Annotated in this window: 37 protein-coding genes (1 of these 37 running past the window's edge); 33 read left to right on the forward strand and 4 right to left on the reverse strand. The window is 33.9% G+C overall.

Translation table 11 applies throughout. The features are described 5' to 3' along the window. Positions 1–3616, reverse strand: a 3616-nt coding sequence (locus HNQ90_RS14275; protein WP_183822366.1) for a M14 family zinc carboxypeptidase, incomplete at its 3' end; no start/stop codon positions are given. 336 nt (positions 3617–3952) lie between these two features. On the opposite strand from HNQ90_RS14275, the gene HNQ90_RS14280 reads away from it, so the two are divergent. The 19 genes from HNQ90_RS14280 to HNQ90_RS14370 all read left to right on the forward strand — a co-directional run bounded on the left by HNQ90_RS14280 (position 3953) and on the right by HNQ90_RS14370 (position 21656). Next, positions 3953–5614, forward strand: a complete 1662-nt coding sequence (locus HNQ90_RS14280) for a UxaA family hydrolase (RefSeq protein ID WP_144117824.1) — start codon at positions 3953–3955, stop codon at positions 5612–5614. A 30-nt stretch (positions 5615–5644) separates the two neighbouring features. Further along, positions 5645–6427 (forward strand): SDR family NAD(P)-dependent oxidoreductase, encoded by a 783-nt coding sequence (locus tag HNQ90_RS14285; RefSeq protein WP_144117823.1) that lies wholly within the window; start codon positions 5645–5647, stop codon positions 6425–6427. A 31-nt stretch (positions 6428–6458) separates the two neighbouring features. Beyond that, entirely contained in the window at positions 6459–7316 is an 858-nt protein-coding gene (locus HNQ90_RS14290; RefSeq protein WP_144117822.1) for a fumarylacetoacetate hydrolase family protein, read from the forward strand. A gap of 173 nt (positions 7317–7489) precedes the next feature. After that, entirely contained in the window at positions 7490–8314 is an 825-nt protein-coding gene (locus HNQ90_RS14295; RefSeq protein ID WP_144117821.1) for an amidohydrolase family protein, read from the forward strand. Between the two features lie 17 nt (positions 8315–8331). Next, entirely contained in the window at positions 8332–9111 is a 780-nt protein-coding gene (locus HNQ90_RS14300) for an L-fucose dehydrogenase (protein ID WP_144117820.1), read from the forward strand. 48 nt (positions 9112–9159) lie between these two features. After that, the gene (gene fucP, locus HNQ90_RS14305; RefSeq protein WP_144117819.1) at positions 9160–10500 is read left to right on the forward strand and encodes an L-fucose:H+ symporter permease; all 1341 of its coding nucleotides are present in this window, start codon (positions 9160–9162) and stop codon (positions 10498–10500) included. An 18-nt stretch (positions 10501–10518) separates the two neighbouring features. After that, a complete protein-coding gene (locus HNQ90_RS14310) occupies positions 10519–10848 on the forward strand; it encodes an L-rhamnose mutarotase (RefSeq protein WP_144117818.1) in 330 nt (109 codons plus the stop codon). 96 nt (positions 10849–10944) lie between these two features. After that, on the forward strand, positions 10945–12090 hold the full coding sequence (locus HNQ90_RS14315; RefSeq protein WP_144117817.1) for an alpha-hydroxy acid oxidase: 1146 nt from the start codon (positions 10945–10947) through the stop codon (positions 12088–12090). A 325-nt stretch (positions 12091–12415) separates the two neighbouring features. Beyond that, complete coding sequence (locus HNQ90_RS14320; protein ID WP_144117816.1) at positions 12416–13021, forward strand: HPP family protein; 606 nt, start codon at positions 12416–12418, stop codon at positions 13019–13021. Next, complete coding sequence (locus HNQ90_RS14325; RefSeq protein WP_144117815.1) at positions 13014–14108, forward strand: sensor histidine kinase; 1095 nt, start codon at positions 13014–13016, stop codon at positions 14106–14108. The genes HNQ90_RS14320 and HNQ90_RS14325 overlap by 8 nt, the downstream gene beginning before the upstream one ends. A 3-nt stretch (positions 14109–14111) precedes the next feature. Then, the gene (locus HNQ90_RS14330; protein WP_144117814.1) at positions 14112–15440 is read left to right on the forward strand and encodes a sigma-54-dependent transcriptional regulator; all 1329 of its coding nucleotides are present in this window, start codon (positions 14112–14114) and stop codon (positions 15438–15440) included. 264 nt (positions 15441–15704) lie between these two features. Further along, positions 15705–16067, forward strand: a complete 363-nt coding sequence (locus HNQ90_RS14335; protein WP_144117813.1) for a hypothetical protein — start codon at positions 15705–15707, stop codon at positions 16065–16067. 93 nt (positions 16068–16160) lie between these two features. Next, entirely contained in the window at positions 16161–16580 is a 420-nt protein-coding gene (locus tag HNQ90_RS14340) for a GreA/GreB family elongation factor (RefSeq protein ID WP_144117812.1), read from the forward strand. A 10-nt stretch (positions 16581–16590) separates the two neighbouring features. Continuing rightward, positions 16591–17010, forward strand: a complete 420-nt coding sequence (locus HNQ90_RS14345; protein WP_144117811.1) for a hypothetical protein — start codon at positions 16591–16593, stop codon at positions 17008–17010. 9 nt (positions 17011–17019) lie between these two features. Continuing rightward, positions 17020–17409, forward strand: a complete 390-nt coding sequence (locus tag HNQ90_RS14350; protein ID WP_144117810.1) for a hypothetical protein — start codon at positions 17020–17022, stop codon at positions 17407–17409. 9 nt (positions 17410–17418) lie between these two features. Next, complete coding sequence (locus tag HNQ90_RS14355; RefSeq protein ID WP_144117809.1) at positions 17419–18243, forward strand: universal stress protein; 825 nt, start codon at positions 17419–17421, stop codon at positions 18241–18243. Positions 18244–18611: 368 nt separating this feature from the next. Next, complete coding sequence (locus HNQ90_RS14360) at positions 18612–20567, forward strand: protein-disulfide reductase DsbD family protein (protein ID WP_144117808.1); 1956 nt, start codon at positions 18612–18614, stop codon at positions 20565–20567. A gap of 64 nt (positions 20568–20631) precedes the next feature. Next, positions 20632–21060, forward strand: coding sequence for a GNAT family N-acetyltransferase (locus HNQ90_RS14365; protein ID WP_144117807.1), 429 nt, complete (start codon positions 20632–20634; stop codon positions 21058–21060). A 50-nt stretch (positions 21061–21110) separates the two neighbouring features. Continuing rightward, positions 21111–21656 carry a hypothetical protein gene (locus tag HNQ90_RS14370; RefSeq protein ID WP_144117806.1) on the forward strand — a complete coding sequence of 182 codons (546 nt, stop codon included), beginning with the start codon at positions 21111–21113 and terminating at the stop codon, positions 21654–21656. A 54-nt stretch (positions 21657–21710) separates the two neighbouring features. Here HNQ90_RS14370 and HNQ90_RS14375 read toward each other — a convergent pair whose 3' ends face one another. Continuing rightward, positions 21711–22487 (reverse strand): XRE family transcriptional regulator, encoded by a 777-nt coding sequence (locus HNQ90_RS14375; RefSeq protein WP_144117805.1) that lies wholly within the window; start codon positions 22485–22487, stop codon positions 21711–21713. A gap of 52 nt (positions 22488–22539) precedes the next feature. Between HNQ90_RS14375 and dinB the strand changes: the two genes are divergently transcribed. Together dinB and HNQ90_RS14385 are read left to right on the forward strand one after the other, a co-directional pair. Further along, positions 22540–23754 (forward strand): DNA polymerase IV, encoded by a 1215-nt coding sequence (dinB, locus tag HNQ90_RS14380; protein WP_144117804.1) that lies wholly within the window; start codon positions 22540–22542, stop codon positions 23752–23754. Then, on the forward strand, positions 23754–26714 hold the full coding sequence (locus HNQ90_RS14385; RefSeq protein WP_144117803.1) for a DNA polymerase III subunit alpha: 2961 nt from the start codon (positions 23754–23756) through the stop codon (positions 26712–26714). The genes dinB and HNQ90_RS14385 overlap by 1 nt, the downstream gene beginning before the upstream one ends. A gap of 9 nt (positions 26715–26723) precedes the next feature. Here HNQ90_RS14385 and HNQ90_RS14390 read toward each other — a convergent pair whose 3' ends face one another. After that, positions 26724–28058, reverse strand: a complete 1335-nt coding sequence (locus tag HNQ90_RS14390) for an exonuclease domain-containing protein (RefSeq protein WP_144117802.1) — start codon at positions 28056–28058, stop codon at positions 26724–26726. A 675-nt stretch (positions 28059–28733) separates the two neighbouring features. Between HNQ90_RS14390 and HNQ90_RS14395 the strand changes: the two genes are divergently transcribed. The 8 genes from HNQ90_RS14395 (at position 28734) to HNQ90_RS14430 (ending at position 44085) form a co-directional block, all read left to right on the forward strand. Then, positions 28734–31889 (forward strand): SusC/RagA family TonB-linked outer membrane protein, encoded by a 3156-nt coding sequence (locus HNQ90_RS14395; RefSeq protein WP_144117801.1) that lies wholly within the window; start codon positions 28734–28736, stop codon positions 31887–31889. A 10-nt stretch (positions 31890–31899) separates the two neighbouring features. Then, positions 31900–33702, forward strand: coding sequence for a RagB/SusD family nutrient uptake outer membrane protein (locus HNQ90_RS14400; RefSeq protein ID WP_144117800.1), 1803 nt, complete (start codon positions 31900–31902; stop codon positions 33700–33702). 42 nt (positions 33703–33744) lie between these two features. After that, complete coding sequence (locus tag HNQ90_RS14405; RefSeq protein WP_144117799.1) at positions 33745–36591, forward strand: SusC/RagA family TonB-linked outer membrane protein; 2847 nt, start codon at positions 33745–33747, stop codon at positions 36589–36591. A 21-nt stretch (positions 36592–36612) separates the two neighbouring features. Further along, positions 36613–38334 carry a RagB/SusD family nutrient uptake outer membrane protein gene (locus tag HNQ90_RS14410; protein ID WP_144117798.1) on the forward strand — a complete coding sequence of 574 codons (1722 nt, stop codon included), beginning with the start codon at positions 36613–36615 and terminating at the stop codon, positions 38332–38334. Between the two features lie 95 nt (positions 38335–38429). Then, entirely contained in the window at positions 38430–39455 is a 1026-nt protein-coding gene (locus HNQ90_RS14415; protein WP_144117797.1) for a DUF5627 domain-containing protein, read from the forward strand. A 117-nt stretch (positions 39456–39572) separates the two neighbouring features. Beyond that, positions 39573–40454, forward strand: coding sequence for a hypothetical protein (locus HNQ90_RS14420; RefSeq protein WP_144117796.1), 882 nt, complete (start codon positions 39573–39575; stop codon positions 40452–40454). Positions 40455–40592: 138 nt separating this feature from the next. Continuing rightward, positions 40593–41390: a tetratricopeptide repeat protein gene (locus tag HNQ90_RS14425; RefSeq protein WP_172625918.1), complete on the forward strand. Its 798-nt coding sequence runs from the start codon at positions 40593–40595 to the stop codon at positions 41388–41390. Further along, positions 41347–44085: a metallophosphoesterase gene (locus tag HNQ90_RS14430; protein ID WP_144117794.1), complete on the forward strand. Its 2739-nt coding sequence runs from the start codon at positions 41347–41349 to the stop codon at positions 44083–44085. The genes HNQ90_RS14425 and HNQ90_RS14430 overlap by 44 nt, the downstream gene beginning before the upstream one ends. A gap of 143 nt (positions 44086–44228) precedes the next feature. On the opposite strand, the gene HNQ90_RS14435 is transcribed toward HNQ90_RS14430, so the two are convergent. Then, positions 44229–46592, reverse strand: a complete 2364-nt coding sequence (locus HNQ90_RS14435; RefSeq protein WP_144117793.1) for a glycoside hydrolase family 3 N-terminal domain-containing protein — start codon at positions 46590–46592, stop codon at positions 44229–44231. A 264-nt stretch (positions 46593–46856) separates the two neighbouring features. On the opposite strand from HNQ90_RS14435, the gene HNQ90_RS14440 reads away from it, so the two are divergent. From HNQ90_RS14440 to HNQ90_RS14455, 4 genes are all read left to right on the forward strand, one after another. Further along, positions 46857–50615: a beta-galactosidase small subunit-related protein gene (locus HNQ90_RS14440; RefSeq protein ID WP_144117792.1), complete on the forward strand. Its 3759-nt coding sequence runs from the start codon at positions 46857–46859 to the stop codon at positions 50613–50615. 787 nt (positions 50616–51402) lie between these two features. After that, a complete protein-coding gene (locus HNQ90_RS14445) occupies positions 51403–53586 on the forward strand; it encodes a T9SS type A sorting domain-containing protein (RefSeq protein ID WP_144117791.1) in 2184 nt (727 codons plus the stop codon). A gap of 370 nt (positions 53587–53956) precedes the next feature. Further along, positions 53957–55576, forward strand: coding sequence for a T9SS type A sorting domain-containing protein (locus tag HNQ90_RS14450; protein ID WP_144117790.1), 1620 nt, complete (start codon positions 53957–53959; stop codon positions 55574–55576). Positions 55577–55760: 184 nt separating this feature from the next. Continuing rightward, positions 55761–57671: the 5' portion of a T9SS type A sorting domain-containing protein gene (locus tag HNQ90_RS14455; protein ID WP_144117789.1), read on the forward strand. It continues 585 nt past the right edge of the window; 1911 of the gene's 2496 nt are visible here — the first part of the coding sequence; its start codon is at positions 55761–55763; its stop codon lies beyond the right edge, outside the window.

Genomic DNA, 57671 nt, shown 5'->3' on the forward strand with positions numbered 1-57671 from the left:
TTGTATCGTTGAAGCTTCTAGTTTCCCAACATTCTAATTCGGTAGTAGGTTCTGTAGGTTGTGTACCTGTTACTTCCCACGCACAAGTTGTATCGTTAAAGCTTCTAGTTTCCCAACATTCTAATTCGGTAGTAGGTTCCGCAGGTTGAGTGCCTTGGTTTTCCCAAACACAGGTAGTATAATTATATGTATAATTATCCCAGCAGTTAGTTTGGGTAGGAGCATCTTGCTGAATTACTGTCACAACAGCAACACAAGTGTGAGTGTTACCAGAATCACTTGGATCTGTAGCTGTTAATGTTACATTGTTTGTGCCAATATTTGCACATGTAAAACTAGAAATATCAATAGATAAATCTCCAAAGCTAGTTCCATCATCAAGATTTGCTGCGGTTATAGTTACGTTGCCTGTAGCATCTAATGTAGCATCAATATTTTGACATGAAGCTATAGGGTCATTTGACTTAATATTGATTGTGTAATCCTCAACTTCGCCATAATTAAATGATTCACAAGGGTCATTAGCAAATTCACCTGTTATGTTATAATACTTTTGAATAATTCGCATTCTAGTTGTGCCAGCTAATGCATTACTAGGAATTGTAATATTGCCAGTAATAGGACTTGTAGTAGATGAAGGGTTGCTTAAAACTTGTTCTCCAGAATCTGTAAAATCACCATCCTGATTAAAATCTATCCAAACAGATGTAGCTAATTCATATTGAGTTCCTGTATAATGTTTAGAAATCGATATTGTTTCAGTACTACCTGTTGGAATTAAATTATGACTTAACGATGTAAAATTAGAATAGCCTGAAGTATTACCAGTAGAATTATTATCTATAGATCCAAATGATACATTATCTATGTAGAAATATGTACCATCGTCACCGTCTGCAGAACAATATGAAACTGCTGTTGAAAACTGTGTTGAAGCTGAATAATTAGAATTGTTTACACATTTGCTACGCACTTGAACGTCATAATTTGTTGAATTATTTAGTCCTGTTAAGTTATGAGTTGTTGTTGATATGTTCAATACATCTATCCAGGTACCAGAAGTTGATTCTTTGTATCTAAGATCGTAAGTTGCTGATGGGGTATTGTCCCAATTTATTGTTGTGCTAGTACCTGTTATACTTGAAGCTGAAACATTCGTAGGAACATCTGTTACACAAGGTATCTCTAAACTAATTACTTTGAAATCATCAAAACTAAATCCATCAAAAGTAGTTGGATAGCCATCTGCTCTATTATTACTGTCTGAATCAAAAACAAAACGAAAACGAGCATTTGTTGCACCTAATAAAAAACTATTTTCTGTGGCATCTATTGCTATCTCTTCCATGACCCATTTATCCATAGTATCGGCATCATAAACTAAACCAGCAGAGGCTTGATTATTTTTGTCGTTAGTACTTTTACCTGTACTTGTGTTAGAGCTGTAGGTGGAAGTATATCTATTAGTCGCTTCGCTAGCACCGGGTTTAGTGTATTTACCGCAAAGCGGGATCCATGTAGAACCATCTGTAGAACCTTGAATTTGAGCGAAATCAAAATTTCGTTCTAAATCCCATTTTGCGAAAAATTGAATTACTGATGCTGTTGAACTAGATAAATCTATTGTAGAATTAAGTGTTAACCTTCTATTAGATTGACTATTTGCATATGAACCAGATGGCGCATAAGAAATAGCTTTTGTACCCGAATAGGCATCTGTTGTTGTTCCCCAAGTGCCTCCAGAAGCTGTCCAATTGGTTAAGTTATCTGTATCAGGGTTATCTTGGAATAATACATTAGGGTTAAAAGTTTTTATAATGTTAGCTCTATACATGACATAGCCATCATCATTAGTAACAGTAATTTCAAATTCAATTTTTTCATTATCTACTATAGATGTTTTTAAAGCATAGGGTACCGAAATAGTTCTTTGCTCTAGTTTGTTCCAACTACTTTGAACAGAAGTATAAGGGGCGTCATTACTTAAATCGAAAGTAGAAGAAGTAAATCTGATATTATTGTTAGGGGAAATTGGAGCTATACTTAATGTTATATCTCCTAATGTTTGTCCTAAATATTCTAACCCAAATTCTAAGTTACCTGCAGTAGCTGTAATATCGCTAGAATTTAAATCATGAAACTGAGCAAACTTTCCGCTATGGTATGCATTTACAAAATTCATTCTTACGGCTCTTTGAGCTATATCTACAATTTGTGTTGCACTAGGCCAAAACGTACCTTCACTACCGTCATGTGCTCCGTTTTCAGGAGCTAAGGCTAAAATACCTTGTCCAGAACCGTTAGATCCGTTTAAATCAGTCGCTCCACCAAGCATCCAATCACTCATGTCGCCGTTTGCAATTGTTAATATATCTGGAGCTTCACCGTAAATATATCTGTTAAATCTAGTCATGTCATGACAAAACTTATGATATTCAGCTTCCCTTCCTGATGATGGTGCACCTGGGTAACCGTTGTATGAGTGAGGTATTAAATTTGATTGAGCATGATGATTCATGGCTGTTTTAAATTCTCTAGTTGCCGAAAAGTTTCTAACAATTTGAGTTTCTGGCTCAGAAAAAGCAGAAGGGCCTCTGTAAGTACCACTACTTTGTGTTCCAGAAGAGCCAACACCACCATTGGCATAAATGCTATGGCTTCCCCAAAAATAATCGTAATTTCTGTTTAAATCAACACCTCTTACGTTATTGTTACCTGTGTTATAAGGTCCTAAGTTTTTACGTTGATAACCACCACCAGATGGTGCAATTTGCTCATTCCACATTAATCCATCTGGATTAGCTACAGGAATAAAATACATTTCATGATTATCCACCAAATTTTTAATCCCCGTATCTGTGTTATAATTTTCTAATACATACCACATATAGTAAATCAAGTTCATCATAGAACTTACTTCTCTAGAGTGTGTCATGCCAGAGTATAAAGATTCTGGTTCGTTAGGTTCATCTGTATCTGGATTGTCAGATATTCTTACATAATATATAGGTTGACCGGCCCATGTATCATAAGTGCCGTTATTAGTATAAGAATTACCGTGGGTTACAGTCCCAGGAGAAGCATCTGTTTTTACGGATATTAAATTAGGATATAACGCCCGCATCTGGTCTAGTTCTGCTAACATTTCACTATATGTTAAACATCCCATCATACTTCCTAAATTGAAGTTGGTTGGTACGTCCCAGTCTACTTCTGTACAGCCTTCATATTGAATAAAGTTATTTATACTTTTACTTTTAGTACTTAAGGATTTATTAGCTAATTTTTTAGCTTTTTTTGCTTCTAACGCAGCTTTAGCTATAGGAAGTTCTATTTCGTTTTTCTTTTTATAATATTCAATTAGATCTTCTACCATAATAGTATATGGTATATTTTGTTGATATAAAGCGTCTAATTCTCCTTCACCTAGTTCTAAAATTAAACTATTGTCTTTAAAAATTGCGCCACAGGCTAAATCAATACCAGCAACTTTAACTTTTAAGAGTTGGTCTTTAGTTGGATTGTTTATTTTAATTCTCTTTGCGCTAATATTTTGAGAGAATGTAAGTTGCACCATTAACAATAGAATAGCACTTAGTAGAGTAATTTTTTTCATCAGATTTAGGGGATTGAATGAATTTGTGGGGCGAATATAGGATAATAATTGAAATATCATCCATGAAGTGCTAAAAAAATCGATGAAATACATATTTTTATTTGATTTAGGTCATAAAGTACTACTCTTATGGCATGAATAATTAAAAACGAATTAATGATTTACAATCTCATTATCAAACAGATGAAATTGCTGTATTTTGATTTAATAATTGCTGTATTTCATATTTAGATAGGTGTAGAGCAAAATAAGTACCATATTGAGTCAAAATTTAGGAAGACTACGGTGTTTTTTTGTATTACTATTGTACCATATTGTAATTACCATAACCGTATTATGAAATCAGATCAAAAAATATTAAAAATTCACGAGAAGGATAATGTTCTCGTTGCATTGGCAGATTTAAAAAAAGGAACAGAAGTTGTTTACGACTCAAAAACTTATGTTTTACAAAACGATATTCCTGCTAAGCACAAATTTGTAACCGAAACTTTAGCAAAAGGAGATTTGGTTTACATGTATGGTGTTCTAGTTGGTAAAGCTAAAAAAGATATCGCTAAGGGTGATATGATTAGCACGACCAATCTAGTGCATGATACCGAAAGTTATGGTGTGAACGATACTAACGAAAAAGAAGTTTGGCTCGCTCCAGATATTTCAAAATTTGTTAATAAAACATTTAATGGATACCATAGAGGAGATGGCAAAGTAGGTACAGAAAACAATTGGTTAATTATACCATTAGTTTTTTGTCAGAATAGAAATGTGGAGGTTTTAAAGCAAGCTTTAGTTGAAAAATTAGGTTACGGAAAAAAACAACATTTAGGATTAGATGTTGATGCTTTAATTAGCGATTATAAATCAGGAGTTTCAGCGGAAGCAATTTTAGAAAAGGATATTTTAAAAGAAGGTGAAGATGCTTCTAAAAACATGTTATTTCCTAATGTAGATGGTGTAAAGTTTTTAACCCACGATGGTGGTTGTGGTGGTGCAACTTCAGATGCTGTAACCTTGTGTAACTTATTAGCAGGTTATATTAATAATCCTAATGTAGCAGGAGCAACAGTATTAAGTTTAGGTTGTCAACATGCGCAGGCAAGTATACTTCAAGATGCCTTATCAAAAATGGCATCAGCTAACACAAAACCTGTTTATGTATTAGAGCAGCAACAAAGTGTTTCAGAAAAAGAATTATTAGCAGATGCTGTTAAGCACACCTTTGTAGGGTTAATGGAAGCAAACAAGATTGAAAGAAAACCAGCAAGTCTATCTAAACTAGTTATAGGTTTAGAGTGTGGTGGATCTGATGGGTTTTCAGGTATTTCGGCTAATCCAACTTTAGGTTATGTGTCCGATTTAATTGTGGGGCTTGGTGGTGCAACCGTGTTATCAGAATTTCCAGAATTAAACGGTGTGGAGCAGGAATTAATTAATCGTTGTACAGATTCAGAAAAAGCAAAAAAGTTTTCTCATATTATGTCAACTTACAACTCTAAAGCAGAAGCTTTAGGTGCAGCATTCTCAATGAATCCTTCACCAGGAAATATAAAAGATGGTTTAATTACCGATGCTATAAAATCTGCAGGAGCAGCTAAAAAAGGCGGAACATCGCCAGTAGAAGATGTTTTAGATTATACCGAGCAAGTTGTAAAACCTGGTTTAAACTTATTATGCACACCAGGAAACGATGTGGAATCTACAACAGGATTAGCGGGCTCAGGGTGTAATGTTATTTTATTCACAACAGGATTAGGTACTCCAACCGGAAACCCAATTACACCCGTTGTAAAAGTATCTACCAACACTAAATTATTCAATAAAATGAATGATATTATTGATTTTAATACAGGTACTATTATAGAAGGTGAAAAAACTATTGAACAAGCTGGCGAAGAATTATTGGATTTTGTAATTGAGGTTGCTAGCGGAAAGCAAACGAAAGCAAGACAACTAAAACAAGACGATTTTATTCCATGGAAACGCGGCATGTCTTTATAACATATAAACTACAAAACTAATTAAATAACCATGACAAAATTTAGTTTAAAAAACAAAGTAGCCCTAGTCACGGGTGGCGGAAGCGGTATAGGTAAAGCCATATCGTTAACCTTTGCAAAACAAGGTGCAGAAGTACATATTTTAGATTTTAATCTAGAAGCTGCACAAGACACTGTTAATGAAATTGAAGCTTTAGGCGAAAAAGCAGCAGCTCATAAATGTGATGTCGCTAATCAATCTAATGTTGAAAATATTGTAAAGTCAATATCAGATAAAGGTACTATCGATATTTTAATTAATAACGCAGGTATTGCTCATGTTGGTAATATTGAAGCTTGTGAAGAAGCCGATTTAGATCGTCTATATAACGTAAACATAAAAGGTGTTTATAATTGTATTAAAGCGTGTTTACCAGCTTTAAAGAAAACAGGTAATGGTGTTATTTTAAACCTAGCATCAATAGCATCAACAGTTGGAATTAACGATCGTTTTGCATATTCCATGACTAAAGGAGCGGTTTTAACCATTACATATTCTATCGCTAAAGATTTTATTAAAGACGGTATTCGTTGTAACTGTATTGCTCCAGGTCGTGTACATACGCCTTTTGTTGATAATTTTATAAAAAATAATTACCCTGGTAAAGAGGAAGAAATGTTCGATAAATTATCAAAAACACAACCAATTGGTCGTATGGGTAAACCTCAAGAAATGGCAGATTTAGTACTGTTTTTATGTTCGGATGAAGCTGGGTTTATTACAGGTTCAAACTACGCTATTGATGGTGGATTTGTAACATTAAACGGAAATTAAAAATACTATATAAATTTAAAGACTTAATAAGATGAAATTAATAAGATTTGGAGCAGTAGGAAGTGAGCAACCAGGTGTACAATTAGAGGATGGAACAATCATCGATGTATCGGCTTTTGGAACAGATTATAATGAAGAGTTTTTTGGAAACGAAGGTATTGAAAAGCTTGAAGCTTGGTTGAAAGACAACCAAAAATCTTGTCCAATAGTTGGTGATGATGTACGTTTAGGAGTACCATTAACAAGACCATCTAAAATTGTTTGTGTTGGTTTAAATTATGCGCAACATGCAGCCGAAGCTGGTATGGAAATACCAAAAGAGCCTGTTTTGTTTTTTAAAGCGACGTCTTCGTTAGTAGGTCCAAATGATGATGTAATTATCCCTAAAGGTGGCGATAAAACAGATTGGGAAGTAGAATTATCTATAGTTATTGGGAAAAAAGCATCTTATGTTGATAAGGCTGATGCTTACAATCATATTGCTGGTTATGTGTTACATAACGATGTTAGTGAGCGTGCTTTTCAATTAGAGCGTTCAGGACAATGGTGTAAAGGAAAAGGTTGTGATACATTTGCGCCTGTAGGACCATTTATTGCTACTAAAGATGAAATTAAAGATCCTAACAATTTAAATCTTTGGTTAAAGTTAAATGGCGAAGTCATGCAAAATAGTTCAACTTCAGATTTTATTTTTAATGTGGAGTATGTAGTGAGTCACATTAGCCAATTCATGACCTTATTACCAGGAGATATTATCTCTACAGGTACTCCATTTGGTGTTGGTTTAGGTTTAACACCTCCAGTATATTTAAAGCCTGGTGATGTTATGGAATTAGGTATTGAAGGTTTAGGTGTGTCAAGACAAGTTTGTAAGGCATACACTAAATAAATAATTTTTTTTAGTTACAGAAACATGAGTCGTCAAATGGTGTCTCATGTTTCTGTTTGCTAAAAGCTCAATATTATTTTCTTGTTTTCGGGTGTTTAAAGATTATTAGCCTCCGGAAATTCATCTGTAAATAAGCATTGTTTTAAATATTTAATTTAAGAAAATATTATATCATGATTATTGATTCACATCAGCATTTTTGGATTTATGATGCAGTTAGAGATAGCTGGATTGATGAAACTATGAGTGTTATTAGAAAAGATTTTCTTCCTAAAGACTTAAAACCTATTTTAGATGCTAATCATGTAGAAGGGTGTATTGCTGTGCAAGCAGATCAATCAGAAAAGGAAACCGAATTTTTACTTCAATGTGCAGAACAAAATCCTTTTATAAAAGGTGTTGTAGGTTGGGTAGATTTATGTGATGATAATGTTGAAGCACGTTTAAGTCATTTTTCAAAAAACAAGAACCTTAAAGGCATACGTCATATTGTACAAGCCGAAAAGGACGATTTTGTTTTAGGTGAAGATTTTCAACGCGGTATTAGTAAACTAAGTACCTTTAATTTGGTTTATGATATCTTGGTGTTTCCAAGCCAATTGGAAAATGCTATTAAATTAGTTGAAAAATTTCCTGACCAAAAATTTGTACTCGATCATATTGCAAAACCTCAAATTTCAGAAGGATTAAACGAAAAATGGGTAAAAAATATTAAGCAGTTAGCAGCATATAAAAATGTAGCGTGTAAAATTTCTGGAATGGTTACCGAAACCGAAAATTTTAATTGGACACCAGATCAATTTACGCCGTTTTTAGATAGTATTGTTAATGCTTTTGGAACGGATCGTATTATGTTTGGATCCGATTGGCCGGTATGTTTATTGGCTGGCGAGTATAAAAGTGTATTACAACTAATTGAAAATTATTTTATTGATTTTTCCAATGAAGATAAAAAATTGATCATGGGAAGAAACGCCATAAAATATTATAATTTATAAACTAAATAACCGTAAGAATGGACTTAAATTTAAAAGATAAAGTAATAATAGTTACCGGCGGATCTAAAGGTATAGGCTTAGGTATAGTAGAATCTCTTATTCGCGAAGAAGCTATTCCTGTAATAATTACTAGAAATAAAGCGAGTGTAGATGAGGTAATCGAAGTATTTAAAACCCAAGGTACAAATATTACTTATGCGTTGGCAGAACTTACAGATCCAGAACAATGTAAAAATGCAGTTCAATCTGTAGTAGATAAACATGGTCGTATAGACGGGCTTGTAAATAATGCTGGTGTAAACGATGGTGTTGGATTAGAAAGTGGCGATTACGAAGGATTCATGTCGTCATTAAAACGTAATGTCGTTCATTATTATTTAATGGCGCATTATGCTTTACCAGAACTTAAAAAGAGTAAAGGTGCTATAGTAAATATAGGATCTAAAACGGCCGATACTGGTCAAGGCGGTACATCGGGTTATGCAGCTTCTAATGGAGGAAGAAATGCCTTAACTAGAGAGTGGGCTGTGGAGTTGTTGCCATATAGCATTCGTGTAAATGCTTTAATTGTTGCAGAATGTTACACACCATTATACGAAAAATGGATTAGTACGTTCCCAGATAAAGAAGAAAAATTAGCAGCCATTACAAAGAATATTCCATTAGAAAATAGAATGACTTCTGCTGAAGAAATTGGAGATACCGTAGCTTTTTTACTATCTAGTAAATCGAGCCATACAACAGGGCAGTTATTGTATGTGGATGGCGGTTACACACATTTAGATCGTTCCATTTAATAGTAAAAAAACAAGAATTACAAACTAATACTAAACCAATAAAATATAATGAGTAATATAACAAAAACACCTGTTGTTTCTAAAAAAGTACTGGTGCCATTTATCTTGGTAACTTCTTTATTTGCATTGTGGGGATTTGCTAATGCGGTTACAGACCCTATGGTAAATGCCTTTAAAAAAGTTCTAGAATTATCAAATGTACAAGCCTCTTGGGTGCAAATGGCGTTTTACGGTGGTTATTTCTGTATGGCTTTACCAGCAGCTATGTTTATGAGAAAGTATTCTTATAAAGTCGGCGTTTTAATTGGTTTAGGTTTATATGCTGGTGGGGCTTTATTATTCTATCCAGCAGCTATTACCGAGCAATTTTGGTTTTTCTGTTTAGGCTTATATGTTTTAACGTTTGGTTTAGCATTTCTTGAAACTGCAGCAAACCCATACATTTTAGCAATGGGCGCAAAAGAAACAGCTACACAACGTTTAAATCTAGCGCAGTCTGTTAATCCTGTTGGTTTAATTGCAGGGTTATTAGTGGCTAAATATTTTGTTTATGATAAGTTACAGTCGGATGATATTGCAGACTTTAGCGCCTTAGATGACGCTAAAAGAGCTATGATTAAAGTAGCAGATTTAGCTGTTATTAGAGATCCTTATGTGGTTCTTGGACTAGTTATACTAGCTGTTTTTGTGTTGTTTTTGGTTAATAAAATGCCACAATCTAAAGAGGAAGGTGTTATGCCAAGTTTAGGCGATACCTTTGGTACGTTACTAGGAAACAGCAAGTATGTTTTAGGTGTTGTAGCTCAAATATTATATGTGGGTGCTCAAATTATGACCTGGACTTATATTTATCAATATGCAGAAGCTATTGATTTAGCCAACGCCGATGTTGTTGGATATGAGAAAATTGATGTATTCGCATACCAATTTATAGCATTCGTATTGTTTACCGTTGGGCGTATTGTAGGTACTGCCATGTTGCGTTTTATGAGCTCTGGTAAACTATTAATGTTTTTCGCAATTTTAGCAGGTGCTTGTGTGGCTAGTGCTATGTTTATTGAAGGAATAGTAGGTTTATATAGCGTTGTAGGAATCTCATTTTGTATGTCTTTAATGTTTCCAACTATTTACGGTATTGCTTTAGGCGATTTAACCGAAGAGCAATCTAAAGTGGGTTCTGCAGGATTAGTAATGGCCATTGTTGGTGGTGCACTTTTACCTATGTTACAAGGTATGATTATAGATGCCGGGGGTAGTGGTGTAGCAGATACCAAAATAATGGGTGTAGCCGAGGTTAATTTCTCGTTTGTACTACCGTTAATTTGCTTTGCTTACATAGCGTGGTACGGATTTCATGTATTTAGAAAACATGAAGAAAAAGCCGTTTAAAAAATTAAAAATAGTATTATGAAAAAGTATTGTTTTGCTTTAGATTTAGTGGACGACCCTAAATTAATAGCCGAGTATAAGGCATACCATGAAAGTATTTGGCCAGAAATAACAAAGAGTATTACAGATTCAGGTATCGAAAATCTTGAAATTTACTGTATTGGTAATCGTCTGTTCATGATAATGGAAGTTAATAAGGAATTTTCATTTGAAAAGAAAAGTGCCATGGACGAAAACAATCCAAAAGTGCTAGAATGGGAAACATTAATGTGGAACTATCAGCAAGCACTTCCAATGGCTAAAAAAGGCGAAAAATGGTTGCTAATGGATAAAATATATCAATTATAAACATAACACTTTCTTGAAACTTCAGGCTCAACTGGAACTTAAAAAGACGCTGGTTTGTAGAAGTAACAAGAACTATAATCAAATAACTATTATCTCATGAAATTAACAATAAACCCTAAATATCCTTCTGTAACGGATTTAAGAAAAAGAGCCATGGTTAAAATGCCAAAGTTTGCTTTTGAGTATTTGGATGGAGGTTGTAATGAGGACATTAATTTAGATAAAAACCGGTCTGATATTCAGAAAATTGAATTGATGCCACAATATTTATCGAAGTTTGATAAATCGAATTTAAAAACCGAATTGTTTGGGCATACCTATGATGCACCTTTTGGAATTGCTCCAGTTGGTTTACAAGGTTTAATGTGGCCAAATGCACCAGAAATTTTGGCAAAAGCTGCAGTGGAGCATAATGTACCGTTTATTTTAAGTACGGTAACAACCTCTAGTATAGAACGTATTGCAGAAATTACTGAAGGTAAATCGTGGTTTCAATTATACCATCCAGCCGAAGAGAAAGTAAAAAGAGATTTACTAGATCGATCTGCAGCAGCAGGAACAGATGTGTTGGTTATTTTAGCCGATGTGCCTACGTTTGGCTATAGACCTCGTGACGTTAGAAACGGATTGGCTATGCCACCAACAATGAGTCTTAAAAATATTCTTGAAGTTTTTAAAAAACCAGATTGGGCTATTCAAACCTTAATTCATGGGCAACCAGCGTTTAAAACTTTAGAGCCTTATATGCCAAAAGGATTAAACCTGAAGAAATTAGGGGAATTCATGGATGTTACATTTTCAGGCCGTCTTAATACCGATAGAATTGCGTCTATAAGAGACCAATGGAAAGGGAAATTAGTTATTAAAGGTGTTGTAAGTGAACAAGATACTCAAAAGGCTATTGAGCTAGGTGTTGATGGTTTAATTGTATCAAATCATGGTGGTCGTCAATTAGATGCTGGACAATCTACTATTGTACCAATGACACACTTAGCCAAAAAGTACAAAGGTCAAATTAAAATTATGGTAGATTCTGGTCTGCGCGGTGGTCCAGATATAGCACGTGCTATGGCTAGTGGTGCCGAATTTACGTTTATGGGTCGTACGTTTATGTATGGCGTTGGAGCTTTAGGAAAGCAAGGTGGCGATCATACCATTTCTTTAATGAAAAGAGAGTTTCAGCAGGTTATGGAGCAAGTATGTTGCGAAAAGGTAGAGGACTTACCAAATCATTTAATTTAAAGATTTAAGGTGTTAAAAGCATAAGCAGTTGTTTGATTAGCTTATGTTTAGTATTAAATAAGAAAAACCCAAGGCTAAATGTCTTGGGTTTCTCTTTTAAATAAATATTAATTATTAAATTGGGTAATAATTACCCGATTGAGTAAATAGGTCTCAAAATAAGATTTGTATTAAATTTTTATTTATTTGTTAAGTAGTTAGAATCAGGAGTTCTAATAGTATTTAAGAATGAGATACAAATGGGGCATAACCTTTGAAATTAAGTGTGTCTGTGTTTTGTAAGATGGTATAAACACTTTAAAAATAAAACTTTCAGAAAATAGCGATGAGTAAAAGAAAGGCAATTGTAGAAAAGGCAAATCGAAATTTTAGAATCACAAAATATGTAGTTTATAAGGAAACAGCTCTTGATGTTCGCGAGCAATTTTGGTCATTTTTAGGGGCGTTTATTGGCATAGGCTTTATTGCTTTTATTCAATCTCAACAGTTTAACAGGTTAGAAAATATACTTTTAATAGGTTCTTTTGGCGCCACTAGTGTATTGGTGTTTGGTGCCATACAGAGTCCGCTAGCACAACCTCGAAATCTTATTGGAGGCCAAGTAATATCGGCAATAATAGGTGTAACTGTCTATAAATATTTACCTAATGTAATTTGGTTATCGGCACCATTGGCAGTAGCACTATCTATAATAGCTATGCAAATAACCCGTACCTTACATCCACCAGGAGGAGCAACAGCCCTTATTGCTGTTATTGGTACAGAAAAAATAACAGCTTTGGGGTATTTATATGTGTTAACCCCGGTTTTAAGTGGAACAATTATATTATTTGTTGTAGCACTTATTTTTAATAATTTAACACAATATAGAAGTTACCCAACAAACAGCAGGCTAACACGAGTTTTTAGAACTAAAAAAAGAAATGAGTAAAGAAACTGAAGAGGCATTAAAAGAGCGTATAAAGGAGTTAACATGCCTTTACGAAATATCGTCAATCATAGAAGGTGCAGAACTCGAATCGATTGAAAATGTTTTAAAAGCGTTCGCTTTTAGTTTAAAAAAAGCCTTTTTATATCCGGATGCTACCGATATATTAGTGGGTAATGGCGAATTAGTAATTTGCACCAATGCGCTTACAGAAGGGCGTCCTAAAATTGAATCTAATATTCGAGTTTTTAACGAGGCAAAAGGTAAAATTATAGCAAGTTTAAATGGAGCCAATTTAACTCAGGATGATTTTTTAAAAGAAGAACAGCAATTACTAGATAACGTAGCATTAAAGGTTGGTAATTTATTAGAGCGTATTGAAATTCAAAAAAGCGAAGCTTCTTTAAAAAGGCAAATGGAACATGCCGATCGTTTAAGTATTTTGGGTGAAATTACATCAGGAATTGCTCATGAGCTTAATACGCCTTTAGCTAATATATTAGGGTTTGCAGAGTTATTGAAATCGGATTTGGAAGGCGATAAAAAAGTAGCTTCAGATTTAAATAAGATTATAGATAATGCTATTTTTTCAAGAGAAGTTTTAAAAAAACTATTGTTCTTTTCTTGTAAGATGCCTCAAGAAAAGAAGCAGGTTAACTTGGTTCCAAATATAAAAAGTGCTATTAATTTGCTGGATGCTACCTTTAGAAAGGAGAATGTTAAATATGCTATTAAAATTAGTGAGGAAGAATTATGGCTAAAAGCAGATCCTATTCAACTCACTCAAATAATTTTTAACTTGTTAATTAACGCTATTTATTTTTCACCAAAAGAAGGTGTAGTTACTATTGAAGCATTTCAGAAAAAGACAAATGTTATATTAAAAATCTCTGATGAAGGCAAAGGACTCACACCAGATGATTTAGAGAAAATATTTCAACCCTTTTTTACTACAAAACCTATGGAGGATGGCTCCGGACTAGGTTTAAGCGTTGTGCATGGTATTGTTGCATCGCACAAAGGATCTATTGTAGCAGGAAATAATCGAGACAAAGGCGCTGTGTTTACGGTGACTTTACCAAAAATGTAAAATATGCAATTACGTAAAGAAAACATACTTATTGTAGATGATGATATCGATATTTTAGAATTATTACAACGTCATTTACAATCCTGGAATTATCATTCTTATAAAGCGGTTTCGGTAAAAGAGGCGGTTACTATTTTACGCGATACTAAAATAGATTTACTTATTACCGATTTAAAAATGCCCGAAATTGATGGGTTCGAGCTTATAAAATTTGTTTCAGAACATTATCCTAAATTACCAAAATTGGTGGTTACAGGCTATCCATCGGTTCAAGATTCCCTTTCGGCTATTAAATCTGGAGCGGTCGATTATCTAACAAAACCATTCACCAAAAACGAATTAAAAGAAGCTATAGATACTTCCATGTCTATCACGGAAGAAAAACGTGATAAAACCATTGTGCTTTCCGAAGAAAAAAACAAAGCATACGGCGAAATTATTGGTAATTCAGAAAAAATAAATGATGTCATTCAAATCATTGAACGCATTAAAGATAATAAAGCCACAGTATTAATTAAAGGAGAAAGTGGCACGGGTAAAGAGCTTGTGGCTCGGGCTATTCACTATCAAGGTAAATTTGCTAGAGCTCCTTTTATTACTGTAAACTGTGGTGCAATACCTGAAAATTTACTTGAGGCCGAATTATTTGGCTATTTAAAAGGGGCGTTTACAGGGGCAGATACTAATAGAAATGGATTTTTTCAGGCAGCCAATGGCGGAACTATTTTTTTAGATGAAATAGGAAATGCATCCTTGGCAGTGCAAGCCAGACTTTTACGTGTTTTACAAGAAAAAGAGGTGGTTAAAGTAGGTGCCCAAAAGCCAGAAAAAATTGATGTTAGAATTATTGCCGCAACAAATAGCGACTTGCGAGAAATGATAGGTAACCAAACCTTTAGAGACGATTTGTTTTATAGGCTAACCGTTATAGAGATTGATATTGCAGCCTTAAAAGAGCGTAAGGACGACATACCTTTGCTAGTAGATAAGTTCTTGTTTAAATACGGCGTAGAATATAAAGACCGATTTATTAAAATAACTCCCGAAGCTTTAGATGTTTTAAAGCGTTATAACTGGCCAGGGAACATTAGGGAATTAGAAAACATAATACAGCGTGCCGTAATTATGTGCGATAAGCTTATTGGTGTCGAGCATTTACCAGAGCATATTAAATATACCTTAGAGTTTTCAGACGACACCTTGCAGCCTCTAAAAGTTATTGAAAAAAAATATATAGAAAAAGTGCTTCGTGCCGCCGGTAATAATAAAACTAAGGCAGCAAAAATTCTTCAAATAGATAGAAAAACGCTTCGGCAAAAACTATCTAACTAACTGGTTTATTGGTGGTACATTTTTCTTCAATCGGGAAATTTTGTACCACCATTACTTTTTAAGCTATTTATTTCTATGTCATGTAAACCCTTTTAAATAAAGGGTTTCTTTGTTTTTAAGCGCGTTTAATTTGTTTTTGGGCACATCTTTTGTCTTTGGTATTAGGAGTTTGGTTAGTGTAAAAGTGATTTTTATAAAATAGTTAAAGATCATTTTAAACTATCCAAAAGTTAATTAAAGTCTAATATTAAAAACAAGTTATTTATGAGAAAGTATGTTTTAGCAACAGTTATTGGTTTAGGTGTTTTAACTATGAATGCCCAAGATGTTGGTAGTAAATCTGTAGCCGTTGAAAAAGGAGATGTAATTGAAATTGGTAACCCTTCAACATCAGAGTACAAACACATTAAATTTCCACGAGCTAATTTTATAATTAAAAGAGGCGGAATAGCCAATTATAAAGGTGCTTTAGGTGAAGAGGTCGTTGTAACTAACGTAGGTGATACCAAAAATGGAGTAACTAAAATAGACGTAAAACGTAAAGACGGTAAACGCTTTTTTAATACAGTAAATACTGTTACAATTAATTTTGAAAAGGCCTTAGCTGCAAACGAAATTAAATTATAATTCATTAAAAGGATTTAGCTCTAAAACCCATTAAAAATTATGTTTTTGGGCACTTTTACTTAGCAAGTGTTTGTTTAATAATATTTTATAAAGATGAGATACGGCAGTTTAATACTAGAAAAAAAGGAGTTTGTTTACGTAAAACAGATTCTTAATATCACTGGGTATTCATGCGATTTTGAAACAAAAAAATCATTACGAAAACTTAGTGAAGAACTTAAGGAAGCACATATTATTGATAATGCCGAAATGCCTAAAGATGTTATTCGCTTAAACAGTAAGGTTACATTGATTTTTGATAATGGCTTGGAAAAAACATTTCAGGTTGTGGCTCCAAAAAATAAAGATGTAAGTAAAAATAAAATATCTGTTTTGGCAACCATGGGAGCAGCTTTACTTGGCTACTCGGAAGGGGATACCATTTTATGGGATTTCCCTACTGGGAAGCAACAACTAAAAATAGTAAAAGTAGAGCAAGAAGAGACTTTTAAAGATTTAAATCCAGTTATCTAATACCTATATTATGAAAATAGAAAGAGAAAAAATATTTAAAGATGATTCTGATGTGGATATAGCACATAAAATCAATACTATGGAATTGGATAACTGGATTAATCATTTAACCTACATAGAAAAGGAGCTTACTAATCTCATTGGAATATATGGCATCAGATTAAATGAAAAATTAGATGGCGACCGTATTTTAAATCGATTAGTTAAAAAGCAAGAAGAAAATAAAACCCTACTTAATGCGCTAAACGGATATGCCATGAAGCGTACTAAAATAATAGAGTGCGATGATATGCAATGCGATATGGTATACATTACAGAACACGAAAGTTACCGCCGTAGTTATCTCTATCATTTAGATAAATACAGAAGGGTGAAAGATGAATTTTTTAAAGAAGTACACGACGAGTTTTCACTTTTAAAACCAATTTAAGGCCAAATTTTGAGCTCCGTTTTATTACATAAAATAGATAATCAAAGGCGACTTTGTATTCAAAAAGATTTAAAAGAATTAAATCTATGGATGTATACATTAGAGGAATTTAATAATGAACTAGATAGTTGCCACATTTTAGAAAAGCAGCTTATACATAATGCTTCGGTGTCTAATTTAATTAAAGCACTACGGCGAAAAAATGTTTTAAGCATGGCTTTATTCTGTAAATACAATCAGGAATTAAAAGACGAATGGGAATATGGAAAAACGGACTATGATGTAGCTCGTGCTAAAGTGCATGAAAAGAAACGTGAGCAGTATATGCTCTTAATAGAGGAGTACAGCGCGTTTAAAAAACACATTTATAAATTGTTGATGCGATATCAACGTAAATAATATAAAGCCATGAAAAAGATTTTAATTCCAACAGATTTTTCGCAAAATAGTTATCAAGCCATTGATTATACTATGAAGCTCTTTAAAAATGAAACATGTGCTTTTTATTTTCTAAACACCTATTCTTACGATTCTCATGGTTTAAATGCTATTGAAATGCTTCAGGCAGAAGATGATTGGTTTGATAAACCTAAAGAAGAATCTTTACAGCATTTAGGTGAATTGTTAGAGCGATTTACAGGAGACAACGGTAACATAAAACATAGCTATCATGTTATTTCTGAGTATGCTAGTTTGGTTGAAGGTATTGAAAAACAGGTTAAAGAAATTGGTATAGATTTAATTGTGCTTAAAGGTGAAATAATAGTTAGTAAAAATGTAAAAAAGATAATTGACCAAGTAAGAACATGTGCTATTTTAATAGTACCATCGGCTGCATCAATTCATAAAAAATTAAATTTAACCATAACGTCAACTTTTAAACAAGCTGTAAGAACTTTAGAGGTAGATGCGTTTTTAAATATTTTAAGCAACACCAATTGCGATATAAATATTTTGGTTTTAGATGAAGAAGAAAGCATAACGGCTGAAGTGAAAAACAACTTAAAATTGTTTGTTAATCACTTAGAGAAATTCCCTAACAGCTCCGTTCAGGTAGAATACATGAAAGCCTCTAGGAGTATAAAGGATTATGCTATAACGCACCTTAATAGTATTATGTGTATTACAGATAAAAAACCTGGTTTACTCCGTAAAATAGGGTTAACCCAATCTAAAGCTATTTCGGTTTTAGAGAAAATAAGTAAAAATCCTGTTTTAGCCATTCACCAATAATCCAAATATGAGGTATTGGTATTTATAGGAGTGAATAAATTTAGTTAATTTTTTTTAGTTGTATTGAAACTTGATTCTTATGTTATGTTTCAAGAAAGCACCCAAGAGGTTGAGTCTTGGGTGTTTCATTTTTTATAGCTCTAACTAAACTGGCTCCTAATTGTGGATTAACGATTAAGTTATGTCGTAGTAATTCGTTATAAAAATCTCCGTTGTAGTGTTAGTTTAAAGTCTATTTAGAGACTATAGTTTCCAAATTGAATCGAAAAGAAGTGTAAACAATGTTACAATTGGTACATTTACAATTTGTAATTTTATGGTTTTGAAGTAAAATTCAATTCTAAAGTTAAATAATGATAAATTAAATAATGAGGAACCTATTTTTATTTTTCGCACTGTTAACTGTCTTTGTAGGGCGTTCGCAAGTTTTAGAACCAGTAAAATGGTCCACTTCGGTCGAAAAAATAGCAGATACAGAATATGTGTTAATATCGAAAGCAACTATAGATTCTGGTTGGCATTTATATTCGCAAAACGTACCACAAGATGGTCCGATACCAACAACATTTACTTTTAATGATAGCGAAGGGCAAATTCAGTTAATAGGTAACACCTCAGAAGGAAAAGGGCATACCGTTAACGATCCTGTTTTCGAAATGACTATTAAGTTTTTTGAAAACACGGCAATCTTCAAACAAAAAATTAATGTAAAAGGAGATGTTTCAATAGTGCAAGCTTTTGTAGAGTTTATGGTTTGTGATGATGCACGATGTTTACCACCAACCGAGGTCGATTTAGAATTTAAGCTTTCCGAAGCTACCGCAGGAGTAGATACTCTTACTGCCAACACTACCGAAAAGGTACAAAAAGAGGTGTCTCAAGCAATCGATTCTAGTTCAGAAAAAGGCATTTGGTCTATCTTTTTTATTGCGTTTCTTTCCGGGTTTGCAGCCTTATTAACGCCATGTGTTTTTCCAATGATTCCAATGACGGTGAGCTTTTTTACAAAGCAAAGTAAAAATAAAGCAGTAGGTATTAGAAACGCCATTATTTATGGTATTTCAATTATTGCAATTTATGTTTTGCTAGGTATATTGGTAAGTTTAATTTTTGGTGCCGATGCACTAAATGCCTTATCAACCAACGTGTGGTTTAATATTATTTTCTTTGTTTTATTAATAGTATTTGCTGTGTCATTTTTGGGTGCCTTCGAAATTATGTTACCAAATTCTTGGGCTAATAAAGTGGATTCTCAAGCAGATAGAGGTGGCTTAATTGGCATCTTTTTTATGGCGTTGGCCTTAGCTATAGTATCTTTTTCGTGCACAGGACCAATTGTAGGTACTTTGCTGGTTGAAGCTGCTTCTGGAGGAAGTCAAATAGGACCAATTGTAGGTATGCTTGGTTTTTCGTTAGCTATAGCCTTACCATTTGCCTTATTTGCAGCCTTTCCGGGTTGGTTAAATTCGTTACCAAAATCTGGTGGTTGGTTAAATACAGTAAAAGTTGTTTTAGGGTTTTTGGAGTTAGCCTTAGCATTTAAATTTTTATCGAATGCCGATTTAGTTTTACAATTACATTGGTTAGAGCGCGAAGTGTTTATAGCCATTTGGATTGCCATATTTGGAGCTTTGGCCTTTTACCTTTTTGGTAAAATACAGCTACCTCACGATTCGCCATTATCACATATTTCGGTAGGGCGTTTAAGTTTAGGACTTATTGTTTTAGCATTTACTATTTATATGATTCCTGGGCTTTGGGGCGCGCCACTTAATTTAATAAGTGCATTTCCACCACCGCAGCATTATAGCGAGTCGCCTTACGGTGTTGGTGGAGCGTCTGCCGGTGCTCATGGCGATATTCCTGATGGCGCTCACCTTATGCCACCACATAATATTTTAGCATTTAACGATTACGATAAAGGTTTGGCTTATGCTAAAAAAGTAGGAAAGCCGGTTATGATTGATTTTACGGGGCATGCTTGTGTAAATTGCAGAAAAATGGAACAAAATGTTTGGGTAAAACCTAATATTTTAGAAAAGTTGAAAAATGATGTGGTTCTTATTTCGCTTTATGTAGATGATAAGAGAAAGTTGAATGCAGATGATGTTGTGGAGTCTAAACTAAAACCAGGAAAAAAACTAAAATATATTGGTCAGAAATGGAGTGAATTGCAAACCATTAAATACAAAACGAATTCGCAACCATTTTATGTGTTAATGGATCATTCTGAAAATAATTTAATAGATCCTGTAGCGTATACGCCAGATGCTGAGGTGTATAATAAATGGCTAGAAACAGGTATTTCTAACTTTAAAAAGTAGAATGATTTAGTTTTGTAGTTTTAAATCCGTTCTTTAGTAATCAAATAAACCTAAATTTATAGCTATGGAAATTTATGAGCTTGTAACAGTAACCGATAAAATTCTTAATGACTTTAAAAGCTTAATACCACAACTTTCTTCTAGTTGTGTTTTACCAGAAAAAGAAGATTTGGAGGCTATTGTTAAATCTGAAAACACGGTACTTTTTGTTGCCGAAGAGGATGATAAAATATTAGGTACGTTAACTTTAGTATTTACTAAAATCCCAACAGGAAATAAAGTTTGGATTGAAGATGTTGTTGTAGATAGTGCTGCAAGAGGCAAGGGTGTTGGTAAAGCATTAACCGAATTTGCTATAGATTATACGTTTGATAAAAATATAAATAGTATTAATTTAACATCTAGTCCAGAGCGCGTAGCTGCTAATAGGTTATACCAAAAAATAGGTTTTGTAAAAAGAGAAACCAATGTGTATAGACTAACAAAGCATTAGTTTTAAGGTAATTATTGGTTATAAGTTTTGAAAAGTAGCATAATATTTGGATGAAAGGTGTTTTTACAATCATAATTTCGTTTTTAATTGTTCATTTCTCAAATGCGCAACATACAGCTAGGTTTCTTGAATTTATAAAAGATTTAGAAGTAGTTAGTTGTGAGGCGGACACTACATTTTATAAAAATGGTAAAGTAAGGAGGATATCCTGTAGGACGACTTATGAGTATAATTCAGATAATTATTCTGTAGGAACTGGAAGAATCGTTCAATATTATAAAAATGGACACATCGCAAATGAATATTGTTTGGATAATTATGGAAATATAAAGAGGATAGAAATCTTTAACCGAAAAGGTAATAAGGTTGAAGATTACCTTACGACCGAAATAGATTCAAATGCTAAATCATTGGATGAGTTTCTTGAATCTCACGACCATATCAGTTATAAAACATTTAGCCAGTTTTATAGATTTTCAAAAAAAATGGAAACTTACTTTTTATATAAAGAAGGTCAAATAGTTAACGGGAATAAAAATGGAGTTTGGACAACTTATTATGATAACGGAGAAATGAAAAAAGAAAAAAAATATTAAACACAATGTAAAGTATTGTATTACAATAACACATAAGTTAATTCTAAATTAGTGCTATTGTTTTAGGCTTTTCTCAAGCGATTTTAGCTCGACTCCCAATTCATTAAACATACCTAAAATACTGCTTATTTTTAATTCTTCTTCGGTGTATTCTTGTGTATTAATGCTACAAGTAAACTCCCAAAGTTCTAGAACTTCATCAATAGGTACGCTATAACCGTTATAGGTTTTATTGTCTGATATTAAAAATAACTCCCCGTTAAAGTCAATATTATTCATAACACGCTTATAAACCATACCATCATTTAAAGTAATAAGCACATAGGTTTTTCCGCTTTGTATTTCGCTTCTGTTTTCAACAAAACGGCCAATAACAAACGAGCCATCTTTCATGGGTAACATAGAGTCGCCTTTAATAGGAAATGCACGGTGTTTTCCTGTAGGTAAAAAAGGCAGTTTTATTTTTTGAAGTTGTTCAATATACTCAGGGTCATCATAACCAGATAAATATCCCGCCGACGCTTTTACAGGAACAACTTCTATTAGGTTTTCATTGTCGCTATCAACAGCTATCGGGAATAAAACACGCTGGTTATTTAATTCTATAAACGAAAAGTCTTTGGCTTTAGTTAAATCATTTCTTAGTAAAATATCAATAGGTATTTTAAAATAATCGGATAGTTTAATTAGAAATTCTATAGTTGGTGCCGAACGGCTTTCTTCGTAAGAGCCTATGCGCGAACGACTAACCTTTAACTCTTCCGAAAGGCCTTCTTGAGATAGCTTTTTAAGCCCTCTTAAATGTTTAATGTTTTTTGATATAAAACTCATAATACTACAAATGTAAGCAATAATTACTTAAATATGTAGTTAATTTTGTGATGTGAAAAAAAATATTTTACATCTGGATTTAGATACCTTTTTTGTGTCATGCGAACGCCTAATTGATAGCCGATTACAAAAGCGCCCGTTATTAGTTGGTGGCACAGGCGATAGAGGTGTGGTGGCAGCATGCAGTTACGAAACTAGGCGTTTTGGTGTGCATTCTGGCATGCCTATGCGTATGGCAAAACGCTTGTGTCCGGAGGCAGTTGTAATACGTGGTAACTCATCAATTTACACCAAGCATTCGCATTTGGTTACAGAGATAATCAAAGAAAAAGCACCTGTTTTTGAAAAAGCGAGTATCGATGAGTTTTACGCCGATTTAAGTGGGATGGATAAGTTTTTTGGGAGTTACAAATATGCTTCAGAATTAAGACACACCATTATAAAAGAAACAGGCTTGCCTATTTCCTTTGGTTTATCGGCTAATAAAATAGTATCGAAAGTAGCTACAGGAGAAGCTAAACCCAACAATCAATTACGAATAGATCATGGTTTTGAAAAATCGTTTTTAGCACCATTATCCATAAAAAAAATACCATCGGTAGGCGATAAAACGTATCAAATTCTGCGAAACTTGGGTATTGATAAAGTACGTGTTATACAGCAAATGCCTGTAGAGATGTTACGCAGTGTATTAGGTGTAAATGGTGTTACCATCTGGAAACGCGCTCATGGTATTGATAACCCACCTTTAATTCCTTACCATGAACGAAAATCGATATCTATAGAGCGCACTTTTACTAAAGATACTATTGATATGGTTAAGCTACGCACCACCATTTTTGCTATGGCCGAAAACCTAGCATACCAATTACGACAAGGCAATAAGTTGGCTGCATGTATTAGCGTTAAAATTAGATATTCAGATTTTAACACCTATTCTAAGCAAGTTAATATTCCTTATACCAGTGCCGACCATGTTATTATTCCTAGAGTGTTAGAGTTGTTTAATAAACTATACCAACGGCGTTTGTTAATTCGTCTTGTTGGCGTAAAAATCAGCAATTTGGTTAGTGGCAATTACCAAATTAATTTATTTGATGACACCGAAGAGATGCTTAGTCTGTATAGTGCTCTAGATACTATTCGTAGTCGTTATGGCGCGTTAAGTATTCAAAAAGCAGCATCTATTGGCGCTAAATCGGTAGCAAGCTCTCAAAATCCATTTAATGGCGATCCGCCTATAATATTAGCACACCGTAAACAATAATGTATACCAATTGTCATTCATATTATTCGTTGCGCTATGGTACGTTTTCTGAAGTCGATTTATTAATGCTCGCTAAAGAAAACGGTGTCACTACATTGGCATTAACAGATATTAATAACACATCGGCATGCTTAAATTTTGTTAGACAATCTCAAGCGTTTAACATAAAACCTGTAATTGGTATTGATTTTAGAAATGGCGCTAAGCAATTGTATGTGGGTTTAGCTAGTACTAATTTAGGATTTCAAGAATTAAATAGCTTTTTGTCAGGGTACGAGCATAGTAAAACAGCACTACCAGAACTAGCTCCTGTTTTAAAAGGCACTTCTTTTATTTATCCTTTGGAGCGCGTTATGCAACTAGAAAAAGAAGAGTTTCAGGATAATGAGTTTATTGGTGTTTCGGTGACCGAACTTAAAAAATTGCCGTTTTCAAATTATAAGTCGTACACCAATAAATTAGTCATTCAGCAGCAAGTTACCATAAGAAATAAACGCGATTTTAATGCGCATCGTTTATTGCGTGCCATAGATAATAATACCCTTTTAAGTAAGTTACAAAAAACCGAAGAGTGTGGCGAACACGATGTTATGCTTAGTGCAAACGATTTACGAAACCTATATGCCGAATATCCGCATATCATTTCAAATACAGAAAAACTATTAGATAGCTGCCATATTAATTTTGCCTTTGGAAAAGATCGCGTGTCTCAAAACCAAAGTGTATATCTTAACTCGAAAGAAGAAGATTATCAGTTTTTAGTAAAACTCTGTAACGATAATTTGCATAAACGCTATAGTAAACCAGATGCTAAGGTAAAAAACAGGTTAGAAACAGAATTAAAAACAATAAGGCAAATGGATTTTGTGTCTTACTTCTTAATTAATTACGATATTGTTAGTTACTCAAAAAGTAAAGGCTATGTGCATGTAGGGCGAGGTAGTGGTGCTAATAGTATTGTAGCTTATATTATAGGAATAACCGATGTGGACCCCATAGAATTAGATTTATATTTCGAGCGATTTATTAACCCATTTAGAGCATCGCCACCAGATTTTGATATTGATTTTTCGTGGAAAGAGCGCGAAGATGTTACCAATTATATTTTTAAACGATTTAAAAACGTATCGCTATTAGCAACCTATAACACGTTTAAATATAGAGCGGTAGTTAGAGAGTTAGGAAAAGTATTTGGGCTACCAAAAGAAGAAATTGATAAGCTAAGTGCAGATAAACACGGGCAGAATAAATTAGATGACATTTCGCAGCTTGTTTTAAAATACGGCGATTTAATAAAAGGGTTTCCCAATCATTTAAGTGTGCACTCCTGTGGTGTGTTAATTTTAGATAAACCCATACATTATTATTCGGCTACCAATTTGCCTCCAAAGGGTTTTCCAACGGTACAGTTTGATATGATTATTGCCGAAGATGTTGGCGTTTTTAAATTCGATATTTTAGGACAACGAGGTTTAGCAAAAATTAAAGACACCATAGATATTGTAAAATATAACAGACCCGAATTGCCACCTATAGATATTACCCAGGTTGAAAAATTTAAAAACGACCCTAATATTAATGCGCTTTTAAAACAGGGTAAAGCCATTGGCGCATATTATGTAGAATCTCCAGCAATGCGTGGTTTAATGCAAAAACTACAAACCCAAGATTATATTGGTTTGGTGGCGGCTAGCTCTATAATACGACCAGGTGTTTCTGGTTCGGGCATGAAAAAGGAGTTTATTATTAGGCAACGTTATCCTGAAAAACGCAAAGAAGCAAACCCCATACTTTTAGAAATTATGCCTGAAACCTATGGTATTATGGTGTATCAAGAAGATGTGCTAAAAGTAGCCAATAAATTTGCTGGTTTAGACTTGGGTGAAGCCGATGTGTTAAGGCGTGGTATGAGTGGTAAATTTAGGTCGAGAGCAGAATTTACGGCCGTAGAAGAGAAATTTATTAATAATTGTAAAACTAGAGGCTATCCTGATGCGCTTACCTTCGAGGTTTGGGACCAAATAAAAAGTTTTGCGGGTTATGCTTTTGCTAAAGGACATTCGGCATCTTACGCGGTTGAAAGTTACCAAAGTTTATACCTTAAATGTTATTTTCCTTTAGAGTTTATGGTGGCTGTTTTAAATAACGGAGGCGGCTTTTATAGTCCCGAACATTATATACACGAAGCAAGAATGTGTGGCGGTATTATTGAAGCACCTTGCGTTAATAGCAGTGAGCATCCTAATACCATAAGTGGCAAAACTATTTATTTAGGTTTTGGCTACTTAAAAAGCTTAGAAATTCTCACTATAAAACGGTTGTTAACAGAACGGCAATTTAATGGTAGTTTTAAATCCTTAGACGATTTTATAGATAGAGTATCTATTAGCATCGAGCAGTTGACTATACTTATTAGAATTGATGCCTTTAGGTTTACAAAACAACCTAAAACCGAATTGTTATGGCAGGCTATTTTTAAATTAAACGCCAATAAAGCTAAAACAACACAATCAAAATTATTTAAGCCAAAGCATAAACAGTTTAATTTACCAAGTTTAAAAACGACATGGATTGAAGATACTTATGATCAAATGGAACTACTCGGTTTTCCGCTTTGTAATTATTTCGATTTAGTAAGCGATGCTTTTTATGATCATATTAAAGCCAAAACCATGAATCTATACGTTAATAAAATAGTATTGCTATATGGTGTACTTGTAAACACAAGGTTTCATAAAGGATCCAACGGCAAACGTATGCGCTTTTGTACGTTTGTAGACCAAGAAGGTGATTATTTCGATACCGTACATTTTCATAATGTAGTAGAAAAATATCCTATAAACGGTTTGGGTGTGTACGCCTGTTGCGGTAAAATATCAGAAGAGTTTGGTTTTTGCAGCGTAGATATTCAATGGACAAAAAAACTATCGTTGTTACCAGATCCTAGAGGTGAGACTTAAAAAAAAGACTTATTGCATCAGTCGTTTCCTTAGCACGCGCCAAACATCTGCATTATCCTGTTGTGGTATTAAATAAGATTCAAGTTCTGTTTCGTTAGTTATTTGTGCTGTATTTTCAACAAAGCCGTAGCCTAAATACACACCATTTTTAATAAGTACAAAGGCATCTTCCTCTGGATGGCGTCCTTTTTCTTTAATCAATTTGTTTTGAGACGTTTCTATAGCGTGTTGTATCGCGTTTTTTACACGTTGGTTGTATGTGTTAACAGGTTCGTTATCAAAACAAATACCTTTACATGTTTTAATTGCAAAATGCGAGCATTGGCTAACGCCTTCTTGTAGGTGGCAGTATTTAGGGCATAACTCGAACTGCATGCATAAACGCTCTAAAAACTGTCGGCACTCGGTAATATTATAAAAAATAAGCAAAGGGTTGGGTGTTGCTTTTAAAGTATTGTATGCTAAATGGGTAATGCCTTTGCGGTCCTCGAAACTAAAAATGGCGTAGGCTTTAGGTTTTCTTTTCGAGGCTTGGTTGTACTCGGGGTAGTAGTGTTTAATTGCGGCGTCTTCCATTAAAAGAGCAATAAGTTCGCTACCAGATAATTCAAAATCTATATCGGCGGTTTCTCGGCAAAGGTTTAGTTCTTTTTCCGATTTGTTATAAAAATGCCCCAACACACGCTTTTTTAAATCTTTAGCTTTGCCAACATAAATAACTTTCCCTTTTTTGTTCTTAAAATAATAAATACCAGGGCTGTTTGGTATAGCGTTAAACACGGCGTTTGGTAAATGTGGAGGTAAAGTCCCTTCTTTAGACGATTTTTTTAGAAAACTATCAAAAACGGTTTCGGCATTTTCAGCTTTTAGTAGCATTTCAAAAAGGATAACGGTAGCTTCGGCATCACCACGAGCACGGTGCCTACCATTAATAGGTATGCTCAAATCGGTACAAATTTTACCTAGACTATACGATTTATGCCCCGGAATCAACTTCCGCGAAAGCCTAACTGTACATAGTTTTTTTCGGTTAAATTCCATACCAATCGCTTTAAACTCGTTACGAATGGCGTTATAATCGAAGTTTACGTTGTGTGCAACAAAAATAGTATTCTCGGTAATTTTTAAAATATCTTCGGCAAGCTCTGTAAAAGTAGGAGCATGGGCAACCATACCATTATCTATACCCGTTAATGCTGTAATATAGTCTGGAATATGGGATTCAGGGTTTATTAAGGATGTGAATTCGTCAATAATTTCAGCGCCATCAAATTTAAAAATAGATATTTCAGTAAGTTTATTGCCTTGACCCGTAGTCTCAACATCTATAATCGTGTACATAATTTTTGCGCAATTTATTTAGGGTGTAAGTTATTAAACTTATTATTGAATGTTTGTTAAGACGCTTAAATAAATAATAAAAAATTTTAATAGTAAAAAACCTACATGAGTCAATCTCTAGCCCATCCGTGGTCATTTACTAGGTTATGTAATTATTGAGATAAACACTTACTATTAGTATAGTTCGAGTCTAATTTCTTATCTTAATTTTTCTAAGTATTTTAGGGTAGTATAAGTTGTGTTAAAATAGTTTTTCTGCATATAAAAAAGATTTTAAAACATATATTTTTTTAAATTTAACTTATATCCGAATTGTTAGTTTTAGTGGGGTATGTAGCTGTTTTTTAGCTCGACTTTTTATTGTAAATAAGTCAATATTATTAATAAATGTATTTTTTACATTTTTTTTTTGTAATATTGTAATGTACTTATAAATAATGCTTCATATCTATTTGAAATTTTGTAGGATGCTAAGCGGGTTTTTGTAAGAAATTAAGTGTTATTTTTTTAGTCATTGCATAAAATATGTTTTTACTAAACTATTTAGAGTAATTGTTAAAAGAATAATAAAATAATGTTAATATATTAGTTAGAGTTGGAGCATATTAAGATAGAAAGGGCAAAATCTTTTTTACTTAATATTTCCAATTTAAAACAAGTATCAACCAGATTTTAGAGATGAAAAAACAAAATCCTTACACAAAACAGCCTGATTTCAGTTTTAAGTACGTTCTTAAAACAAGGCTCTTTGTATTACTGCTTTTTATTTCCCAACTAACTGTTTTGGCTCAAACAAATCCTCAAGAGATTATTACTGTAACCGGTACAATTACAGAGGCAGAGTTAGGCCCGGTAATAGGAGCTAATATCCTTCAAGAAGGAACCACAAATGGTGTAATGACCGATTTTGATGGTAACTTTACTATTAATGTGCCAAAAAACGCAAAATTAGTAGCGAGTTATGTTGGTTTTGCTACCCAAACTATAAATGTTAATGGTCGTACAGATATTAATATTGTAATGGTTGCTGAAACTGCTGCTCTTGAAGAGATTGTTATTGTTGGATATGGAAAGCAAAGGAAAGAAAGCGTTGTAGCATCTATCGTGCAGGTTACTGGAGAAGAGATATTGCAATCTGGTGGTGTATCTACCGTTGGTCAAGCATTAACAGGGCGTATGCCAGGTGTTGTAACAGTATCTTCTTCTGGACGTCCAGGAGATGAAAGTCCAAAAATATATATTCGAGGGCAAAGTAGCTGGAATGGTAGCGGACAACCATTAATTCTTGTTGATGGTATTGAAAGAACCATGAATGATGTTAACTCTAATGATATTGAAACCATCTCTATTCTTAAAGATGCTTCTGCAACTGCGGTATTTGGTGTAAAAGGTGGTAATGGTGTAATTCTTATTACTACTAAACGAGGAAAAACAGGAAAGGCTCAACTTTCTGTTAGCGCGAGTTCTACAATGAAGTCGCCATCAAAATTACCACAGAAATATGATTCTTATGATGCTATTTCTACGGTTAATGAGGCTATAGAACGTGTGGTTTCTATTAATGAAGGTGCTTGGGGAGATTATACTCCAGTAAATATTGTAGACAGATATAGAAACCCAACAAGTGAAACTGATCGCTATGTATATCCTAACGTAGACTGGGTAGATGTTACTCAAAAAGATTTTGCAATGGACCATAAGGTAAACCTTTCGGTACGCGGTGGTACAGAAACTGTAAAGTATTTTGGTGGACTTGGTTATCAACATGTAGGAGATATATTTGATGGCGCTTCTTTTGATAATGGAAGAGATTACGCGCCTAGTTTTGATTATGATCGTTTCAACTTTAGAAGTAATATAGATTTCGATATTTCGAAAAACACACGTTTATCTGTAAACCTTTCTGGGCATTATGGTATTCAAAACGGTAACGAAGCAGACAATCAATTGCTTTATAGTAGTATTTATAATTTAGCACCTAGTTTATTCTATCCTATTTATCCTGATGGAACTTACGGACGTACAGTTGTTGAAAATTACGAGTTAGCGAATCCAGCCGTATTACTTTCAGCTAAAGGTGCTACTAAAAATCATAGAGTTCAAGTAAATACAGATTTTATACTTACCCAAAAACTAGATTTTATTACAGAAGGTCTTTCCGCGAAAGCGTCTTTATCTTACGATAATAATTTTAGAGGAGAAGCTGGTGTTTATGAAGGTGGTCCTTCTGGAGGCGATAACGTAATTTATAAAGTTTACCTTACTGATGGATCTCAACAAATAGTTACGCCACAAGGAACTAATCAATTTGATTATGTAGTGCAACCATGGACAAGAAACTCATTACAAATACAAGATTGGCAAACGACTAGAAGATTATTTTATCAGTTTGCATTAAACTATGATAAAACATTTGATAAGCATACTGTAGGGCTATTAACATTAATGAATAGAGAAGAGTATGGTGATGGCGATGTTTATAAAGCACCTAGATATAGAGAAGATTGGGTAGCTAGGTTAGTTTATAATTATGATAACCGTTATTTTTTAGATGTTAACGGTGCATACAATGGTTCTGAGAAATTTGGACCTGGTTATAAATTCGACTTCTTCCCCTCGGCAGCAGTAGGTTGGACTATTAGTAACGAATCCTTTATGGAAAACGTATCGTGGGTAAATAAGCTTAAGTTACGTGGTTCTTTTGGTATTGTTGGTGATGATCAAGCCGGAAATAGATATTCTTACCTGTCTCAATGGGGAAGTGGTGGTACGTCGTATATGAACAATGCAGACCTTTGGAGTAATCCATCTCCATATACTACGTATAGAGAGTTAGTAATTGGTAACCCTGATTTGCAATGGGAAACTTCAGAAAAAGCTAATATAGGTTTTGAATTGGGACTCTTTAATAATATGTTTACTGTAGATTTGGATTTATTTCAAGAAAAGCGATACGATATTATAATCCCTACCGAGTCTAGAAGTGTTCCTTCTTTCTTTGGTTTTGATCCTGCCGATGTAAACCTTGGTAAAACAAGAGTTAGAGGTATGGAACTTGCCTTAAATTTTAAAAAGCGTTTAACCGATAATTGGAATGTATCGGCAAACTTTGCTTATGCCAATGCTAAGGACGAGATTTTATTTAAAGAAGATCCAGAGTTAAAACTAGACTACCAGAAAGCAGCAGGTTATCCAATAGGTCAAAATACAACGGCTATTCAAGGCGACATGTTGGAATCATGGAATGACGTTTATGGATCTTCTCCTGTAGAAAATAACCAAGGTTCGGCAAGACCGGGATCTTATGATATTATCGATTATAACGGAGATGGTATAATTAATGGCGACGATAATGTACCTTATGGTTACCCAACACGGCCACAAAATACATATAACCTTAATTTAGGGGCAGACTATAAGAATTTTTCATTTATGGTTCAATTTTATGGTGTTAGTAATTCAACAAAAGAGTTTCAAGACAGAACATTTGCCGCTAGTACACCATTGTTTTTTGAAGATAAAGCAGATTACTGGAGTGTAGATAACCCTAACGGAGTAGAAATTCTTCCGGGATATGGTGGTACCTCGGGTGCTTTCGATCCCTATAGAAATTGGTACGATGCTTCTTTTGTAAGATTACAAAATATGGAGGTTGCATACACGTTTGGTTCAGATGAAGGTAGCCAATACAGAGTGTTCTTAAACGGTAATAATTTAGCGTTTTGGTCTGATCTTCCTGATGATAGGGAAGAGAATGTCGGGAATCAATCTGAATTTAGAGGGAATTATCCAATATTTAAAAGGGTGAATTTAGGAGTAACAATTAATTTTTAATTAAAAGATAATGAGAAATTTATATAAATTAATAGGTCTATTTTGTCTTGTAGGAGTTATGAATTCCTGTGAGGACTATCTAGATAAACCTCAAGATTCTAATCTTACCATAAATGAGGTTTTTAAGAACTTTGATAGTTCGCAAGGTTTTGTAGAGGAAATGTATGCTATGATTGTCGATTATTCTTTGGCCTTTTATGCAAACTACCCATACTACGGAGAAGATTCTGTTGGTGTAGAAACTTGGATTTTCGATTATTCTGCAGATGAAGGTAGATATTGGGATTGGCAAGGAAATACATTCAATTATTTTAGCGGAGGGACCAATACGTCTTCTGGAATTCCTTTTGATAGAAGTTCATTATGGCCAAGTAGTTGGGCAGGTATACGAAAAGCAAATATTGTTATTGCTAATGCAGAAGATTTAATGGTAGATGCAAACCAGCAAGAAATTGATGCCATTTTAGGGCAAGCCTATTTTTTTAGAGCCTTTTTTCATCATGAAATTATGAAGTTTTGGGGGCCTATGCCATACATCGATAGAGTATTAGAAGATGATTGGAGAATAGAAAGACCATCAGAATGGGCAGAAACGGCTCTTAAAATAGATGAAGATTTTGATAAAGCCATTGCCTTATTACCAGAAGATTGGGACGACGCTAGTTGGGGGCCAGGAGTTCAAACAGCAGGTACTAATTTGTTTAGAATTACTAAAGGAGCGGCTTTAGCTTTAAAAGGAAAAAACTTGTTATTTGCGGCTAGCCCGTTAATGCAAGGTAGTAGTGATACTTATGGCTATAATGAAGAACTTTGTAAACTTGCAGCCGATGCGTTTGCTGAGCTCATACAGATACCGCGTTACAGATTACAAGAATGGGAAGATTATGAAGATGTTTTTTACGATCCTAGTGGACTTTACCCAGACTCAACCGAGTATGTATTTGGTCAAGCCGGATCAGTAGGTTGGTTTGGTGGCTATTTAGCCGACTCTTGGCAACTTGGAGCGCTCAATGGTGCAAACGGTATAAATTCTCCAACACACAATTATATTCATAACTATTTTGGAATGAAAGATGGTTTGTCTTGCGACGCTAGTCCTATTTACGACCCTAATGATCCTTGGGTTAACAGAGATCCACGTTTTTATAAATGGGTTGTTGTAGATGGCGACCAGCTAATCGATAATTTAGGTGCAGCTACTGGTGAAGATGAGGTAAATAGATATGCCGAGTTTTACGATGGCGGGGCGCACAGGCACCCAGGTAAGAGTAACGGAACTAGAACAGGTTATGTAGGTAAAAAATGGTATCCACAAGGGTATAATAAATATGATAATCAAAGTGTGTTTTCATGGAGACTTCATGTTAGATTAACAGATGTATATTTAATGTATGCAGAAGCAGCTGTTATGGGATATGGTATTGACGGAAAGCCAGCAGGATTTAATCTTTCTGCTCTAGATGCGATAAATGCCATTAGAGAACGTGCAGTACCAGATGGAAGCTTAAATGTAAGTGCAGTTAATTTAACAAGCCCTAATGTGTTTATGGATGAAATTCGTAGAGAACGCGCCGTGGAGTTGTCTTGGGAAAATCATAGATGGATGGATATTCGAAGATGGAAAGTAGGAACAGATATGAAATATAGATTAAAAACAGGAATCCGATTCGATAGAAATTCAAGTGGTAAACCTATTAATTTAGTAGAAGAAGTAATAAGAACTAAGGTTTTTGATGAGAAACATTATTGGCTACCCCTTCCTCAAAACGATACAGAACTGTATCCAGGATACCCACAAAATCCAGGATGGTAATACTTAAACTTGTTTTTTTTATTAGATAATAACAACCAATTTATGAAACACCTTATAAAATATAAAAAACCGCTATTATGTTTAGGAAGCTATATGCTACTATCCTTCTCATTATATGGACAAAACCCTCAAGGAACAGATTCTATTGCTAATAACAGTATTGATTTGGCTTCTAAAGTTAATAAAGAGATTGACTTGGGTTTTCAAACCGAAAAAAATAGTCAAGTCGTAGGTGCTGTCTCTTCAATAGTACCCGATCAATTTTTAAAGTATGATAATACTCAATGGGTAAGAGATGCATTAAATGGCAGAATTACAGGACTTAAATACAGCGATAATATTCGTGGATTAGGCGGTGCTATGATTGTTGTGGATGGTATTCCAGGACGATCTATCGATTTGTTAAACATGGAGGAAATTCAAGAAATTACAGTCTTGAAAGATGCTAACGCAACCACTTTATACGGATCTATGGGTAAAAACGGTGTTATTGTTGTAAAAACAAAACGTGGCTCTGCTAAAACTGAGTTTAATGTAAGTGCTAGTACAGGTTTTAAAACAGCAATCTCAATGCCTAATTATCTTGGTTCGGCAGAGTATATGCAATTTTACAATGAAGCACGTGCAAACGATGGTTTGAGTCAAACGTTTTCAGACAATCAAATAGCAAATCACGCTAGTGGTGTTAATCCCTTTAGATACCCAGATGTAGATTTGTATTCTAGTGATTATTTTGGTTCACTAGCAACCTATTCCAATGTAATTGGTGATTTTTCAGGAGCTAAAGACGACACCAAATATTATATAAACTTTGGTTTTAAATCTGATGAAACCTTACAAAGCTTTGGAGATAATGATAAAGGAACAAAACGTTTTAATATAAGAGGTAATATTGATTTTAGAATTAATAATTGGATTAAAAGTAGTTTGGATGCTATTGCTATTATTGAAGTTAATAAAAGCTCTTTAACAAATTTATACGATGCAGGACGTACATTCAGACCGGATCTTTACGCGCCTTTACTGCCTATTAACTTAATAGATACAGCCAATAATCCTAACTTAATAGGAGTTTTGGAGGCCGCTAATAAATTTAATGGATTTATATTAGGTGGTAACCAATCTTTTAATAGCAATGTTCCAATAGCTTCGGTTTTAGCAGGAGGAAGACAAACTAGTATGTCGCGTATAAGCCAAGTTAATAATTCAATCGATTTTGATTTAAGTTCTATTACCGAAGGTCTATCGGCAAAAACATATTTAAGTTTTGATTTTTATAACCGTTATAACTTAACTGTAAATAATAATTTTGCAATATATCAACCTACTTGGAGTAATGAAAATTTAATTACCAATTTAGAAAATGTGGGCGATACAGACCTTAAACAGTTAGAGCAAAATGTAGAAACTAATATTTTTACAATTAGATATGGCTTTTTTGGTATGTTAAACTACGAAAAGAAATTAAACGAAAATCATGCGTTTAAAGCCTCTTTATTAGGATTTACTAACAGCACTCACACTAAATCGGTAACGCAATCTGATAAAAACACGCATACTGCTTTAAGTTTAAACTACACACTTAACAATAGGTTTTTGTTCGATTTAAATACGTCTTATGTACATTCGGTTAAATTAGCTGAAGGAAATAGAGGTAAGTTGGCACCTACCTTAGGTTTTGGCTATATCTTGTCTGAAGAACCTTCTTTAAAAAACATATCGTGGTTAAACTATCTTAAATTACGTTCTTCTGTTGGCGTTATTTATTCCGATTTGGGTGTTCCAGGATATTTCCTTTACGATGAGTTCTACCAACAGAATGCAGGCAATTATAAATGGGGAGATCAGTATGGTACAGGATTTCAAAACGGATACACTAAAATTGAAAGAGGTCAGAATTATGATTTAGGAATGGAACGAAGAACCGACTTTAATGTTGGGTTTGAAGGACTCTTTTTTAATAAATTATGGGTGGAAGCCAATGTGTTCCGCTCTGTATTAGATGAGCAAGCAACTTTGGCATCAACAGTATTTCCAGAATATTATAATACGTTCCGACCATATTCAAATTTTAATGCAGATAAGCGTTCTGGTTTTGAGTTGGGTATAAATTATTCAGATAAATTTGGTGATTTAGGTATGGATATTGGAGCTCGTGTATTATATACGGCGTCAGAAAGAACTAAAGTAGATGAAGTTTATGATGATGAATATCAATATAGAAAAGGTACATCTATTGATGCGTATTGGGGATTAAAATCGCTTGGCTTTTTTGGTGTAGATGATTTCGATACAGACGGATCTTTAAAGGATGGTATTCCTGTTCCAGAATTTGGAGCAGTACAACCTGGAGATTTAAAGTATAAAGATATAAATAATGATGGTGTAGTTAATGCACAAGACGAAGTTGTTATAGGAAGATGGGATGCACCATGGACTTTTGGGTCGGACATTAAATTGAGCTATAAATCCTTTACATTATTTACCTTATTAACGGCTCAAGTGGGGAGTGATGGTATAAAATCAGATAGTTATTACCAACCACAAGGCGGCGATAAATATTCTGAAGTGGTTAGAGATAGATGGACAGAAGCTACGGCAAGTACAGCTACTTTTCCACGATTATCATCTTTAGAGAATACCAATAATCATGGTAGAACATCGGATTTCTGGTTGTACGATGCCAGTAATTTCAAAATTGAACGTATACAGTTAACGTTCGATTTTCCAAAACAATTGGTATCCGATCTAAATATGCAAGATTTTAGTATATATGCTAGTGGGGCAAACCTATTAATGTTTTCTAAAACCAAAGACATACAGCAATTAAGTTTAAGTTCCTCACCATCGTACCGTTATTATTCATTGGGGCTTAGAGCAAAGTTTTAACAATATAAATTAAATCTAGACATGAAGATTATTATAAAACATACATTCGTTACATTGATGCTGTTATCTTTTGTGGCATGTAGTACTTTTGAACCCCTAGATGAAAATCTTGCTGGTGATGAAAGATTGAATTTTGACCCAGCATTTGCTGAAGGTTTATTGTTAAATGCCTACGAGGGTATGTCCAATCAACTATTATTTAATGATTCTGCTACCGATGATGCAGTAACCAATTACTTAAGCGGTTTCCGTAGAATGGCTACAGGCGAATGGAATGCCAATTACGCTGTGTCTAGTAGGTGGGGACAATATCAATACGTGCTTTATATTAACAAATTTCTTACTGTAATTGATCAAGTGGAATGGAAGTTTGATGATGAAACAAATGATCTTATAAAACAACGTATGTATGGAGAAGCTCTAGCAATGCGTGCATTAAGACATTTTTGGATACTTCAAGAACATGCAGGAGTTGGCACTTCAGGTAAACTTTTAGGTGTACCCTATATTACCGAGTTTTTAGATAAAGATGCAGATTTTAATATTCCAAGACCTGAGTTTGCTGAAACTTTCGAGAAGATAAATAACGATTTTAATGAAGCATTAGAATATATTCCTATGGATTGGGATGGAGATATCTCGAAACAACCAGCACGTTATAGCACATCAGATGTTAATAGATACGAATTTATATTTGGAGAAACTCAAGATGGTCGTATAAATGGCCGCATTATAAAGGCTTTTCAAGCTAAGTTAAATCTTTTAGCCGCAAGTCCAGCTTTTTTAGATGGCTCGGGAGATTATTATCAAAAAACTAGCACTATACTAGCAGAACTTCTTAACGACAATGGTGGTATTAGCGGATTAAACCCAACAGGGCACTACGATTTTTATGATTTTAATATTGGTACAAAAGTTTTTCCAGAAGTACTTTGGAGAGAGAATGTAGCTAATACATTTACTTGGGTAGAGCAACAACATTTTCCACCGTCATTGAATGGTGAAGGTCGCCTTAACCCAACTCAAAATCTAGTGGATGCATTTCCAATGATAAATGGAGAACCTTTCTCAAAAAATCATCCAGATTATAATCCCGCAAATCCATTTCAAAATAGAGATCCTAGGTTAAGAAGATATATTTTATACAACGGAAATGATTTAGATAGTAGAATTGTTAGAACTGGTGTTGGCGGTGGTGCCGATGAAATAGATAAAGTACAGTTCCGTTCTACTAGATCGGGTTATTACCTTAAAAAATTATTAGATCCTAGTGTAACCATTAGTGCTAACGGAAATATTTCTGCATCAGAAAAAATGAACGTATATTTAAGGTACACCGATTTGTATTTAATGTTTGCCGAGGCGGCTAATGAATTGGGTGGACCAGATAATATGGTTAACGGTTTATCTGCAAGAGCAGTAATAGGAGCTATAAGACAAAGAGCAGGACTTCATGCTGCAGATACCTATTTAGCAGGAATAACATCTAAAGAAGCTATGCGTACACTTATTAGAAATGAGCGTAGATTAGAGCTATGTTTTGAAGGGCATCGTCTATTCGATTTACGCCGATGGAATATGTTAGATGATTTAACCGATATTATAGGATCTAAATATAATGGCTCGCAATACGAAGAGTTTGTGGTGGAACCTAGGTTATATCCAGACAATGCTAATTATGCGCCAATACCACAAAGTGAATTGGTAAAGTTTGATGCTATTGAGCAAAATATAGGATGGTAACGTATTAATCTTACCAACAAAAAGAAATAAAAAAAAATGATGGTGATTGTAAAATCCCACTTAAGATAAATGATTAATTGTAAATTTTTCGCCCGATGAATACAAGAAATATAGTATTATTAATAAGTGCGCTAATCGCAATATCGTGTAGCAATTCTGAACCAGAATTTGATGATTTTGATGTTATAGCAACTTATTTTCCATATCAAACACCTGCACGAACCCTTATTTTAGGGAAGTACGATCAAGGTTTTAATGACACTGATAATGATTATAACTTTGAAATTACGGCGCTTATGACGGGGATACGTAGTAATGATACACAACGAAGTATCTATTTTGAAGTAGATAATAGTTTATTGGATAATGTAGATAATGTAAAAGCACTTCCGCCTGCATACTATACCATGGAAAGAATTAGTCCGGTTGTTATACCATCGGGAGATACCAAAGCACGTATAAAGGTGCAATTACGTGATGAGTTTTTTGAAGACCCACTTTCCTTTGGAGCCGTAAATACAACTAACTATGTTATTCCTTTAACAATAACAAGGGCAGATAATATTGATAGTATTTTATCAGGCTCTAGCGTTTTACCAAACCCTGATAGAGTTAATCCTGCAGATTGGGATGTATTACCAAAAGATTATACACTTTTTGGAATTAAATTTATGAATAAATTTCATGGGAACTATCTTAGAAGGGGTGTCGATATGATAACTGCACCAACAAGTTCTATTGGCAGAAGATACCATGGAGCAAACGTAGTTGATGATGAAGTAATGCTTGTAGAAACTACAGGGTTAAATAAAGTTAAATTAGAAAACTTAATAGGTCGAGGTGAGGAGTCAAGCCCTGGTAATATTGAAATGGAGTTAACATTTAATGATGATGGTTCTTGTACAATATCGAGTTATGACGGTGATCCTAATGGTATAACTGGCTCAGGGAAATATGTAGAAGACGGCGATGCTTGGGGAGGAAAGTCGAGAGATGTTATATATTTAGATTATACATATACCGATCCAGATTTTAGTGAAACCCATGCTGTAAAGGATACCCTAGTAATTCGAGATAGAGCAGCGGTTTTTGAAGAGTTTGTAGTAGAGCTTAAAGAGTAGAATCAAGAAATAAAATAAACTATAATAAACTTAAATTTTATTCATTAACACTTAATTATTCAAGCAATTAAGTTGAATGTCTCAAAAATTTTTCGATTATTAAAAATATTAAAACAGATGAAACAAATAATTAATTTTTCAAGCTCTAAATTCTTAGCTTTATTATGTGCATTTGGATTTGTTGTGCTTTTTAGCGCTTGTGATAGCGATGATGATGCGTCTTCAAATATTGAGAGAGTTTCCATGAAAACATTGCCGCAATTAGATTATATATTAGGAGATATGCTAAATTTATCCGATTTAGTTATTACTCTAAATAAAGGTGGCGAAGATATAGATATTCCTTTTAGTGCTTTTGCTCAAGAAGGTATCACCACCGAACCAGAAAATGGTACAGTATTAGATTTTTCGAATGAAGCCATAACTATAAAAATTGGTGAAACAGGAAAAGGATTGGTACAGGCCATAACCATTACAAACGAGGTTACTGCCATGGAAATTAAAACAGAACCTAAAACAGATTATTTCTATAACCAAAGTTTAGACTTAACGGATATGGTAATTACATTTACCTATGAGAACGGAGATATTGCAGATTTACTATATTTAGATGTTAGAAAGGATTTAGAAACGGTACCTGCTAACGGAACAGCGATTGATTCGAATACCGATGTAAGTATAACACACCTTGCAACAGGACTAAATATAGTTCAAGAATTAAATCTAACTACATTTTTTCCTAAAAGTGCTGTACTTGTAAGCGGACCAACAAAAACAGAGTATTCAGTAAACGAAATATTAGATCTTTCTGGAACTGTTATTCGATATACTCAGATTAATAATAGTGAAGCTGAAATTGGAGCTGAAGATTTTGAAGCATTAGGTATTACTGCTAACCCTTTAAATGGTAAGCCAATAAGTGCTGTAGTTACCGAGGTAAAAGTTAAACACAGATTACCAGGTACCGAGGTAAGCTTTCCTATCGTGGTTAACCCATAGAATTGAAATAAGTATGGAGGTGTAATGAATCAATAACAGGTTAAACTTTTCGAGAATCTCTTTTTTGTAAATATGCCCAATTTTCTTTTTATGGAAAAGTTAAACTTTTTTAGAAATTTTTTATGTGCAATTTGCCTAATGTCGGCATCATGTCTATACGCACACGGGAGTTTATCTAAACGTATAAAAGAGAAAACGATAGAAATTGGGAAGCATCCAAAAAATGCTATATTATATTTTGAACGCGGATTCTTGTATCAACAACATGAAGAGTTTAATAAAGCTATTAAAGACTATTTAAAATCAGAAAAATTAGGTAACTCAAGCAACCTGCTGAACTATAGAAAAGCTCAAAGCTACTTTAAAAAGAATAAATTTAAGCAAGCATTAGAGGCTTCAAAAGTTTATTTAAAAAAGGATAGTGTAGATGTTAAGATTAACAAGTTGCATGCTCAAATATTAATTCAATTAAAAGACTATCAAGAAGCCTTAAAATATTATGGTTATTTTATTAATAATACCATAGATATTAATCCAGACGACGTTATCGAATATAGCCAAATTTATCTGGCATTAAACTCAAATGATTATCCAAAGGCGCTCGAAGTTATTCAATCTGGCTTAAACAAGTTGGGTAAAAACACATTTGCACTCCAATTACAAAAATTAGAATATTTAGAAGCTTCACTTAAAATAGAAGAGGCTATAGAGCAATACAACTATTTTATATTAAGTACAGATAGAAGAGAGTTTTGGTATTATAACAAGGCAAAGTATCTATTTGACAACAAGCGTGTTGAAGGTTCTAAAATAGCCCTTCAACAGGCAAAAACAGCTATAGTTTTATTAAATGAAAAGTTTAGAAATACATTAGCAATAAAAAAACTACAAAATGAAATCAATACTCTTGAAAATAAATTATCAAATGAAAATTAAACCTATTGTATATGTTTTTTTATTGTTTGTTTCTGCAATTACATTTGCACAAAACTCAATAACTTTGGTTAATCCTCCAACTACCGTTACGGCAGATACCGAGGTCGCTATTACTTTTAATTACACAAAAAATGTAGCTAGAGCGCATGCATACATCAGATTAAAAGATGCTAGTGGTAATTTAACCGAGGTTAATCAAATAGTAACGGATAATTCAGGAACCTTAACATTAGACCTGCCAATACCGGCATCGGCACTTGGTTCTGGTTATAGTTATCAGGCACAAATATTTAATCCGGATGCGGGTTATGCACATTTGGCTACCGAAAATTTTCCAGGTGTAACCGTAGTAGCAGGAGAAGTACCACCAAATACTATAGTAATGACTAATTATCCAACAACGGTACAAGCGGGTACATTTGTAAATGTTACTTTTGATTATACTAAGGATGTAGAACGTGCACATGCTTTTATTAGATTTAAGGACATAAGCGGAAACCTAACAGATGTTAACCAAATAGTAACCGATAATGCAGGAACATTAACTTTAAGTCTAGAAATACCTTCAGGTTTATTTCCTGGGTCTAGTTACAGCTACCAAGCCCAAATTTTTAATCCAGATGTGCCGGATGGTTACGTGCATTTGGCAACACAAAACGTAACGGGAATAACCGTAGAATCGACGCCGTCTCCTGGCGAGCGTATCTCGGTAGGTGATAATTGGAACTATTATGATGCTGGAAATGAACCAACAGGCAACTGGAAAATTGCTGCTTTTGATGATTCGTCTTGGGCGTCTGGTAATGCCGAATTGGGTTATGGTGAAGGAGATGAAGCAACGGTTATTAGTACTGGAGCGCTTACCTCGTATTACAGGAAATCTTTTACCGCATCAACAGACGATGTCTCTTTAAAATATTTAGATATGAGTGCCTTAAGAGATGATGGTATGGTCGTGTATATTAATGGTACAGAGGTGTGGCGAGATAATATGCCAAGTGGAACTATTAATTATAACAGTTTTGCAACTTCTGCAGCTACAGAAGGTATATGGATTAATAATGTAATAGATAATCTTTTAGTTGATGGTACAAACGTTGTAGCTGTCGAGATCCATCAAAATGGAGCAACAAGTTCTGATATTAGTTTTAATTTTCGCTTAGAAGTTAGAGATGAAGTTCAAGCAGAATTAACAAGAGGCCCTTATTTACAAAAAGGAAGACCAGATGCTATTACTGTAAAATATAGAACCAATACCAATACAGAAACTATTATTAATTACGGTACGTCTTTAGGGGCTTTAAATAGCACGGTGTCTAATACAGCAGTAAATAGCGATCATGAAATTGAGTTAACAGGTTTGCTTCCAAACACCAAATACTACTACGAAATAGCAAACAATGCAGGTGTATTTGTTTTAGAGTCTAGCGATATGTTTTTTAAAACAGCGCCAACTACAGGTACAGATCAATTTGTAAGAGCATGGATTTTAGGAGATGCTGGTACCGGGGATTTAAATCAGAAAAATGTTCGTGATGAATATTATGATTATGTAGCAAACGCAAGTACAAACCCTAACCAAACAGATATGATGTTATTTTTAGGGGATAACGCTTATAATAGCGGTTTAGACAACGAATATCAAATAGCACTTTTTAATATTTATAAAGAGCAACTAAAGAATACGGTAGCATGGTCTACACTAGGAAATCATGATGGGTATTCGGCAGATTCAAATACGCAAACTGGGCCTTATTACGATATTTTTAGTTTTCCAACGGCAGGAGAATCGGGAGGTATACCTTCGGGAACAGAGGCGTATTATTCTTTTGATTATGCCAATATTCACTTTATAGTATTAGAATCTTATACCTTAGATACCAACGAAAACCAAATGGCTTGGTGTACGCAAGATATTCAAAATACAGACCAAGACTGGATTGTGGCTATATTTCATCATCCACCTTACTCTAAAGGATCTCACGATTCAGATTTTGAAGCGCCTCTGGTAAATATGAGAAATAACTTTTTACCAATTTTAGAGGCAAATGGTGTCGATTTAATTTTGAGTGGTCATTCACATTCATATGAAAGATCTTATTTTATAAATGGACATTACGGACTTTCTGATAGTTTTGATATAAGTTCACATACGGTTGGTAGCAATGGAAATTTATCTGGTAAGGCAGATACTGCAGATGGTGCTTACCAAAAAACAGATACAGAAAATCCAGGTGCTGTATATATAACTACAGGATCTGCAGGTAAAATTTCTGGAGGAGATTTAGATCATAATGCTATGTATGCTTCTTTAAATGAATTGGGTTCATGTGTTTTAGAAATAGAAGACGATGGCGTCGATGGACAAAACTTAGTAGTTAAATTCATTAACGATAATGGTTCTGTTTCAGATTACTTTACAATAAATAAAACGGGTATTTCACTTTCTACAGAACAAAATGTAGTTAATAGTTTAGATACTATTGCATATCCTGTTCCTGTTAAAGGGCTTTTAAATATTAATGTAAAACCTAGTGAATCTTTAAAGGAGGTTAAAATTTATAATGCGGTGGGTAAACTTGTTAAATCAAGTACACTTAGTAAAATTAACGTAAATGCTATGCCTGCTGGAATGTATGTGGTGCATATTATTACAGATAAAGAAGAGTATTATAAAAATATTGTAGTGGAGTAAAATAGGGTTATAAAGCTACTTTACTTTAAACAAAACGTAGAGCAATATTCGAGAAATAAAAAAGAGGAATAAATTAATTTATTCCTCTTTTTTTATGATTAACAGTAAACTTTATAATAACTATTTCTAGTTTTTATATGGCATTACTCAATGGTAATGGTTTTGTTAAGTCTAATATCTTCAGCAGAACTACCAATCATTATTTCAAACTGTCCTGGTTCAACTACATACTTTAGGTCTTTGTCCCATAAACCAAATTCATTAATAGGAATGGTAAAATTAATTGTAGTGGTTTCAGAAGGTTTTAATTCTACTTTTTTAAATTCTTTTAAAACTTTTACAGGAGTAGATACCGAACTAATTTTATCGTTAAAATAAACCTGAACAACCTCTTTACCCGTTACTTTACCTGTGTTTTTAAGCTTTATAGATAGGTTTAAGTTGCCATTCATATCTAATTTTGTGTCTTGTACTTGTAAATCGGAATATTCAAACTGCGTATAACTTAAACCATGTCCGAAAGGAAATAATGGATCTGGAGAAGAAAACACATAATCTCTTCCTGGTTTTTCTGGGCTACCCGGATTTCTATAAAATCCTCTAGCAGATGGCTTATGGTTATAAAATACAGGAACATGGCCCACACTTTTAGGTACACTTACTGTTAGTTTTCCAGATGGGTTTACATCGCCAAATAGTACTTTAGCAACAGCAGTTCCACCTTGTTCTCCTGGGTACCAAGCTTCAACAATTGCTGGGATATGGTCTTTTTCCCAAGCAATAGAATAGGCTCTTCCATGCACCATTACTAGCACAATTGGTTTTCCTGTTTTATAAATAGCTTCTATAAGTTCTGGCTGTACACCAGGAGGTGTTAACGTTGTTCTGTCAAAACCTTCGCCAGAAGTAGGGTAGTCGCCTGGAATATCTTGGCCCCAGCCAATTCCAGATAAAACACTACTTGTACCACCAATAACTAAAACAACAACGTCGCTTTTTTCTGCAGCTTCAACCGCAGCTTGAATTTGGCTTTTATCATCACCAACAATGTCACACCCTTTAGCATAATTTACTTCTATGGTGTTGTTTGCGTATTGTTTAATACCATCTAGTATTGTTACTCCCGAAGCGTTATCTTTGGTATAGCTATAATCGCCATATTGTACTTGATGCGCATTTGGGCCAACAACAGCAATAGACTTTAAGGTATTTGCATTTAATGGTAATAAGCTATTTTCGTTTTTAAGTAGTATAATAGATTCTTCGGCTATTTCTCTAGCTAGATTTACAGCTTCTTCGGTATGGATAAGATCAGAAACTTTTTTAGGGGCTTTGTAGGGTTTATCAAATAAGCCAGTTTTAAATTTAACGGTTAGTATGTTACTAACGGCTTGGTCTATAAGTTTAATATCTACTTGTCCTGTTTTTACTAAATTGGCTAATTCTGAATACGCAAAAGTCTTAGGCGCTTCTAGGTCTACACCAGCTTCAATGGCGCTAATAGCAGTTGCGGCTGCATCTTCTGTAATTTTATGAAAATAATTAAGCATGGCTACGGCCTCGTAATCTGAAAACACATAACCTGTAAACCCAAGTTCGTTTCTTAAAACATCCTTCATTAAATAAGTGTTGGAGTGCATTGGTATACCATTAACCTCATTATAGGCAGGCATTAACGAGTATATATTAGCTTCTTGTATCACTTTTTGAAATGGGTATAAGTGCAAATCTCTTAATTCTCTTGGGCCTATATTATTTGGTCCAAGATTAATACCAGCAATAGGAGTACTATAGGCTACATAATGCTTTGCAGTACACATTAATTTACCATCTGGTATGTGTGTTTTTGTAACTTCAGGATCGCCTTGCATACCTATAACAAATGCTTTTCCCATTTCGGCTACTAAATATGGGTCTTCACCAAAGGTTTCTTCGGCTCTACCAAATCTTGGATCTCTAGATAAATCGAAAATTGGAGATAAAGCTTGATCTACACCAGACAGACTAGCCTCTTGTGCTATAGTGGCTCCCATTTTTTTTATTAACTCTGGATTCCATGTGCTTCCTTGTCCTATAGTTTGCGGAAAAATAGTCGCTCCAAACGCCAACTGACCATGTAAACATTCCGCTATTTGTATGGCAGGTATACCTAACCTTGTGTTGTTTCGTAAATAATTATCGCTTGCTTCAGATAATTTAGAAATTATATCTACTCCAATAAACGGACTTTCAAGCGTACCAATACTACCACCTTTAAATAAAGAGTCTAATGTTTTTTCGCTAATATTGCCTTTGTCGTCATATTTTATATGCTTTAGGCTTAACATATTCATTTGCGAAATTTTTTCATCAAGTGTCATGCGTCCCAAAAGATCATTTACACGAACTTCCACCGGTAATGTGCTATTTTTATAAGGTAGGTTTTTTGTCTTATTTTTTTGAGCACTACAGGATGCAAGTATTAAAAAATAACTTGCTACTGCTACAATTGTTGTTTTAGTATTCATAGGAGTTTTTAAATTTAATTATCGAGGTTTTAGTCCATTTTTACAGGTGTTACGGGCTTTAAAATAAGCACTAAACACCTCTCTAAAATCTTTTTTTATAACTTTCAAATATAAAGTGTATAAAATACACTATATTTGGTAAATATAGGAAATAAGAATACATTTTTCCTTTAAAAATATGAATTAATTTACCTGAATTTAAAAAGTGATGATTTAGATTTTCAATACTCTATTTGAAATATTTGAATTATAAAAACGATTAATATGATTAAATTATATAGCGCTTCTATTTTCTTTATATGCTTATTAAGCAGTTTCAGTTTTTCACAATCTCAGAATGATTGGGAGAACCCAGAAATATTTCAAATTAACCAAGTATTACCGCATACTAATTTAATGCCCTTTAATACCTTAAAAGAAGCTTTAAGTGTAGATAAAAAATCATCTTCAAATTTTACCAACCTTAATGGCGTTTGGAAATTTAATTTTTCAGAAAATTTAGAAAAAGCACCAGCAGACTTTTATAAAGATAATTATAACCATAAAAAATGGGATAATATAAACGTGCCTTCAAATTGGGAAATGGAAGGGTTTGGGTACGCTATGTTCAGAAATATTGGTCAGCCGTATGCGTCAAAACCGCCTTTAGTACCAAAAGAATTTAATCCTATTGGGTCTTATTACAGAACGTTTACATTGCCTAAAAACTGGAAAGAAAAGCAACATTTTTTGCGTTTTGAAGGTGTTCAATCGGCATCTTATGTTTGGGTTAACGGGCAAAAAGTAGGGTATAATCAAGGTGCCATGGAACCTGCAGAATATGATATTACACCATATTTAAAAAATGGTAAAAATAGTATAGCTGTAAAAGTACTTCATTATAGTGATGGTTCATATTTAGAAGATCAAGATACATGGCGACTTGCCGGTATTTTTAGAGATGTATACGTTATGTCTACTCCAAAAACACATGTACACGATTATTACATAACAACAGATTTAGATGAAAGTTATAAAGATGCCACTTTAAATATTGAAGCCTTTGTAACTAATTTTAACAATGAAAATATTAGCAATCATGCTATTCGTGCACGTTTATTTAACGATAAAAAGAAGGAAATTTTATCTGAAACTTTAAATGTTAATACAGGAAATAAATTAGCGAACGGGCCTTTAAAATTCTCAGGTTCATTTTTAGTTAATAATCCTAAAAAATGGTCTGCAGAGCATCCTAATTTATATACTGTAACCTTAGAGCTTATAGATGCTAACAATAAAGTTGTAGAGGTTTTTAGTCATAAAACAGGTTTTAGAGAGGTTGAAGTAAAAAATAAAGCCATTTATGTTAATGGAATGCCTGTAAAATTAAATGCTGTAAATAGCCATATGATGCATCCAAAAACTGGGCATGCAATGGATGTAGAGATCATGCGCAAAGATTTAATTTTAATGAAGCAGTTTAATGTTAATTGTGTTAGAACGAGTCACTACCCACCAAATGTGGAGTATTTAGATTTAGCCGATGAATTAGGCATGTATATTATTGATGAAACTGGTGATGAAGCGCATAGTAACATTTATTTATCTAGCAGACTAGAGTGGAAGGAACAATACTTGGACCGTATGCGAAAAATGGTATATCGAGATAGAAACCATGCCTCGGTAGTAATTTGGAGTGCCGGTAACGAAAGTGGCCCTGGAGATAATATTTGTGCACTAATTGCCGAAGGAAAACAAATAGACCCAAGTCGTCCGGCATGGATGTATGGCGGTAATAGCGATGAAAATCCTAAAACGAACCCTATTAAATGCGAAGATATTGTTGGTCCGCGTTATGTAACACCATTTACTCTTAAAAAACGGTTTGCATTAGGCGACGACCCTAGACCATCCTTTATGGATGAGTATTTATCGGTGGCAGGAAATGCACTAGGCGGACTAGACGAATACTGGGATGTTATTTATAAATATCCACGCCTTACAGGTGGTGCCATTTGGGATTGGGTGAGCCCAGGAATAGATTCTAGATGGCGAACAACACCAGATGCTTCTCCTAACAATGTTACTGCTTCCTTAATGAATAAAGCACTACTAAAGGATGGCAAGTTTGGTAAAGCGCTTTATTTAAGTGGACACGACGACTGGTTGGAAGTATATAGAGATCCAGCTTTAGATATTTTAAATGATAAACTAACCTTATCCTTTTGGGTAAAGCCAGAGCAATACAATGGTGATGCTTATTTTATTACTAAAGGGAATTATCAATATGGTATTTTACAATCGAGCGATACTAAAATTCAATTCTACATTCATACTGATAATATAGTTGTTTTGGAAGCCAATCTTCCAAATAATTGGTTAGGTAACTGGCATCAAGTGTCTGGTATTTACGATGGCGAAAACTTAAAGCTTTATATCAATGGCGTAGAGGTGGCTTCAAAAGCTGCAATGGGCAACATAATTAATGGGCCTTACCCTGTTAATGTTGGAAAGTCTGCCGAAATTATTGATAATCATTTAGGTTATCTAACACATACAACCATCGATAATGTTAGAATTTTCAATAAAGTAATTTCTGTTGAAGATTTAAAAAGTAATAGCGAGTCGCTCAAAAAAGAAGCATCACTTTGGTTAGATTTTGAATCTGAAACAGATGAATCTCACTATTACAGCATAGGTTTACCAGGAAGAACTTATGGTTTGGTATGGCCGGATAGAAGTGTACAGCCCGAATTATGGCAGTTAAAAAAATCGCCACAACCTGTCGAAATTAAGCTTGTTAATTTAGAAGCAGGAGATGTAGAAATTTTTAACCGTTATTCTTTTACCAATTTAAATAGTTTAAAAGCGCGTTGGGCTTTAAAAGCTAATGGAGAAGAAGTGGAGTCTGGATCCATAAAAATAGAACTAGATCCGTTACAAAAGAAATTATTTAATATTCCCTACAAAACAAAACACTTTAAGGAAGCAACACATTATGTTTTAGAGTTAAGTTTTGCTCTTACTGAAGATAATACATGGGAGAAGAAAGGCTTTGAAGTAGCTTGGGAACAATTTGAATTTCCATTTATAGAAAAGAAACCTGTAACATTAGAAAGCCAAGGAGTGTCTGTAGCAGAAAACGCAGATAATATAGTATTTAAAGGTGCCGATTTTACGTATACATTTAGTAAAGAAAATGGATTGCTGTCGTCTTTAATTTTTAAAGGCAAAGAATATTTAAAACAAGGACCTAAATTTAATATTTGGCGTGCTCCACTTGCAAACGAGTTGGATGCTTGGGGAACATTCACTACCAAAATAGGACATGAACAAGATGGCATGGGGCAAAACATTGCAAACGGATGGTATGCCTTAGGTCTAAACAATCTAGAACATGAAGTTGAAACCATGGAGATTATTAAAAACAAAAATAGTGTCGGTTTAAAAGTGGCTGTATTGGCTACAACAAATCACATTAATAATGCTGCTACTGGTTTCTTTAATATATTTAATTATACCATTTCAAATGAAGGCGAGATAAGCATAAAAACAACAGCATCGGCAGAAGGTGAGTTTACGCATTGGATTCCTAAAATAGGACTACAACTGCAATTGCCAAATACGTTTCAAAATATTAAATGGTATGGAAGAGGACCTTATGAAACCTACCCAGACAGAAAAACTGGAGCAAAATTTGGAAGTTACGAAACTACGGTAAAAGACGATTATGTACCCTACATTATTCCGCAAGACCATGGTAATAAAACCGATGTGTATTGGACTTCTATTAGCGATAATAGTGGATATGGATTATTAATTAATAGCAATGAAACATTTAATACAAGTGCACAAATGTATGATACGGATAATATGACGCGCGCTTACTACCAGCGTCAATTAAAAGATGTCGATTATGTAACCTTAAACTTAGATCACAAAACTTCTGGAGTAGGAGGTACAGCTATTTCTATATTAAATGAGTATAGAGTGCTTCCTAAAGCTTATGAGTTTACCTTTTATATAAAACCGTTTAAAAATTAATGAGACCAACCATTTTTTAGATACTCTCTCTCAATTTACTTAAGGGTTTACTGCGTAATATTTTACCAAGTAGACCCTTTTACTTTTTTAACTTATTTCTACAAGAGGATTTTTATGTTCAGATAAAGATTACACTTTAGTATGTTGATTTTACTAGCATAAACAGGTAGTCGATATTCCCTGTTGAATATTTAATGTAAAAACTACACTTTTTGATTTTTTTTTTCTATATTTAACAATGTTAAGTAGTTAGGTCATGTGTTTTATAAAAGAATCAAAGAACGTTTTTTTAGGTTTATTTATAATTCCATATTTATTGTTTCTTTAGTTTAACAATATAATTAGTAGCAATAACTAGCACTAAAAACGAATCTAGTTTATAATGTGAATTAGAATTGTTTTTATACCGTTACCAGTAAAAATCATAAACCCTAAGAAAAATCAATTTACATATGTATTACATACCGTAGTGTAAATAGTAACCTTTTATAAATTTTATTAAAATACTAGAATAGTATTCATTGGTTGTTTACTAATGAATAAGGGATATTTACTTGTCTTTTTTTAAGTGTGATTTTTACACTTTTATTCAATAAGTTAAAGTAAACTAATTCTCTAAATGATTTAATCCTTTTAAAACCAAGGTGTCAATTTAAATGTAATGACACCATAATATTAACCCTAATAACATAATATGCCTATGATAAAATAAAGCGTAAACAAAAAAGAATAAAATGAAAAATGAAGAATTAAAATTAATTTAATATTTAAATAGTAAAACAAACTTATGAAAACTAAATACTTATTAATATTCTTTGGAATACTTTTTTCAATGGCTATTCAAGCTCAAAATAGTATTACATTATTAAACCGACCAACCTCCGTAGTAGCAGGAGATTCCATTGATTTCACCGTCAATTACACTAAGAGTTTTTCTACGGCAAGAATTATGGTTAAATTCCATGACACGAATACCAATAGCCAACTAGAATTTGATATTATCTCTGGTATAACCGCTAATTCAGGAACTTTAAATTTTAAAGTTTTAGCACCATCAACAATTGGTACTAATTATGAAATTAGAGCACAGTTATTAGAAAACTGGTCTGGAAGAGCCGATGATAACGGAGCAGTATCAGTAGTAACAGGGGCATCACCACAAGCAAATAGTGTAACTATTTTAAATCGTCCTACTTCAGTTACGGCTAATGATGTAATAACTTTTAATGTGAGTTATACCAAAGACTTTCCAACCGCTAAGTTATTAGTGAAATTTCAAGACACCAATACAAATAGTCAACTAAACTTCGACATTATATCTTCTATTACTGCCAATTCAGGAACCTTACCTTTAACGGTACAAGCACCTGGTTCGGCTGGTACAAATTATGAAATTCACGCACAACTATTAGAAGGTTGGGGCGGAAGAGCCAGCGAGATTGCTGGCGTTACAGTTACAACAGGTACACCGCCGGGAGGTAATAATACACTCGCAATTGTTAACACCCCTGCAGATCCTATTAATAACGGAACTATTAGAACAGTAAACGTACAATATAGTGCGCTTCAAGCAGGTAAAATAGAGGTTGAAGTACGTGACAACCATGAAGTAGGACCTAATGATATCATCATTGGAAAAGCGTCAACAAACATAACTTCTGCAGGTAGTGGCACTGTGCCAATTAACTTAGTAATTAATAACGGTAATCCAGCAGCTGTAAACCTTCTTCGAGTACTTATGTACGACACTTCTGGATCGTTAGTTTCAGTGCAAAATATTCCAACGCAACAGCTTAATAAAGGCGATGGTGTTATTACTTATAGAGGACAAATAGGTTATGAAAATGGGCGTTGGCAAAACGAAAAATTTGCGGAGGCTTTAGGCAATGGTTATTATAGCAACTGGTTTGTTAACGAAAATTGGCAAGGTGATATTACGGCTAAATTTGGACCTGCCGAACAAGCATCTTGGGTAGAATGGGATAATAATGGTTCTTCAGGAGGGCCTTATAGTCATTCTGAATTTGATATTAAAATTCAAAAATTTTCTTGGCATAATGATAAAGATAATGTAGACCGTGGTTATCCAACTAAAATAGCTTCGCTATCTAATAATGTAACCTGTACGGCAACAGGACAATGGGGACCTAATAGTGAAGGTCGTACATTTTTAAACATGACCGCGTGGTTATACGATAAATCAGGATCTATTGATAATACTTTTAAAAGATCGGATATTATTGTACATACTTGGGATAATTCTGGAAATTTAGCGCAAAAGTATGCCGCAGATCCTAATGATAATTTAGAGCCATTGGCTAATATTACCAGTGGAGGTATTACATATCATGTGTTAAAAAGAAATACAGGCGGATATGGTGAGGAAGCAACCTATAATTTAGTGCCAACTAACAATCCTCGAGATGGTATTTGGCAAACCACTTTTAGTACAACACCTTTTTCTGTATCAATAAGTATGAAAGATATTTTACAGAAGTTAATAGTTGTTGATGCCAATAGTAATTTACCAGTTTTAACTAACCAATGGTATGTTCATGGTTTAGAGTGGACATATATAGGGTCGTCTGGAGATACGGTAGGAGGAGCGGTTATACAGGACAGTAAAGCTAAACTAACTTTAACTTCTTATACTATTCCAGATTTAAATGCTTCATCTTCTAAACCAGCTGGTCCAACAAAAGCGACTAAAGAGGAGACTATCGATTTGGAAGAAATGGTATATCCAAACCCTTTTTCAGATTCATTTACTTATAGATATAACTCAGAATTTAAAGACGCAGTTAGCTTAGAATTATTTTCAATTGATGGAAGAAGAGTTAAAGTAGTTACCAACACCAACAAAAACTCTAATAGTATAACATTTAATACAAGCCACTTAAGTAGAGGTATGTATGTGCTAAGAATTAGTTCCGGGAATGCTATTAGAACAAAAAAAATAGTAAAAAAATAATAGTTAATTTGTAAAAAAAAGAGTCGCTTAATTAAGTTTAAGCGATTTTTTTTATGTTAAAAATCCGGGTAATTAGAGTTTTAGTAGGTAAGAGATTTAAAATTTTGTTTTATCTGCAATGCAGCTAAGATTTATGTTAAAGCATGAATTTATGAGTATTAGTAATTATAAAAGGCTTAGCTTTAGCTTAAAAAAAATTAATCCACGCATATTTCTAGAAATTATTTACATTTTATTTTAAGTGTGCAAGTTACATTTAAATAAAAAAGTGTATATTTAACAAATAAAGAGATTGTTTAAAAAAAATAGTGCCTATGAATATATTAATTGAAGAGAAAAACTAATTACTAATTTAAAACAAACAAAAATTATGAAAACAAAAATACTATTACTATTTACTGCAATACTAATGTCATTGTCATTGCAAGCACAGAATTCAATAGCGATTGTTAACCCTCCAGCTTCCGTAGAAGGAAACACGAATATTGATATTACCTTTGATTATACTTTAGCAGAGCTTGGTCATGCATTTATAAGGTTTAAAAATGCAGATGGAAATCTTACGGCAAGTCCTGTTTATGATTTGCCTGCAGGTTCTGGTACTTTAACTGTATCACTTGAAATACCTCGTTCGTTTAATGGAGAAGAATTACCTCTAGATAATTCTTACAGCTATCAAGCACAGTTGTTTAATTCAAATTATTCGGCAACTTTAGCTAGTGTAGATTATAATGGCGTTACGTTAACGGCAGCAACAAATTTTATAGAATTAACTAGTTACCCTACAACAGTAAATGCTAATTCTACTGTTGATCTTACCTTTGATTATGCTACAACAGGACCTAATGGAGGTGATTTATGGGTATTTATTAAGTTTCGAAACGGAGCTAATGGAGATTTGACTCAGGGTAGTAAGAAATTAACTTCAACTTCAGGAAGTGAAACCATAAGTGTTCCAATACCAGATGAAGCATTAGGGAGCGACTATAATTTTCAGGCACAATTTTATGATTTGGGTCCACAAGGAAATAATTGGTCTTATTTCGCAGCCGATACTGTTGAAGGAATTACTTTAGAAGAAGCAGTGGCCCCAGCTAATGAAATAATGATGACAGTTGCTCCTACAACGGTTGCAGCAGGATCAGACGTAAATGTTACTTTTGATTATACAACAGATGTGGTTAATGCGCATATTTTTATACGTTTAAGACAAGGTACTACTAATTTAACCGATGTTAATCAAATAGTAACCGCTGGCTCAGGAACTTTAACATTACCACTTCCTATACCAGGTGATGCCTTAGGTGGAGGTTATAACTATCAGGCTCAGATATTTGATATTGATACGGGGTATGGTTTTGTAGTTGGTGAAGATATATCAGGAGTTACAGTGGATCCAGCACCAGCAAATACAGTTGCTATAAATAGTGTACCAAACCCTGTATTGATTAGTTCAGAACAGGATATTACAGTTAGCTATACTAAAGATATAGCTGAAGATCTTTTTGTAGTGCTAAGAATTTTAGATGGTGCTGGCAATGAATTGGATGCGGAATATGGTCAAGCAATGGGGGCTTCTGGAGATATAGCAATGAGTATTACAATTCCTGAAACTGAAGCTGAAGATTATAGCTTTAATGTGCAGCTTTTGGATGTAACAAGTGCTGTAATGTACGAGAAAACCTATAGAGGGATAGTGGCTGCTACGTCGTTAAGTGCAGAAGATTTTAAATCAAACTTTAAAAATCTATCTGTTTATCCTAATCCATTTAACGATTCATTTTCTTATAAATTTGATGATAATTTAAGCGATCCGGCACGTGTTGAAATTTACACAATAGACGGTAGAAAAATTAAAAGCCTAATAAGTGAAAATAGATCTTATGGTAATTCTGGTACTGTAAACACAAGTCAGTTAAGTAGAGGACTTTATCTTGTCCGTATTTCTTCAGGAGAACTACAAGGTACTAGAAAGCTTATTAAAAATTAGTTGTTTTATTAGTAGTTTTAGTTTAAAAGTTCGTCTAAATACATATTTAGACGAATTTTTTATTAAAAAAACAGGGTGATTTAATTTAAATGTGTATATTACACTTAATTAGATTAAGAGGTGTCATTTTATGTTAAATGTTAACTGCTTTTTTAAATACTAATTATAAAAAAAAAGAAAAATTATGAAAGTAAAAGTACTATTACTATTTAGTGCAATACTAATGTCATTGTCATTACAAGCACAGAATTCAATTGCTATTATCAGTCCTCCACCTTCTGTCGAAGCAAATACACATGTTGATATTACCTTTGATTATACTTTAGCAGAAGTTGGTCATGCATTTATAAGGTTTAAAAATGCAGATGGAAATGTTACGGCAAGCCCTGTTTATGATTTGGCTGCAGGTTCTGGTACTCTAACTGTATCACTTGAAATACCTCGTTCGTTTAATGGGGAGGTTCTACCTCTCGATAATTCTTATAGCTTTCAGGCACAATTGTTTAATTCAAATTATTCAGCAACTCTTGCAAGTGTAGATTATCAAGGCGTTACCTTAACTGCAGCAACAAATTTTATAGAATTAACTAGTTCCCCTACAACAGTAAATGCTTCTTCTACTGTTGATCTTACTTTTGATTATGCGACAACAGGACCTAATGGAGGTGATTTATGGGTATTTATTAAGTTTCGAAACGGAGCTAATCAAGAATTGACTCAGGGAAGTAAGAAATTAACTTCAACTTCAGGAAGTGAAACCATAAGTGTTACAATACCAGATGAAGCATTAGGGAGCGACTATAGTTTTCAGGCACAATTTTATGATTTGGGTCCACAAGGAAATAATTGGGCATATTTCGCAGCCGATACTGTTGAAGGAATTATTGTAGAAGAAGCTTTAGCTCCGGCAAACTCCATAACAATATTAGACCCTCAAACAACGGTTTTTACTGGTAGATTGATTGATTATGATTTAAGCTATGTTACCGATGAACCTGCAGCCTATGCATTAATACGCTTTAAAGGGCCATCTGGTAATTTAGAACAAGCCTTTCAGGAAGTAACAGAATCCGAAGGAACCGTTACAGTAAGTGTACTATCTCCTGAAACTGCAGGAACTAATTATAGCTTACAAGCACAACTTTATACTAAAGGTTGGGCAGAGTTAGATACTTATGATCTTGCTGGAATTATCGTAGAAGAATATATACCAACTGGAGAAAATACATTAGAAATAGTTAATACATCAACAGATCCTATTAATAACGGAACACTAAGACAGGTAGATGTAAAATACAATTTATTGCAAACCAGTAAAATATTAGTTGAGGTTCGCGATAAAGAAGACCCTGCAAGTGGTAAAAAAATTGGAGATGTTTGGATAGAGTTACCAGCAGGTAATGATACCGTTACACTAGATTTAGTTGTTGATGCTGGTTTTCCTGGTGCAACAAACCGTATACAAGCCTTGTTATTTGAAGGCGGCACGTCTTGGGATCCAATTTCAATACCAGAAATTCCTTATTTATTAGTAGGTGAGGGAGACGGAACAATTACTTATAGAGGGCAACCTTTTGTAGGCGATGGTACTCAAAACAACCTTTTTTCTGAAGATTTAGGTAATGGCTATTACACTAACTATTACATAGCTAATGGATGGGAAGGCCCGTTAAAAATGAAGTTTGGTGCTTTTGGTACACCTTCATGGATTGAATTTGAAAATCAGAATACTTATGCTCAAGGACATAGAGAATTTGATATTAAAATTCAAAAATTCTCATGGCATGAGGATAAAGATTTCTTTACAGATAGAGGATACCCAACAGCTTTAAAAGATATAGACTTTCCGTTAGAATGTACTTTAGAAGGGCAGTGGAGTGCAGGAAGTGGAGGTAAAGGTCAAGTTAATATGACGGCTTGGGTTACCGAAACTGGAGATATGTCGGGTAATAGAATTGATGTAATTGTTCATGCCTTTGATAATGGAGGAAACTCTAGAGTTAAGTACGATAACGAAGAAGGTAGGTTTAGAAATATTGGCGAGTTTACTGCCAATAATGGTTTAACGTATCAAATTTTAAGAACCTTACCTGGC

The organism is Algibacter amylolyticus (genome assembly GCF_014202225.1).
Lineage (GTDB): Bacteria > Bacteroidota > Bacteroidia > Flavobacteriales > Flavobacteriaceae > Algibacter_B > Algibacter_B amylolyticus.

Excerpts from the sequence above, each read along its gene's own strand:
- HNQ90_RS14280 (WP_144117824.1), top strand. The coding sequence starts at position 3,953 with ATGAAATCAGATCAAAAAATATTAAAAATTCACGAGAAGGATAATGTT.
- HNQ90_RS14285 (WP_144117823.1), top strand. The coding sequence starts at position 5,645 with ATGACAAAATTTAGTTTAAAAAACAAAGTAGCCCTAGTCACGGGTGGC.
- HNQ90_RS14290 (WP_144117822.1), top strand. The coding sequence starts at position 6,459 with ATGAAATTAATAAGATTTGGAGCAGTAGGAAGTGAGCAACCAGGTGTA.
- HNQ90_RS14295 (WP_144117821.1), top strand. The coding sequence starts at position 7,490 with ATGATTATTGATTCACATCAGCATTTTTGGATTTATGATGCAGTTAGA.
- HNQ90_RS14300 (WP_144117820.1), top strand. The coding sequence starts at position 8,332 with ATGGACTTAAATTTAAAAGATAAAGTAATAATAGTTACCGGCGGATCT.
- fucP (WP_144117819.1), top strand. The coding sequence starts at position 9,160 with ATGAGTAATATAACAAAAACACCTGTTGTTTCTAAAAAAGTACTGGTG.
- HNQ90_RS14310 (WP_144117818.1), top strand. The coding sequence starts at position 10,519 with ATGAAAAAGTATTGTTTTGCTTTAGATTTAGTGGACGACCCTAAATTA.
- HNQ90_RS14315 (WP_144117817.1), top strand. The coding sequence starts at position 10,945 with ATGAAATTAACAATAAACCCTAAATATCCTTCTGTAACGGATTTAAGA.
- HNQ90_RS14320 (WP_144117816.1), top strand. The coding sequence starts at position 12,416 with ATGAGTAAAAGAAAGGCAATTGTAGAAAAGGCAAATCGAAATTTTAGA.
- HNQ90_RS14325 (WP_144117815.1), top strand. The coding sequence starts at position 13,014 with ATGAGTAAAGAAACTGAAGAGGCATTAAAAGAGCGTATAAAGGAGTTA.
- HNQ90_RS14330 (WP_144117814.1), top strand. The coding sequence starts at position 14,112 with ATGCAATTACGTAAAGAAAACATACTTATTGTAGATGATGATATCGAT.
- HNQ90_RS14335 (WP_144117813.1), top strand. The coding sequence starts at position 15,705 with ATGAGAAAGTATGTTTTAGCAACAGTTATTGGTTTAGGTGTTTTAACT.
- HNQ90_RS14340 (WP_144117812.1), top strand. The coding sequence starts at position 16,161 with ATGAGATACGGCAGTTTAATACTAGAAAAAAAGGAGTTTGTTTACGTA.
- HNQ90_RS14345 (WP_144117811.1), top strand. The coding sequence starts at position 16,591 with ATGAAAATAGAAAGAGAAAAAATATTTAAAGATGATTCTGATGTGGAT.
- HNQ90_RS14355 (WP_144117809.1), top strand. The coding sequence starts at position 17,419 with ATGAAAAAGATTTTAATTCCAACAGATTTTTCGCAAAATAGTTATCAA.
- HNQ90_RS14360 (WP_144117808.1), top strand. The coding sequence starts at position 18,612 with ATGAGGAACCTATTTTTATTTTTCGCACTGTTAACTGTCTTTGTAGGG.
- HNQ90_RS14365 (WP_144117807.1), top strand. The coding sequence starts at position 20,632 with ATGGAAATTTATGAGCTTGTAACAGTAACCGATAAAATTCTTAATGAC.
- HNQ90_RS14370 (WP_144117806.1), top strand. The coding sequence starts at position 21,111 with ATGAAAGGTGTTTTTACAATCATAATTTCGTTTTTAATTGTTCATTTC.
- HNQ90_RS14375 (WP_144117805.1), bottom strand. The coding sequence starts at position 22,487 with ATGAGTTTTATATCAAAAAACATTAAACATTTAAGAGGGCTTAAAAAG.
- HNQ90_RS14385 (WP_144117803.1), top strand. The coding sequence starts at position 23,754 with ATGTATACCAATTGTCATTCATATTATTCGTTGCGCTATGGTACGTTT.
- HNQ90_RS14395 (WP_144117801.1), top strand. The coding sequence starts at position 28,734 with ATGAAAAAACAAAATCCTTACACAAAACAGCCTGATTTCAGTTTTAAG.
- HNQ90_RS14400 (WP_144117800.1), top strand. The coding sequence starts at position 31,900 with ATGAGAAATTTATATAAATTAATAGGTCTATTTTGTCTTGTAGGAGTT.
- HNQ90_RS14405 (WP_144117799.1), top strand. The coding sequence starts at position 33,745 with ATGAAACACCTTATAAAATATAAAAAACCGCTATTATGTTTAGGAAGC.
- HNQ90_RS14410 (WP_144117798.1), top strand. The coding sequence starts at position 36,613 with ATGAAGATTATTATAAAACATACATTCGTTACATTGATGCTGTTATCT.
- HNQ90_RS14415 (WP_144117797.1), top strand. The coding sequence starts at position 38,430 with ATGAATACAAGAAATATAGTATTATTAATAAGTGCGCTAATCGCAATA.
- HNQ90_RS14420 (WP_144117796.1), top strand. The coding sequence starts at position 39,573 with ATGAAACAAATAATTAATTTTTCAAGCTCTAAATTCTTAGCTTTATTA.
- HNQ90_RS14425 (WP_172625918.1), top strand. The coding sequence starts at position 40,593 with ATGTCGGCATCATGTCTATACGCACACGGGAGTTTATCTAAACGTATA.
- HNQ90_RS14430 (WP_144117794.1), top strand. The coding sequence starts at position 41,347 with ATGAAATCAATACTCTTGAAAATAAATTATCAAATGAAAATTAAACCT.
- HNQ90_RS14435 (WP_144117793.1), bottom strand. The coding sequence starts at position 46,592 with ATGAATACTAAAACAACAATTGTAGCAGTAGCAAGTTATTTTTTAATA.
- HNQ90_RS14440 (WP_144117792.1), top strand. The coding sequence starts at position 46,857 with ATGATTAAATTATATAGCGCTTCTATTTTCTTTATATGCTTATTAAGC.
- HNQ90_RS14445 (WP_144117791.1), top strand. The coding sequence starts at position 51,403 with ATGAAAACTAAATACTTATTAATATTCTTTGGAATACTTTTTTCAATG.
- HNQ90_RS14450 (WP_144117790.1), top strand. The coding sequence starts at position 53,957 with ATGAAAACAAAAATACTATTACTATTTACTGCAATACTAATGTCATTG.